The sequence below is a fragment of the Pelagerythrobacter aerophilus genome, from assembly GCF_003581645.1.
GTDB classification, from domain to species: domain Bacteria; phylum Pseudomonadota; class Alphaproteobacteria; order Sphingomonadales; family Sphingomonadaceae; genus Pelagerythrobacter; species Pelagerythrobacter aerophilus.
In genome coordinates this window covers 1-57671 of sequence record NZ_QXFK01000009.1, presented here as the reverse complement: position 1 = coordinate 57671, position 57671 = coordinate 1, and the positions used below count along the sequence as shown (strand labels likewise).

The 57671-nt window shown below is 60.6% G+C and carries 51 protein-coding genes and 2 pseudogenes (1 of these 53 running past the window's edge); 27 read left to right on the top strand and 26 right to left on the bottom strand.

All coding sequences use genetic code 11. From position 1 onward, the window contains the following. On the bottom strand, window positions 1–68 hold the 5' portion of the coding sequence (locus D2V04_RS02385; RefSeq protein WP_119511762.1) for a response regulator. It extends 592 nt beyond the left edge of the window; the window shows 68 of its 660 coding nt (coding positions 1–68); its start codon is at window positions 66–68; the stop codon falls past the left edge of the window. 94 nt (window positions 69–162) lie between these two features. On the opposite strand from D2V04_RS02385, the gene D2V04_RS02380 reads away from it, so the two are divergent. From D2V04_RS02380 to D2V04_RS02365, 4 genes are all read left to right on the top strand, one after another. Beyond that, on the top strand, window positions 163–963 hold the full coding sequence (locus D2V04_RS02380) for a TlpA disulfide reductase family protein (protein WP_119511761.1): 801 nt from the start codon (window positions 163–165) through the stop codon (window positions 961–963). Window positions 964–965: 2 nt separating this feature from the next. Continuing rightward, the gene (locus tag D2V04_RS02375; protein ID WP_119511760.1) at window positions 966–1667 is read left to right on the top strand and encodes a DsbA family protein; all 702 of its coding nucleotides are present in this window, start codon (window positions 966–968) and stop codon (window positions 1665–1667) included. 3 nt (window positions 1668–1670) lie between these two features. Beyond that, window positions 1671–3851, top strand: coding sequence for a protein-disulfide reductase DsbD family protein (locus D2V04_RS02370; protein ID WP_119511759.1), 2181 nt, complete (start codon window positions 1671–1673; stop codon window positions 3849–3851). A gap of 145 nt (window positions 3852–3996) precedes the next feature. After that, a complete protein-coding gene (locus tag D2V04_RS02365) occupies window positions 3997–5430 on the top strand; it encodes a bifunctional metallophosphatase/5'-nucleotidase (protein ID WP_119511758.1) in 1434 nt (477 codons plus the stop codon). Here the strand turns inward: D2V04_RS02365 and lnt are convergent. Beyond that, complete coding sequence (lnt, locus tag D2V04_RS02360) at window positions 5393–6883, bottom strand: apolipoprotein N-acyltransferase (protein ID WP_182849629.1); 1491 nt, start codon at window positions 6881–6883, stop codon at window positions 5393–5395. The genes D2V04_RS02365 and lnt overlap by 38 nt on opposite strands. 474 nt (window positions 6884–7357) lie before the next feature. On the opposite strand from lnt, the gene D2V04_RS02355 reads away from it, so the two are divergent. The 13 genes from D2V04_RS02355 to D2V04_RS02295 all read left to right on the top strand — a co-directional run bounded on the left by D2V04_RS02355 (window position 7358) and on the right by D2V04_RS02295 (window position 22425). Then, the gene (locus D2V04_RS02355) at window positions 7358–8248 is read left to right on the top strand and encodes a substrate-binding domain-containing protein (protein WP_119511756.1); all 891 of its coding nucleotides are present in this window, start codon (window positions 7358–7360) and stop codon (window positions 8246–8248) included. Window positions 8249–8457: 209 nt separating this feature from the next. After that, window positions 8458–9129 (top strand): DsbA family protein, encoded by a 672-nt coding sequence (locus D2V04_RS02350; RefSeq protein ID WP_119511755.1) that lies wholly within the window; start codon window positions 8458–8460, stop codon window positions 9127–9129. Window positions 9130–9226: 97 nt separating this feature from the next. Next, window positions 9227–10180 carry a CDF family Co(II)/Ni(II) efflux transporter DmeF gene (gene dmeF, locus D2V04_RS02345; RefSeq protein ID WP_119511754.1) on the top strand — a complete coding sequence of 318 codons (954 nt, stop codon included), beginning with the start codon at window positions 9227–9229 and terminating at the stop codon, window positions 10178–10180. Between the two features lie 123 nt (window positions 10181–10303). Next, window positions 10304–10678 (top strand): hypothetical protein, encoded by a 375-nt coding sequence (locus tag D2V04_RS02340; protein ID WP_067463363.1) that lies wholly within the window; start codon window positions 10304–10306, stop codon window positions 10676–10678. Between the two features lie 18 nt (window positions 10679–10696). Further along, window positions 10697–11995, top strand: coding sequence for a TolC family protein (locus D2V04_RS02335; protein WP_228766208.1), 1299 nt, complete (start codon window positions 10697–10699; stop codon window positions 11993–11995). 11 nt (window positions 11996–12006) lie between these two features. Continuing rightward, window positions 12007–13155, top strand: coding sequence for an efflux RND transporter periplasmic adaptor subunit (locus D2V04_RS02330; protein ID WP_119511752.1), 1149 nt, complete (start codon window positions 12007–12009; stop codon window positions 13153–13155). 37 nt (window positions 13156–13192) lie between these two features. Further along, window positions 13193–16456 carry an efflux RND transporter permease subunit gene (locus D2V04_RS02325; protein ID WP_147391754.1) on the top strand — a complete coding sequence of 1088 codons (3264 nt, stop codon included), beginning with the start codon at window positions 13193–13195 and terminating at the stop codon, window positions 16454–16456. Between the two features lie 22 nt (window positions 16457–16478). After that, window positions 16479–16850, top strand: a complete 372-nt coding sequence (locus D2V04_RS02320) for a SpoIIAA family protein (protein ID WP_119511750.1) — start codon at window positions 16479–16481, stop codon at window positions 16848–16850. Further along, the gene (locus D2V04_RS02315) at window positions 16847–17476 is read left to right on the top strand and encodes a cation transporter (RefSeq protein ID WP_054522854.1); all 630 of its coding nucleotides are present in this window, start codon (window positions 16847–16849) and stop codon (window positions 17474–17476) included. Before D2V04_RS02320 ends, D2V04_RS02315 begins: the two co-directional genes overlap by 4 nt. Then, window positions 17473–18342 carry a hypothetical protein gene (locus tag D2V04_RS02310; protein ID WP_054522853.1) on the top strand — a complete coding sequence of 290 codons (870 nt, stop codon included), beginning with the start codon at window positions 17473–17475 and terminating at the stop codon, window positions 18340–18342. The genes D2V04_RS02315 and D2V04_RS02310 overlap by 4 nt, the downstream gene beginning before the upstream one ends. Beyond that, entirely contained in the window at window positions 18342–19301 is a 960-nt protein-coding gene (locus D2V04_RS02305) for a cation diffusion facilitator family transporter (RefSeq protein ID WP_050775921.1), read from the top strand. Before D2V04_RS02310 ends, D2V04_RS02305 begins: the two co-directional genes overlap by 1 nt. Before the next feature lie 92 nt (window positions 19302–19393). Continuing rightward, a complete protein-coding gene (locus D2V04_RS02300; protein ID WP_119511749.1) occupies window positions 19394–21034 on the top strand; it encodes an acetolactate synthase large subunit in 1641 nt (546 codons plus the stop codon). Beyond that, a complete protein-coding gene (locus D2V04_RS02295) occupies window positions 21031–22425 on the top strand; it encodes an aldehyde dehydrogenase family protein (protein WP_119511748.1) in 1395 nt (464 codons plus the stop codon). The genes D2V04_RS02300 and D2V04_RS02295 overlap by 4 nt, the downstream gene beginning before the upstream one ends. Window positions 22426–22562: 137 nt before the next feature. Here the strand turns inward: D2V04_RS02295 and D2V04_RS02290 are convergent, their stop codons facing one another. After that, complete coding sequence (locus D2V04_RS02290; protein WP_088712478.1) at window positions 22563–22961, bottom strand: MerR family transcriptional regulator; 399 nt, start codon at window positions 22959–22961, stop codon at window positions 22563–22565. Between the two features lie 75 nt (window positions 22962–23036). On the opposite strand from D2V04_RS02290, the gene D2V04_RS02285 reads away from it, so the two are divergent. After that, window positions 23037–23654, top strand: a complete 618-nt coding sequence (locus D2V04_RS02285; RefSeq protein ID WP_119511747.1) for a cation transporter — start codon at window positions 23037–23039, stop codon at window positions 23652–23654. A gap of 96 nt (window positions 23655–23750) precedes the next feature. Beyond that, on the top strand, window positions 23751–25703 hold the full coding sequence (locus D2V04_RS02280; RefSeq protein ID WP_054522849.1) for a cytochrome c/FTR1 family iron permease: 1953 nt from the start codon (window positions 23751–23753) through the stop codon (window positions 25701–25703). A gap of 17 nt (window positions 25704–25720) precedes the next feature. On the opposite strand, the gene D2V04_RS02275 is transcribed toward D2V04_RS02280, so the two are convergent. From D2V04_RS02275 to D2V04_RS18270, 9 genes are all read right to left on the bottom strand, one after another. Beyond that, window positions 25721–26212, bottom strand: a complete 492-nt coding sequence (locus D2V04_RS02275) for a hypothetical protein (RefSeq protein WP_228766206.1) — start codon at window positions 26210–26212, stop codon at window positions 25721–25723. A gap of 29 nt (window positions 26213–26241) precedes the next feature. Then, window positions 26242–28581 carry a heavy metal translocating P-type ATPase gene (locus D2V04_RS02270; protein ID WP_010240409.1) on the bottom strand — a complete coding sequence of 780 codons (2340 nt, stop codon included), beginning with the start codon at window positions 28579–28581 and terminating at the stop codon, window positions 26242–26244. A 13-nt stretch (window positions 28582–28594) separates the two neighbouring features. Further along, window positions 28595–30091 (bottom strand): multicopper oxidase family protein, encoded by a 1497-nt coding sequence (locus D2V04_RS02265; RefSeq protein ID WP_228766205.1) that lies wholly within the window; start codon window positions 30089–30091, stop codon window positions 28595–28597. A gap of 103 nt (window positions 30092–30194) precedes the next feature. Further along, window positions 30195–30581: a copper-binding protein gene (locus D2V04_RS02260; protein WP_225082053.1), complete on the bottom strand. Its 387-nt coding sequence runs from the start codon at window positions 30579–30581 to the stop codon at window positions 30195–30197. Beyond that, window positions 30560–33727 (bottom strand): efflux RND transporter permease subunit, encoded by a 3168-nt coding sequence (locus tag D2V04_RS02255; protein ID WP_119511745.1) that lies wholly within the window; start codon window positions 33725–33727, stop codon window positions 30560–30562. Before D2V04_RS02255 ends, D2V04_RS02260 begins: the two co-directional genes overlap by 22 nt. Next, complete coding sequence (locus tag D2V04_RS02250; RefSeq protein WP_119511744.1) at window positions 33724–35220, bottom strand: efflux RND transporter periplasmic adaptor subunit; 1497 nt, start codon at window positions 35218–35220, stop codon at window positions 33724–33726. The genes D2V04_RS02255 and D2V04_RS02250 overlap by 4 nt, the downstream gene beginning before the upstream one ends. 8 nt (window positions 35221–35228) lie before the next feature. Further along, the gene (locus D2V04_RS02245; protein WP_119511743.1) at window positions 35229–36464 is read right to left on the bottom strand and encodes a TolC family protein; all 1236 of its coding nucleotides are present in this window, start codon (window positions 36462–36464) and stop codon (window positions 35229–35231) included. 669 nt (window positions 36465–37133) lie between these two features. Then, window positions 37134–37475, bottom strand: coding sequence for a hypothetical protein (locus D2V04_RS17710; RefSeq protein WP_147391751.1), 342 nt, complete (start codon window positions 37473–37475; stop codon window positions 37134–37136). Window positions 37476–37503: 28 nt separating this feature from the next. After that, window positions 37504–37626 carry a hypothetical protein gene (locus D2V04_RS18270; RefSeq protein ID WP_267463437.1) on the bottom strand — a complete coding sequence of 41 codons (123 nt, stop codon included), beginning with the start codon at window positions 37624–37626 and terminating at the stop codon, window positions 37504–37506. Window positions 37627–37797: 171 nt separating this feature from the next. Between D2V04_RS18270 and D2V04_RS02235 the strand changes: the two genes are divergently transcribed. From D2V04_RS02235 to D2V04_RS02215, 5 genes are all read left to right on the top strand, one after another. After that, the gene (locus D2V04_RS02235; protein WP_119511741.1) at window positions 37798–38256 is read left to right on the top strand and encodes a MerR family DNA-binding protein; all 459 of its coding nucleotides are present in this window, start codon (window positions 37798–37800) and stop codon (window positions 38254–38256) included. A gap of 558 nt (window positions 38257–38814) precedes the next feature. After that, window positions 38815–39258, top strand: coding sequence for a CBS domain-containing protein (locus D2V04_RS02230; RefSeq protein WP_119511740.1), 444 nt, complete (start codon window positions 38815–38817; stop codon window positions 39256–39258). An 85-nt stretch (window positions 39259–39343) separates the two neighbouring features. Then, window positions 39344–41929 (top strand): NAD-dependent epimerase/dehydratase family protein, encoded by a 2586-nt coding sequence (locus D2V04_RS02225; RefSeq protein WP_119511739.1) that lies wholly within the window; start codon window positions 39344–39346, stop codon window positions 41927–41929. 136 nt (window positions 41930–42065) lie between these two features. Continuing rightward, a complete protein-coding gene (locus D2V04_RS02220; RefSeq protein WP_119511738.1) occupies window positions 42066–42728 on the top strand; it encodes a peroxiredoxin in 663 nt (220 codons plus the stop codon). A gap of 556 nt (window positions 42729–43284) precedes the next feature. After that, window positions 43285–43686 carry a hypothetical protein gene (locus D2V04_RS02215; RefSeq protein WP_147391750.1) on the top strand — a complete coding sequence of 134 codons (402 nt, stop codon included), beginning with the start codon at window positions 43285–43287 and terminating at the stop codon, window positions 43684–43686. 358 nt (window positions 43687–44044) lie between these two features. Here D2V04_RS02215 and D2V04_RS17850 read toward each other — a convergent pair whose 3' ends face one another. From D2V04_RS17850 to D2V04_RS02160, 11 genes are all read right to left on the bottom strand, one after another. Continuing rightward, on the bottom strand, window positions 44045–44212 hold the full coding sequence (locus D2V04_RS17850; RefSeq protein ID WP_182849628.1) for a hypothetical protein: 168 nt from the start codon (window positions 44210–44212) through the stop codon (window positions 44045–44047). A gap of 162 nt (window positions 44213–44374) precedes the next feature. Continuing rightward, complete coding sequence (locus tag D2V04_RS02205; protein WP_119511736.1) at window positions 44375–45727, bottom strand: MBL fold metallo-hydrolase; 1353 nt, start codon at window positions 45725–45727, stop codon at window positions 44375–44377. A gap of 43 nt (window positions 45728–45770) precedes the next feature. Beyond that, complete coding sequence (locus tag D2V04_RS02200; protein ID WP_119511735.1) at window positions 45771–46475, bottom strand: NAD(P)-dependent oxidoreductase; 705 nt, start codon at window positions 46473–46475, stop codon at window positions 45771–45773. A 108-nt stretch (window positions 46476–46583) separates the two neighbouring features. Then, entirely contained in the window at window positions 46584–47072 is a 489-nt protein-coding gene (locus D2V04_RS02195) for a DUF6692 family protein (protein ID WP_119511734.1), read from the bottom strand. Continuing rightward, on the bottom strand, window positions 47069–47596 hold the full coding sequence (locus tag D2V04_RS02190; RefSeq protein ID WP_182849627.1) for a DUF305 domain-containing protein: 528 nt from the start codon (window positions 47594–47596) through the stop codon (window positions 47069–47071). The genes D2V04_RS02195 and D2V04_RS02190 overlap by 4 nt, the downstream gene beginning before the upstream one ends. Next, on the bottom strand, window positions 47593–48006 hold the full coding sequence (locus D2V04_RS02185; RefSeq protein WP_119511733.1) for a potassium channel family protein: 414 nt from the start codon (window positions 48004–48006) through the stop codon (window positions 47593–47595). Before D2V04_RS02185 ends, D2V04_RS02190 begins: the two co-directional genes overlap by 4 nt. Next, entirely contained in the window at window positions 48003–49307 is a 1305-nt protein-coding gene (locus tag D2V04_RS02180; protein ID WP_267463439.1) for an APC family permease, read from the bottom strand. The genes D2V04_RS02185 and D2V04_RS02180 overlap by 4 nt, the downstream gene beginning before the upstream one ends. 531 nt (window positions 49308–49838) lie before the next feature. Continuing rightward, the gene (locus D2V04_RS02175; RefSeq protein WP_054527892.1) at window positions 49839–50120 is read right to left on the bottom strand and encodes a DUF5676 family membrane protein; all 282 of its coding nucleotides are present in this window, start codon (window positions 50118–50120) and stop codon (window positions 49839–49841) included. A gap of 203 nt (window positions 50121–50323) precedes the next feature. Beyond that, the gene (locus D2V04_RS02170; RefSeq protein ID WP_119511731.1) at window positions 50324–50788 is read right to left on the bottom strand and encodes a DUF411 domain-containing protein; all 465 of its coding nucleotides are present in this window, start codon (window positions 50786–50788) and stop codon (window positions 50324–50326) included. Further along, on the bottom strand, window positions 50785–51171 hold the full coding sequence (locus D2V04_RS18080; protein WP_119511730.1) for a nucleotidyl transferase AbiEii/AbiGii toxin family protein: 387 nt from the start codon (window positions 51169–51171) through the stop codon (window positions 50785–50787). The genes D2V04_RS02170 and D2V04_RS18080 overlap by 4 nt, the downstream gene beginning before the upstream one ends. A 3-nt stretch (window positions 51172–51174) precedes the next feature. Beyond that, entirely contained in the window at window positions 51175–51963 is a 789-nt protein-coding gene (locus D2V04_RS02160; RefSeq protein WP_119511729.1) for a type IV toxin-antitoxin system AbiEi family antitoxin, read from the bottom strand. 409 nt (window positions 51964–52372) lie between these two features. Between D2V04_RS02160 and D2V04_RS02155 the strand changes: the two genes are divergently transcribed. Both D2V04_RS02155 and D2V04_RS02150 read left to right on the top strand, forming a co-directional pair. Then, window positions 52373–52579, top strand: coding sequence for a helix-turn-helix transcriptional regulator (locus D2V04_RS02155; protein WP_119511728.1), 207 nt, complete (start codon window positions 52373–52375; stop codon window positions 52577–52579). Then, window positions 52576–52782 carry a helix-turn-helix domain-containing protein gene (locus tag D2V04_RS02150; RefSeq protein WP_119511727.1) on the top strand — a complete coding sequence of 69 codons (207 nt, stop codon included), beginning with the start codon at window positions 52576–52578 and terminating at the stop codon, window positions 52780–52782. The genes D2V04_RS02155 and D2V04_RS02150 overlap by 4 nt, the downstream gene beginning before the upstream one ends. A gap of 7 nt (window positions 52783–52789) precedes the next feature. Here D2V04_RS02150 and D2V04_RS02145 read toward each other — a convergent pair whose 3' ends face one another. Both D2V04_RS02145 and D2V04_RS02140 read right to left on the bottom strand, forming a co-directional pair. Beyond that, on the bottom strand, window positions 52790–53539 hold the full coding sequence (locus D2V04_RS02145; RefSeq protein WP_119511726.1) for a class I SAM-dependent methyltransferase: 750 nt from the start codon (window positions 53537–53539) through the stop codon (window positions 52790–52792). 142 nt (window positions 53540–53681) lie between these two features. Next, entirely contained in the window at window positions 53682–54824 is a 1143-nt protein-coding gene (locus tag D2V04_RS02140; RefSeq protein ID WP_119511725.1) for a tyrosine-type recombinase/integrase, read from the bottom strand. Between the two features lie 352 nt (window positions 54825–55176). Here D2V04_RS02140 and D2V04_RS18075 point away from each other — a divergent pair. After that, window positions 55177–56009, top strand: a pseudogene (locus tag D2V04_RS18075) (IS3 family transposase); the annotation flags it as partial. A 209-nt stretch (window positions 56010–56218) separates the two neighbouring features. On the opposite strand, the pseudogene D2V04_RS02125 reads toward D2V04_RS18075, so the two are convergent. After that, window positions 56219–57515, bottom strand: a pseudogene (locus D2V04_RS02125) (IS110 family RNA-guided transposase). Between the last annotated feature and the right edge of the window lie 156 nt (window positions 57516–57671).

The following is a 57671-nucleotide window of genomic DNA, read 5'->3' as shown; positions in this document are numbered from 1 at the left end:
TCGAGCGAGAGACCGGCGTCGAGGCCTTCGCGTAGTACTTCGTCATCTTCAACTACCAGAATTCGCATTCGAACCTCCGATAGCGGCGAATGACGCCTGCGGCTTATAGCAGTCTTAACCGCCGTAAGTCTCGCTTAAGCTGCGGTCCCGAGATGGCCCGCGATGAGCAGCACCGTTTCCCTTGGACCTCTCGCATTCGCAGCCGATCGCCTGCTGGCAGTCGGCCTGCTGATAGGATTCCTGTTCTTGGTCGATCGGATCCTGGTCGCCGAAAACGGCAGGGCCGCGCCCGCGACAGGCATGGCCGTCCTCGTCGGCCTCGTGGCGGCAAGGGTCGCTTATGTCGTGCTTCATTGGGAGGCCTACGCGGTGGATCCGTGGACTGTACTCGCTTTCTGGCAAGGCGGGTTCACAGCCTGGGCCGGACTGCTCGCGACCGCTGCAATTCTGGCCTGGCGAATGCGCCCGGTGCGCGCGATGCGCAGGGCTCTCGGCGTGCTGGCGGTCCTCGCCGCAATCTGGTTCGCCGCCTCGGCCATGCTTCAACCCGAAGCCCGGCCCCTTCCCGATTTGCCGGTCCTGGTCGGAATGGATGGCACCGAGATCACGCCTGAAAATCTCGCGGGCAAACCGTTCGCGATCAATCTGTGGGCGACCTGGTGTCCGCCTTGCCGACGGGAGCTTCCCATGCTCGCCGAGGAAGCGGCGAACTCGGACATCCCCATACTGCTCGCCAACCAGGGCGAGAACCGGCAGGCCGTTGCCGATTACCTGCTCGCGAGCGGGATATCGCCCCGCTCGGTGGTGCTCGACAAGCAGATGGGTCTCATGGACGTGGCCGGCAACGGTGTCCTTCCGACCACGATCTTCGTCGATGCCGAGGGCGAGATCGTCGCCACCCATGTCGGTGAAATTTCACGGGCAGCCCTGTCCGATAAGCTTCAACAACTTCAAGGAGACTGACCATGCCGAGATGGCCCTTGGTCGCTGCATTGCTGCTCGCAACGGCGGGAGGCACCGCGCTGGTGACCACCCAGTTGGTGCAGGGAGACCCCGCATCGCAAGGCGATGCGGGTTCGGATGAGGACACAGCGGCGAGCGCCGAAGCCATGGCGGCGCGCGCCGAGATCGCCGATGACCCGATCGCCCCCAAGCTCGCGCCGGAAGGCTATGATGTCACGATCATCAGCTATTCCGATTACCAGTGTCCCTTCTGTCGCAAGATTCACCCGGAACTCGAACGCCTGGCGCAGGAAGATGGAAAGGTCCGGATCGTCTATCGCGACTGGCCGATCTTCGGCCCTGCATCGGAAGAGGCCGCGCGGATGGCGATCGCGTCGCAATGGCAGAACAAGCACCGGCAGTTCAACGACGCGCTCATGCGGACCGACGGCAAGCTGAGTTCGGAAAAGATCAGGGCTGCGGCCAACACCGCCGGCATCGATTTTGCCCGTTTGGAACGCGATATGGAAGCCCGTGAGGACGACATCGATGGCGTCTTGCGCAGGACGGCCATGCAGGCTGCCCAGATGGGCCTGCAGGGTACCCCTGCCATGCTGGTCGGGCCTTATATGATCCCGGGTGCGGTCGATTATGCCGGCCTTACGCGCGCGGTTGCAGAGGCGAGGCGATTCAACGCCGAGCATGCGGCAGGCAAGGAGGCATAATCCATGATTGTCTTGCGCCGCCTGCTTACGCTTCTGGTGACGCTGGCCCTCGGGGGCGGCGTCATCGCCCTTGCTCCTGCATCCGCCCAGGAACGCCATATCGAAGCATCGCTCGCCTTCGAAACCCGCTCGCCCAAGCCCGGGGAATCGGTGACCCTCGCGATCAGGATGAAGCCGGAAGCAGGCTGGCATGGCTATTGGACCAATCCGGGTGCGGCGGGCCTGCCGGTCGAGGCGGACTGGGATGTACCGGCCGGCGTCTCCGTTTCGCCCTTGCGTCATCCGGCTCCCCATCTGCTCGATGTGCAGGGTATCGCAAGCTATGTTCACGACGGACCGTTCTCGCTTCTCGCCACGATGAAAGTGCCGCAATCTCTCGCGCCAGGGACGGCCTTGCCCGTTGAAGTTGCGCTGAGCTGGCTGGTCTGTTCCGACACGCTGTGCGTGCCCGAACGCGCGACGCTTTCGGCAAATCTGGAGGTCGGATCGGGAGCGCCCGATGCCGCCGGTGCACGGATCGTCGCTGCGGCGGAAAGGGCTATGCCCAAACCGCTCAGCGGCGCGACGCTGACCCGCGACGGAAATGACTGGGTGTTCTCGTCCCCTGCGGTATCAAGAGGCAATTACCGCCTGTTCCCCGAGCAGGAAGGCTGGTTCGATGCCGCGGCAAAGCAGACCGTCAGCCGCAATGGCGATGGCATCAGCCTGCGCATTCCCGCCGCAGGAACGGCCCCCGGTACGGCTTTTCGCGGCGTTCTCTCAAACGGCACGAAATCCTATCTCGTAAGCGCGCGCACGGTCGCGAGCTCGTCGGCTAACGCGCAACCATCAGCGCAATCGGGCGAAATCCCTGACGACGAGATGCTGTCACAGGCGGACCAGGAGCCGTTGCCGACGATGGTCGATCCGGTGCCAGCCACGGAAAGCGCCGCCGCGCCCTCTTTGGCAACGCAGGCCGTTTCAGGCGATGTCCTGCGCATTGCCCTCGTGGGTGCGCTCCTTGGCGGATTACTCCTCAATCTGATGCCCTGCGTCTTTCCCATCCTCAGCCTGAAGGCGCTGTCGCTCGCCAAGAGCGGGGGCGATCCGCGCGCGGCGCGGGTGGAGGGGGCGGGCTATGCGGCCGGCGTAATTGCCACCGCGCTTCTGCTCGGCGCACTGCTCATCGGCTTGCGCGCCATCGGCATGGAGATAGGCTGGTCCTTCCAGCTGCAGTCCCCTGGCGTTATCCTGGTGCTGCTTGTCCTGACCGGCGCTATCGCCTTGAACCTAGCCGGCCTGTTCGAATTGCCGATGCCCGCATTCGCTGCGCGCGGCAGCCAGACCGGCGGCTTCCTCGGCGCATTTTCGACCGGAGCTTTGGCTGCCTTCATCGCCATGCCATGCAGCGGGCCTTTCATGGCCGGCGCGCTCGGGGCGGCCCTCGTGCTTCCTGCGCCGCTCGCCCTTGCGGTATTCGCAATGCTGGGCCTGGGAATGGCGCTGCCGTTCCTTGCCGTCGCCTTCATTCCTGCGGTCCAGCGGCGACTGCCCAAGCCCGGCGCGTGGATGGATACGCTGCGTAAAGTGCTCTCGCTGCCGATGTTCGCGACGGCGCTGGCGCTCGCCTGGCTTCTCGGTCGCCAGACCGGCGTCAACGGAATGGCTTTGGGCCTGCTGGTTCTCTCGCTCTTTGCCGTGTCCCTGTGGTGGTACGGCCTGCGCCAACGGCGCGGCTCCGCAGGATGGCTGACGCTCGCGCCAGCGGCGCTGGCGCTGGCAGCCGTCCTCACGGTCGGTATTCCCGAAGCGCCGAGCGCAGCGACGGCCTCGGGCGAGATCGCGGAAGGGGACCTCCACGAGACGTTCAGCACCGCCCGGCTGGCGGAACTGCGGGCGGCAGGCACTCCTGTCTTCGTCGATTTTACCGCCGACTGGTGCCTGGTCTGCAAGGTCAACGAACGCGTTGCCATCGATACCGAGGCGACGCAGGAGGCCTTTGCCGAAGCCGGCGTGGTGACACTCACGGGCGACTGGACGCGGCAGGACCCCGAGATCACGGCTTATCTTGCCGATCACGGTCGCAACTCGATACCCTTCTACCAGTTCTATGCGCCCGGCGAGGCTGCCGAGGTGCTACCGCAGGTCCTTACTCCGCAGGTTCTCATCGGCAAGGCAGAGGAAGTGGGAGAGGCTGCCTCGTGACCCTCCTCGCCCGGGATGGCTGCAGCGGAACGTAAGCCTCGATCACGATCTCGATAGAGCAAGAGATGCTCACTCCTGTCGATGCGCTGGCGGTGCACCGCAGCGCAACCCATTTGGCAATACGAAGAACTGAAAGGTCGAGACCATGACCCGCCTGACGATACTGCAGCTCAACGACCTTCATGGATACGCCGAACCGCATAACGAGATTCGGTATGGAGCCGATGGAACTCCCGTGTTCGAGACGCTTGGCGGTCTAGCCCGCATCAAGACGATCTTCGAGCGTGCCCGCGCCGACAATCCGGGCGGCGTGCTGGCGCTGGACAATGGCGACACCTTCCATGGGACGCATTTCGCGGTTTCGGACGAGGCGAAAGCCCTTGCTCCGCTTGTGGCCGAACTGGGCTTCGATGCCATGACGCTCCATTGGGAATTCGCCTTTGGTCCGGACCGGGTGCAGGCGCTCGCCAGCGAGCTGCCCTATCCGGTATTGGCCGCGAATATCTATCGCGAGGAAAGCGGCGAGCTGTTCCTGCCCGCCGCCACGATCGTCGAGCGCGCCGGGCTGCGGATCGGGCTGATCGGCCTTGCCTGTCCGATCGTCGACAAGACCATGCCGCCTCATTTCAGCGAAGGTCTGCGATTCGAGATCGGCACTAGGGAACTTCATGCTCACGTCGCGCAAATGCGCCCGCATGTCGATCTGCTGGTCGTACTCTCCCATGTCGGCTTCCCGCAGGACGTGCAGTTTGCCAAGGACGTGCCCGGCATCGATGTGATCGTCAGCGGCCATACCCATAACCGCATGGAGCATGCTATCGAGGTCGAAGGCTGCCTCATCTTCCAGTCCGGCTGCCACGGGTCATTCGTTGGCCGGCTCGACCTCGATTTGCGGGACGGCGAACTCATCGGCTGGACGCACGCGCTCATCGCAGTCGATGAAAGCGTTCATCCCGATTTGGCACTCGAGGCCGCTGTAACCGCGGCGCTCGTCGGCGAGCGCGAAGCCATGGCCGAGGCCGTGGGCAGGACCGATGTAGCCCTGCATCGTTATGCCATGCTGTCGAGCCCGATGGACGATCTTCTGCTCGAGGCGATTGCCGAAGTCGCCGGTACGCAGATCGCCTTCTCCAACGGCTGGCGTTACGGTGCGCCGATACCGGCGGGACCGATTACGCTGGGCGATTTGTGGAACATGGTTCCAACCAATCCTCCCGTCAGCCTTGCCGAGGTGACCGGCGCGGAAATCCGGCAGATGATCGAGGAAAACCTCGAACGAACCTTTGCGGCCGATCCCTATGACCAGATGGGCGGTTACATCAAGCGCATGCGCGGGGTGGGCCTCGCTTTCAAGGCCGAAAATCCCGAGGGTCAGCGGATCGAGCGCCTGTTTCTGGAAGGTCGGCCGGTGGAAGATAGCGCCGTTTATGCTGTGGGATTCATTACCGAGCAGGGCGTGCCCGCGCGGTTCGGCAAGAACCGGCGACAGCTTCCTATCGATACGATCACAGCCCTGCGCAAACGGCTCACGCGTCCCTTCACTAACGCTTCCGTCGGGAGTTCCATCGAGCTTGTCTGACGGCGTTCCGCCGACGGCTAGCCAGGATCGGGCCGAAGGACCCGACAAGGAACACGAGCACGTAGCCCGCGCCGAACTTTGAGAACACGGTCGCCTGCGCAGCGGCGGGAAGACGACCGACGAGAACGCCGCGGACACCGCTCTCGAGATGCCCGGCGATCGAACCATCGGACCGGATTATCGCGGATATGCCCGTCTGCGTCGCGCGAAGTACCGGCAATCCGCTTTCAAGCGCTCTGATGCGCGCCTGCGCCAGATGTTGCGGAGCGCCGGTAGGACCGAACCACGCGTCGTTCGTGGGATTGACGATGTAATCGGGCCGCGTAGTGAACCCGGAGCCGAAGCCGGGGAAAGTGGCCTCGAAACATATCGCCACGCCTGCCTCGCCGCCGGCCAATGGAATGGCCGGGATCGCTGCCCCCGGCGCAAGGGCGTCGCGGCCAGGGGCATATCGGGCGAGGCGCAATGCCTCGAGCAAGGACTCGAACGGCACATATTCCCCGAACGGGACGAGGATGCGCTTGTCGTAACGGTTGCGAACCCGCCCGGAGGCATCGATCAGGTAGACACTATTGGCATAGTGTCCGTCGGCGTCGCGACCCAGAGCTCCGACGAACAGCATGTCGCCGGTCCGAAGCGTTTTCCCGATTTCATCGAGCAGCGCCTTCCGGTCCTCGAGAACATAGGGGATCGCGGCTTCAGGCCAGAAGATGCGCACGCCCGGCGCAGTCGAGGAAATACCGGCTGTCAAACCGAGATAGATATCCACTTGCTCGTCGAGTCGGTTCTCGTCCCATTTGACCCTTTGCGGTATGTTACCCTGGATCAGCGCGACCTGCTGCGCCGTATCAGGAGGAGCAACCGACGAACGCCCGAGGAGGATTGCGAGAGCCCCGATAAATCCGAGGCTTGCCCCGACACGTCGCGGATGCCTGGCGATCTGCAGAACGAGTCCGGCCGCAAGCACCGTCGCAAATGAGAGGCCGGTTATGCCGATGACCGAAGCAGACCGCACGATAGCCGGAACCTCGAGCCAGATCGCGCCAAGCGGGTTCCACGCGAAACCGATGATAGTGGTAGACCTCGCCCATTCGCCGAGCACAAGAAGCGAACTTGTCGCCAAGAGCTGCGTGCCGTGATTTCTGTTGGCGTATCTTCGGGCAAGGGCGAAGGGGACGGACCAGAAGAGCGACAGGATCGCAGACAGGGCGACGAGTGCCAGCCAGCCAGCCGTAACGGCTGGCGGGTCCATCATCACAAACGCTCTTGGAAGCCAGCGCAGCGCGGCAATCCACATGGCTCCCGCGTAGGCTGTCACAATCCAGAATATGGGTGCAGCCCGATCGTGGCGGATCAGGTAGAAAAGGCCGCCAAGCGCGGCGAGCGAAAGGACAGGCGCATTGGCAGGCGCAAAGCCTTGCGCCGCGACGGTTCCGAGGATGGCGGCGATCAACAGGCGCGAAATCCGGCGAAACATGGCAGGTGCCAAACCGCATGCGTCTTAAGCGCGGCTTAGCGTGAACGGCTTGCCGGAAGCGGCCTTCAAAAGGGGTGGTGACGACTATCCCCATATGGGCAGCAACGCCCGGCTCATCGATGGCAATAGAGCGCGCATCGTTTTCCTGGTCGCCGTAGTCTTGACCAGCCAGGGATCGTGGCGGGCGGCGCGCACTTTCGCAGGAGTGGGCTCGCTGATTGAAGGAGCAAGATCCGACTGGACTTAAGGCTGTCGTAAGGCGCAGCCTCGACCGTCAATCCATTCGATCAGTAGGAGTGGCGCATTTTGCACAGGCGATCGGTACTTATGGCCGCGGCGGCATCAATCGCCAGCGGCTGTGTGCCACGAGCATCCTTTTCTGCCGCGCTGGAAAGGAGCGATACATCGCTGAGGCTAGTCTCCGCGGCCAACCCTCATGTCTTTCCGCTCATGCTGGCACTCGCCCTCGAGCCGGACCTCCCCCTGTCGTTTACGCCGATCAAGGAATCGGCCGAGATCGATTCAATGTTTCGAACCGGCGAGGCGGATGCCTTTCTGGGTATGACCTATATCGGGGCGAAGAAGCAGCTCGCAGCACCTAGTCTCGGTCTGAGGCTCGTTTCGATCAACACCTGGCGCGGCTTCTTCGAGGTGGTGCCGCGGGACATCCGCAGCTTTGCCGAGTTGCGCGGCCACAAGGTTATCGTCAGCGGGCCGATGGGCTCCGGCCGAAACGGTGGCGGCGATATCATTTTCCAGGCTGCTGCACGGCGCGCGAACCTCGATCCCGGTCGCGATCTGGAGGTCGCATACATGCCGGCCAAGGCAGGTATCGCGCAAGTCGCTGCCGGACAGGCCGCCGGCATTACTATCCCGAGCCCCGGCAGTACCGGTATGGTCATGCGCTCCAAAATGGGGAGCGAAGGGGGCAGCAATATTGCGCTTTCGGCTATCGATATGCAGGCCATGTTCACCGGCTTTCGCAGTTTCGACGAAGGCCAGCTGCCGATCGGCGGCTTGCATACATCCGAGCAGGTCCTGCAAACGCCGCCGCGCCGAAGTGCCTTGCTTCGCGTGCTTGATGCCTACGAACGCGCTTGCGAGGCTCTCATGCGCGAGCCGGAACGTCTCGCGCCCATGGCCATCGATCAATATGGCAGGCACTTTGCCCCTATCGGAGCCACGGCTCCGCCAGCAATGCTGCTCGCGCGGGCCATACGGGCGGGCGAGCTTGTCTATCGGACCGGCGTTCCGGCGGCGGGTATCCGTGCGGATGTTTCCGCATTCCTGAATGAACTTCTTGGCGCATCGGTTGAGCCCGCCTTTTTGAGCGCGTTGTAGATCATTCACGGTCTTTCGAATCCGTCGTCCCTGCGTGCGAGCTGCCTTCGTGGGATCCATTGCAAGGCTCGCTTGGGTCTCGCGACGGGTCCTTGCTCGCTCGCCCTGAACGATCAGGGGCGCCGTAAGCCGCCCTTAAGAACCGGGCTGCACCTGGAATATCTCAATCATCCTACGAACCCAATACCCAAGACTTCGGAGAGTACCAGATGCACAAGCGCCCGCTTCTATTGAATTTTCTCTTAGCCGCCGGTGTTTCCATGGCGGTCGCGGTACCGGCAACGGCCCAGCAGGAGACGGGCGAGGAGGCCTTTGCCAAAGCGCGCAATGCCATGATCGCGGAGCTCGCCGAAGATCCGGCGGCCCGGCGGATCGAGCCTCAATCATACGATCTGACCCTGGTGGTATTTACCGATTACCAGTGCCCGTTCTGCCGCCAGATGCACCCGCGTCTGACAGCTCTCGCCATGGAAGACGGCAATGTCCGTATCGTGTTCAAGGACTGGGCGATTTTCGGCCAGCCTTCCATCGAAGCGGCGCGCCGCGCACTTGCGGCGAAATATCAGGGGAAGGACCAGGCCTTCGACGATGCGCTCATGCAAATCCAGGGCAAGCTTAGTTCCGAGAAAATCCGTGCCGCAGCAGATCAGGCGGGCGTCGACTGGCAGCGTCTGGAAAGCGACCTCAAATCCCATGGCAAGGAAATCGATGCAGCGCTTGCGCGAGCGGACCGACAGGCTGGGATGCTCGGGATAAGCGGCACACCGGCTATGTTTGTCGGGCCTTACCTGGTCGCCGGGGCTCTGCCGCCCGAGCAGCTTCGCCAAGCCGTTGCTATCGCGCGGCAGTATCCCAACGGTAACGCGCCGGAAGCGCGATAGAGCTTAGCAGCATCCAGCAATTCTTCGCTTATCATTGCGGCGGTCTTAGAAGCTACGCATATTTCTATCTTCTTTTCGACGGTCTAATCATCGACCAATGCACCATTCCAGCTCCAATCCGCTCGCCCATGATCACAACTTCCTGAGCGCCTCGCACGACGCCCATGAGCGGCGCACGCGTTATGTCGTTGCCTTGACCGCCGCGATGATGGTGGTCGAAATCGTCGCTGGCCTGTGGACCGGATCGATGGCGCTTCTCGCCGATGGTATCCACATGGCGACCCATGCAGGTGCCTTGGGCGTCGCGGCCTTCGCCTACTGGTTTGCCAACCGCCATGCGAACAACCCGCGTTTCACATTCGGTACCGGCAAGGTGGGCGACCTCGCCGGCTTCGCGAGCGCGCTTGTCCTCGCCATCTTCGCAATCGGGATCGCGGTTGAATCGGCTCAAAGGTTCGTCAGTCCGCTCACGATTGCCTATACCGAGGCTATCTGGATCGCCGTGCTCGGCCTCGTGGTGAACCTCGCGAGTGCCTGGCTGCTTGGTGCCGATCATCACCATGGGCATGATCACGACCATCATCATCACCACGACCATGCGCATGCCGATAACAATCTGCGCTCCGCCTATTTCCACGTGCTTGCCGATGCCCTGACCTCCGTCCTGGCTATCGTGGCCCTTCTCGCCGGCATGTACCTCGGCTGGGCATGGATGGACGCGGCAATGGGGCTGGTGGGTGCTTTCGTGATCGGGCGCTGGTCATGGTCACTGCTGCGCGATACCGCTGCCGTGCTTGTCGACGCCGAAGCGGCCTCTGAACGGTACACAGAGGTGCGCGAGGCGCTCGAGGACCGGGACGCCGCGATCGGCGATCTGCACATCTGGCGGATCGGTCCTGGCAAGTATGCAGTCATCGCCTCGCTCATCGCCGATGATCCGCTCGCGCCCGACAATTATGCCAGCCGACTTTCAGAGCATCCAGAATATGTGCACGTTACGATCGAGGTGCATCGCTGCGAGCATCCGCATCCCGAGCTTCGCGCGGCCTGATCGCGCCGTTCTAAAAGACCGAAACAGTATTCGAGGACTGTTATACTGTAACAAAAGACTTATACTTCATCGTGTTGCGGAACTTGCAATCTTGATGCGGTTTGCTATGAGCCATTGGAATCCATGACTACAAGCTATCGTCGCCTTGTCCTGCACCCTTTCGTCGTCCTGCTCATGCTGGTCGCGATGGTGTTCGTGACGGCGGCGGATGCTGCTGCTTGCGGTGCCGAAGTGGCGCCCGGAAGCACGCCCGTTCTGGCTTCGCTCGATAGCGCTTCTGCGTCATCCGCAGCCGCCGACGAAGTGCCGGGCGATCCGGATGCGCCGGCCGAGCAACACGGCGTGTGTGGACACGGCCATTGCCATCACGGGGCGAGCTTTGCCGGCACCGTGCAGAAGGATTCGGTCCCTCACTTGGTCGTGGTTCCCGATGCGCCTCCCGCCGAAGCGCTCGCTTCCGACATTACCGACCGACTGAAGCGCCCCCCTCGCGCCTGACGACCGTCACCGCGCTGCATGCCGCAGCGCAGTTCGGATCGTCAGCAGAGGAATTTTCGAAAAATGTCAGCCATTCATTGGCGAGGGGTCCTCTTTGGAGGGCTGTTCCTCGCCGCTCAAGCCACGACCGTGGCGGCGCAGGAGCGTGAGCTTCTGACGCTCGAAGCTGCGCTCGCTCGTGCGGGCATCGTCGACAGCGCAGATGAGCCCCCAGATAATCCGCGCCTGATCGGACCGCGGGCCGAAGCCGACGCGGCGCGGGCACTCGTCGACCAGGCGCGGCTGCGGCCCAACCCCGAAATTGCTTTCGAAGCCGAAAACATTGCCGGAAGCGGCGCGTTTTCGGGATTGCAGGCCACCGAGTACACCTTGTCCCTGAGTCAGCGGCTCGAATTGGGCGGCAAACGAGGAGCGCGCGTCCGCGCCGCCCAGGCGGAGGCGCGCGTCGCGACCCTTTCAGGAGCGCTCTCGGTTGCTCAGCTCGGGCGATCGGTGCGCGAGCGCTATGTGGAAGCCGTCGCTGCGGCAGCCCGATTGGAACTCGCGCGGGACATAGTCGAGCGCAACCGCGAGCTTGCCAGGATCGCAGGGGTACTGGTCGATGTCGGGCGGGAGCCTCCCTTGCGTTCGCTTCGTGCCGAAGCGGCACTTGCGGAGGCGCTCGCGGAGCTTGAAGCGGCCCTGGCTGCCGACAGTGCGGCGAGGAATGCGCTGGCCGCGCTTTGGGGCGAGGCAGCACCTGCTGCGGACGTGCCTTCGGTGTTCCCCGAGATCGAACCACCGGCGACGCTGCTCGCGTCACCTTCGGCCTTACGCCTTCAGGTCGCTCGTGCCGAACGCGAGGCCGCGGATGCCGCGATCGCCCAGGAACGCTCTTTAGGCATTCCGGATCCGGCAATATCCGCCGGAATCCGACGGTTCGAGGAAAGTAGAGACCAGGCGTTTCTCGTGGGGGTTTCGATCCCGCTTCCATTCCGTAATCGCAACCAGGGAAACATCGCCGCTGCCGAAGCGCGGCTTCGCGCCGCGACGGCGCGGGAAGCAATTGCCCGCACCGATTTCGAACTCGAGGTCACGCAGGCCCGCGGACAATTTTTGGCAGCCGAAGCGCGGGTCGAGACCCTCGCGGAGACGTCCTTGCCCCAAGCCGAAGAAGCCTTGCGGCTCGTTCGGATTGGCTACCGCAACGGCAGGTTTCCGCTGATCGAAGTTCTGGCTGCGGCCGAAGCACGCGACACCATCCGTGAAGCTTTGATTCAAGCTCAGGAAGATCGTGGCCGCCTGGCGGCGACACTGATCTGGCTCGGTGCACAATGAGGTATTTTCCGATGAACCGTAAACGTCTGGCCGTTGTGATCGGCCTTGTCATTCTCTTTGTAGTCGCGGCGCTCATGCTGTGGCCCGACAACAAAGCTGACCAAAACGCCGAGGAGACGAGTGAGGAGGTCGAGCTTCCCGAAGGGCTTGTCCTGCTTGGCGCCGAACAAATCGAAGCGTCCCAGATAGAGGTCGAAACCGTCGGTCAGGGATCGGCGGTCGAGCTGGTCTTTCCGGCCACCGTCGCGGCAAGCCCGACGGCAAGTGCCCGCATCGATGCCCGCGCAGCGGGCGTAGTCCGCAGTGTCGGCAAAACGCTGGGTGATTACGTGAGGCAGGGAGAGACGATTGCCCGCATCGAGAGCGCCGACGCCGCTGCTCTTGCGGCGCAACTCAGCGCAGCGGGCGCGCGGGTCAACGAATTGTCTGCTGCCTACGATCGAGAGCGCCGCCTTTTCGAAGCCAATGTCACCGCGCGGCAGGATCTCGAGGCCGCCCGAGCCAATCTGCAGGTTGCTCAATCGGAACTTGCGCGTGCCCAAGCGGCAGTCTCGGCGGCGGGTGTTAGCGGCGACGGGCGCTCCCTCGCGGTTACGAGCCCGCTCGCGGGCCGAGTGACCTCGGCGCCTATCGTTCTCGGGTCCTTCGTCGAGGCCGGAGAAGAACTCTACCAGGTCGTGAACCCGAGCGGCATGCAGGTCGAGGTTGCCCTCCCGTCGGCTGAAGCAAGCCGCATCCAGCCTGGCGACGAGGCCACGCTGGAAATCGCGGACAACCGGGAAGTGGGTGCGCGCGTGCGATCCGTCACTCCCTCGCTCGATCCCGAAAGCCGCAGCGCTACGGCGGTCCTGTCGCTGGCAAGGCCGATCCCCGGCCTGCAACCCGGTGCGTTCTTGCAGGCACGTATCCGCCCCTCGGGTGAGGTCGATACCGGCCGCATGTCGGTGCCGGAAAGTGCCGTCCAGACAATCGATGGCGCAGAGGTGGTCTTCGTTCGCACGCGCCGCGGGTTTCAAGCCCGTCGAGTGGTCACCGGTGCGCGTTCGGGAGGACGGGTGGTCATCGAGTCCGGTCTCGAAGCAAATTGGCGGATAGCCACCGCCAACGCCTTCTTGCTGAAGGCTGAACTCGAGAAGGAGGAGGCCGAGCATGGACACTGATCACATGCAGGACGCGGATCGCCCCCACCGCCATGGCCTGATCGGCATGATCCTCGACGTCGCCGTGCGCTTTCGCTGGGCGATGGTCGTGCTGACCCTCGGTGTGGCAATCTATGGCGTGGTGAATTTGCTGCGCCTGCCCATCGATGCCGTGCCCGATATCACCAATGTACAGGTGCAGATCAACACCGAGGCACCAGCCCTGTCGCCTTCGCAAGTCGAAACGCAGGTCACCTATCCTGTCGAGACCGGGCTTGCCGGTATCGAGGGTCTGGAGATGACCCGCTCGATATCGCGCAACGGGTTCAGCCAGGTGACCGCAATTTTCGAGGAAGGGACGAACATCTATTTCGCGCGTCAGCAGGTCAACGAACGGCTGACGCCCATAAGCGCCTCCCTACCCGAGGGTGCCGAACCGGTGATGGGACCCATCTCGACCGGCTTGGGCGAAGTGCTCATGTATACCATCGAGTTCGAGTTTCCTGACGGCAAGGAAGCGCCGCTGGGCGGAGCGGTCGGTTGGCAGTCCGACGGGAGCTTTGTGACCGAACGTGGCGAGCGGCTCGACAGCGATGTTGCCAAGGCTGCCTATCTGCGAACCATCCAGGACTGGGTGGTTGCCCCCCTCATGCGGTCGGTCGACGGTGTGGCGGGTGTCGACTCGATCGGCGGCTTCGAAAAGCAATACCTCGTTCAACCCGATCCCGCGCGATTGACCGGTTACGGTTTATCGTTCGACGAAGTGATCGACGCGCTGGAAGCGGCCAACCTCGCCGAAGGCGCCAATTTCGTCGAGCGGGCAGGCGAAGCCCTCCTCGCCCGGGTCGATGCGCGCCTCGGCAGCGTCGAGGATATCGAGCAGGCGGTCGTTTCTACACGCGAAGGAGTCCCCATTCGCGTAGGAGACGTCGCCACGGTCAGCATCGGTGGCGACCTGCGAACGGGCGCGGCGTCGCTGAACGGCGATGAAGCGGTCGTGGGCACCGTGCTCATGCGCGCGGGCGAGAACAGCCGCACCGTGTCGGCCCAGGCGGCCGAACGGCTCGAGGAAGTTCGCAGCTCCCTGCCGAAAGGAATTGTTGCGGAGATCGTCTACAACCGGTCTTCCCTGGTCGATGCGACGATCGCGACCGTCGAGAAGAATCTCGTCGAAGGCGCGCTTCTGGTGATCGCGATCCTGTTCTTGCTGCTGGGCAACATCCGGGCAGCGATCATCGCGGCGCTGGTCATTCCCTTTTCTATGCTGATGGCATCGATCGGAATGAACCGGCTCGGCGTTTCGGGCAATCTCATGAGCCTGGGTGCGCTGGACTTCGGCCTGATCGTCGATGGTGCCGTCATCATCGTCGAGAACAGCGTCGCGAGGCTCGCGGCCCGGCAGGAACACGAAGGCCGGCTTCTCACACTGGGCGAAAGGTTGACGGAAACGCGGCTTGCCGCGCAGGAAATGATCAAGCCGACTGTGTACGGGCAGGCGATCATACTTCTCGTCTTCGCACCGCTTCTGACCTTTACCGGCGTCGAAGGCAAAACCTTCTCGCCCATGGCGATCACGGTCATGCTCGCGCTCGCCTCGGCGTTCGTGTTGTCGCTGACCTTCGTCCCGGCAATGATCGCCATCCTGCTCAACAAGAAGCTGACGGAAAAGGAGGTCAAGCCGATCCGGATCGCCAAGGAGCGATACGGACCGCTGGTCCGCAAGGCGATCACCCGCCCTTGGCCGGTCATCGGCATGGGCGTCGGCATCTTCGCCTTTGCGGCCTTCGTGTTCAGCTTCCTCGGGAGCGAGTTCACACCGCAATTGGACGAGCGCGACATCGCCGTGCAATCGCTGCGTATTCCTTCGACATCGCTCGAACGTTCGCTCGCGATGCAAAGGCGGGTAGAGGACCGGCTCGAGCAATTTCCGCAAGTCGAGCTTGTCTTTTCGCGGACGGGCACGGCGGAAGTGGCCAGTGACCCGATGCCGCCGAACGCTTCCGATGCGTACGTGATCCTCAAACCCCGTGAGGAATGGCCCGATCCCGACCTCGCCAAGGACGAGTTGGTCGCGCAAATGGAGAGCGCCCTCAGCAGTCTCGTCGGCAACCTTTACGAGTTCAGCCAACCGATCGAATTGCGGTTCAACGAATTGATCGCAGGCGTTCGCGGAGATGTTGCCGTCAAGATCTACGGAGACGATCTCAGCGCCATGACCTCGGCGGCGAACGAGGTTGCGGGCGTGCTGCGCAATGTCGACGGCGCCGCGGACGTCAAGGTCCAGCAAGTGACCGGGTTCCCCACCCTCGATATTGCCTTCGATCGGCCAGCGATTGCCCGTTACGGGCTGAAGGTCGAAGACGTTGCGCAATCGGTGGCGATCGCACTGGGCGGTCGGCCTGCGGGCCTCGTTTTCGAAGGCGATCGCCGCTTCGATGTGGTTGTGCGGTTGTCGGACGCGACCCGCGACGATTTCGACCAGTTGGGTGCTTTGCCGGTGCTGCTCCCGAACGGGGCAACCATACCGCTACGCTCGGTTGCCGAGTTCCGTGTGGTGGATGGTCTCGCGGAGGTTCGCCGGGAACAGGGACGCAGACTGGTGATCGTTTCGTCCAACGTGCGAGAACGCGACCTCGGGTCTTTTGTAGAAGAGGCCCAGGAAAGGGTTGCGGCGCAGGTCGAACTGCCCGCTGCCGCGTTTATCGAGTGGGGCGGTCAATACCAGAACCTCCAGGCTGCTCAGGAAAGACTTCAGATAGTCATTCCTATCGCTTTCGCGGTCATTCTCTTGCTGCTTTACATGGCGGTTGGGGGCTGGGTGCCGGCGCTCGCCGTATTCAGCGCGATCCCGTTGGCCCTGGCAGGCGGGATTTTCTCCTTGGCTCTACGCGGGATGCCATTCTCGGTATCTGCGGCGGTAGGCTTTATCGCCCTGTCGGGTGTGGCGACCTTGAATGGCCTCGTGATGGTGACTGCGATCCGTCAGCGGCTCGACAGGGGCATGGCGCTCGATGACGCCATCGTCGATGGTGGATTGGCGCGCCTAAGGCCGGTTCTCATGACCGCGCTCGTTGCATCGCTCGGCTTCGTGCCGATGGCCATTGCGACCGGGACCGGCGCGGAAGTGCAACGTCCCTTGGCGACAGTCGTCATTGGAGGGTTGATCACCGCCACCGCGCTGACCCTTTTCGTCTTGCCCGCAATCTTGAAGCTGGTTTTCGGGACCAGAGAAGATGACCGGACCTGGCGACAGCGTTGGTGGGACAGGCTGCGGCGCAATGTGACAAGCGATGAGCAGCGCGAGCTGAAGGACATCGCATGACCGATCGGGAAAGGAGAATACGGTGCTGGCACTGAAGGAAAAGAACGGACTGCTCTGGATACGTGCCGGAGGCAGGCAGGGGGATGAAGCCTATGACCGCTTTGTTCCCCAATTCGAACATATCGCAGAGCGCGAGGCCGGTACCGTCCCGATGGTGATCGAGCTCGCGCCTGACTTTTCGGGTTGGAACTTCGGAGGTCTCTGGCGCGATCTCAAGTTCGACATCCGGCATAAGGATTGTTTCGGCCGGATCGCCATAATCGGCGACAGCGAATGGGAAGAGTGGGGCACGAAATTGTCATCCTCACTCTTCCGCACCGAAATGAAGTTCTTCCGGCCAACACAGCGTAGTCATGCGGAAAGCTGGGTACAAACCGGGGAGGACGCAGCATGAGTGGCGGACATGAGGTCGATGCCGGGTCGCCCGAAAAGCGCAAGACCCTGTGGGTTGTCCTGTGGCTTAACGTCGCCATCGCGATCGGCTTCTTCGCGGTCGGATATTTTGCCGATTCCAACGCGCTGTTGGCAAACGGCCTCGATAATTCATCGGATGCAATCGTTTATGCGCTCAGCCTGCTTGCGCTAACCCGCTCGCGGACCTGGAAACGCGGGGCCGCGCGTTTCTCCGGCATCATGCTGCTGGTCTTCTCCGCTGGGGTCATTTTCGATGCTTACCGACGGTTCGTGGAAGGTTCCGATCCGGGCGGCATGCTGATGATGGCGATGGCGTTCGTCGCGGGACTGGTGAATCTCTATTGCCTGCGCCTGTTGCAGAAGGTGGAGAACAAGGACGTCAATATGCGGGCGGCGACAACCTTCAGCTTCAACGACTTCATCTCCAATGGCGGGATCATCATCGCCGGCATCGTTGTGCTGATTACCGGTGCCAACTGGCCCGACCTAGTGGTCGGAATAGCGGTCGCCTGCATAGCGCTTTACGGCGGAGTGCAGATCCTGCGCGATACGCATATGGATGTGCACGACGAGGCGGGAACCGTCCACGGCGAGAAGAGGAATTGACGCTAATCGATACCTTGTTTGCCGCGCAGGACCTTTCGCGGGTCCTTGTCCTGGCGATGCTATCAGGCATCGGGGTCATGATTGGCGGCAAATTGGCAAAAGGCAGTTGGAGCTTCCTGCATCCGCTCCTGCCGGGCGGCGTTTCGGGTGCTTTTGCCGCCCTTGCCGTCTTGCTAACTCTTCCGCTGGGACAATCTCCTCTCACCCGCTGGACACTCACTGGTTTGATGCTGGCGGGCGGCCTGCTGCTTCTGATTTTCAACGAGCTTGGTCGATACGCAAAACTCAGACCGGATGATGACGGACCTGAGCGATGCTCCGATAGGCCAACCCTGGTACGTCGCATCTCGGTGTCGATGGCGTCCGATATCCTGCCTTACAGCGTTATCTTGGGTGCTGCCGCTGCTGCATCCGCGACGACAGCAATGGCGGTGTCTGCAGCGCTTGTTTTTGCGAACCTGGAAATAGGACGCCAGGCGATCGATGAATACCGATCCGCCCAAGTGAGCAGGATGGACCAGCTTGCGCTACTTGTCCTCTTTTCCCTGTTTTTCATCGGGATCGCTCTCTTGACCTTTTGGGCGCTGCACGGATTCACCGACAACGGGCGAGGTTGGCTAGCGGCTATTATCCCGGGCTTTCTTATAGTTGCATCGGCGCGCGCGCTGCTTCGCATGGGAACCGGATCGGTCGCCGCCAATCATATTACGCTCCTGGCATTCGTCGGAGGGTTCGCGCTGCTCGGCCTCGCGATCTCGGCGCTTGGAGAACTGTCGCGCGAACTCGATGTCTCGAACAGCACGTTCCAGCATTCCCCCGCGCAGTCCGTTACGACGACCAAGAGAACAGAAAAAGGAGGCAGGTAGTGGCACAATCGGGCGGTCATGCCGGGCACAGTCACGGCGAAGAAAGCATGAGCGACGGCCGCCTTGTATTGGCCGTCGCCCTCAACGTCCTGCTGACTGTCGCCCAGATCATCGGGGGGATATTGTCGGGTTCGCTCGCACTGATCGCCGATGCGCTGCACAATTTCAGCGACGCGGCATCGCTTGGACTGGCTCTGTTTGCGAGGCGGATCGGGCGCCGGCCAGCCGACAAGCTTATGACCTTCGGCTATGCTCGTGCGGAAGTCGTGGCGGCGCTCATTAATCTGACGACTTTGCTTATCATCGGTTTCTATCTGCTCGTCGAGGCGATCAACCGTTTCGCAGACCCTCAACCCGTTGAGGGGTGGACCGTAATCTGGGTCGCCGGGATAGCGCTGGTGATCGACGTGGTTACGGCGGTGATGGTTTACGCCAGCTCGAAGAACTCCCTCAACATGAAAGCCGCCTTTCTGCACAATGTGTCCGATGCGCTGGCGTCGGTCGGTGTGATCGTGGCTGGCGTACTCATTCTGCGATACGAACTTTATATTGCCGATCTGATCATCACTGTGGTCATTGCTGCCTATGTGATCTGGCAGGGCGTCACTTTGTTGCCTCGCACGGTGCGGCTCTTGATGGGTGCGGTGCCGGACGAAAGCGAGTTCGATCGCATTGTGAGCGACCTGCGTGACACAGAAGGCGTGGCCGACGTCCATCACGTCCATGTCTGGAGCATCAGTGAGCATTATCGCGCGCTTGAGGCGCATATCGTTCCTGCCGAATCTTCGTTGCAGGCTTTCGAGGATGTGAAGGCGCGGGCTCGCGGTATGCTCGAGACGCAGCACGCCATCGCCCATGCAACGTTCGAAGCCTGTCTCGCTGCAGACTGTGATCCCGACATGATCCCGGACCATCAGGTCGAGAAGAACCATCATCACGACCATGACCGCGACCATTGACAAGCGCGGCGATCGGGTCGGTCGCTGTGGGTAAGCTGCTTGGCAGCGCACGACATGAACCGCCCTGCAACCCGTAAAATGAGGACCAACGAATGAAAGCTTCCGATCTTATGGTCGCCGCGCTCGAGGCCGAGGGCGTCGAATATGTTTTCGCCGTTCCAGGCGAAGAGAACCTGGATCTCCTGGAATCGCTGCGAACTTCCGCCATCACGCTGGTTCTGGCCCGTCACGAACAGGGCGCTGGCTTCATGGCGGCGACCTATGGCCGCCTGACCGGCAAGGCAGGTGTGTGCCTGGCAACGCTCGGGCCTGGTGCCACGAACCTGACCACACCGGCGGCCTATGCCGCGCTCGGGGCCTTTCCGCTCGTCATTATTACTGGGCAGAAACCGATCAAGACATCGAAACAGGCCCAGTTCCAGATTGTCGACGTCGTTTCCCTGTTTACGCCGCTCTGCAAGGCTTCGACCCAGATCGTGAACGGCAATCGCATTCCCTCGCTCGTTCGCGAAGGTTTCCGTCTGGCGCAGGAAGAAAGGCCGGGCGCTGTACTGCTCGAGCTGCCGGAAGATATCGCTGAAGAGGAAACGATCGAACCGGTCATACCTCCGCATTACAGGCGTTATGCGGTCGCCGGAGATGCTGCGCTCGACGAAGCGGCCGAGCGCATCATCGCGGCTGAGCGGCCATTGCTCCTGATCGGTGCCGGAGCGAACCGCCGCCGCGCTTCGAAAGCGTTGCGCAAATTCGTGTCTGATACCGGCTTTCCATTCTTCGACACCCAGATGGGCAAGGGCGTGGTCGATGAAGATAGCGAGCTCTATCTGGGCACCGCGGCGCTATCGTCGGGCGATTATGTTCACTGCGCAATCGAAAAGGCCGATCTGATCGTCAATATCGGTCACGACGTGGTGGAGAAGCCGCCCTTCTTCATGGAGCCGGGCGGGCAGACCGTCATCCATATCAATTACAAGGCAGCCGAAGTCGATCAGGTCTACTTCCCGCAGCTCGAGGTCATCGGCGACATCGCCGGATCGGTCGAGCGGCTGGGAAACCGCCTGGATGGCAAGCTGCAGTGCGACCGCAGCTATTATACCGCCCTGCATCACGAGATTGCATCGCACATCTCCGAGACCAGCGACGACGAACGTTTTCCAATGGTCCCCCAGCGCGTGGTTGCCGACGTACGCAGCGTAATGGCGCGCGATGATATCGTTGCGCTCGACAACGGTATCTACAAGATCTGGTTCGCCAGAAACTACATTGCGAATGAACCGGGTACCATCCTTCTCGACAATGCATTGGCGACGATGGGCGCAGGCCTTCCATCGGCCATGATGGCGGCGATGCTGTCGCCGGGGCGCAGAGTGCTCGCGGTATGCGGCGATGGCGGGTTCATGATGAACTCGCAGGAACTGGAAACGGCCGTCAGGCTTGGACTGAACCTTGTCGTTCTCGTTCTGAACGATGCAGCATACGGCATGATCCGCTGGAAGCAGGACCAGCTCGGCTTTCCGGACTACGGCCTGACCTTTTCCAATCCCGACTTCGTCACCTACGCACAAAGCTATGGAGCGACCGGTCACCGGGTCGAACGGAGCGCAGATCTTGTGGCGGTCCTGAACGACGCATTCGAGGCTGGCGGCGTGCATCTCGTCGATCTGCCCGTCGACTATTCCGAAAACAAGAAGGTGCTGATTGATGAACTCGGCGCAAAGGTGTGCGAGCTATGAAAACGATCGTTCACAATCCCTTCGACCGCTCGCCGATTGCAGAAGTAGCGCTTGTCGACTGGGCTCAAATCGATGAATGGCTGAATGAAGCGCAGTTGCTCCACCGCGACCGCCATGGCTGGCTTGCCGTGCACGAGCGTATCGCCATCCTCCGGCGGGCTGCGGATATCATGCGCGGACGAGCCCAGGATCTGGCTCTCCAGATCGTCAGGGAGGGCGGCAAACCCCTGATCGATGCGCGCGTGGAAGCCGGTCGCGCGATCAGCAGCGTCGACTTGTGCGTTCAGGCGCTCAGCGATGGCGGCGGCCACGAGATCCCCATGGACCTGACAGAAGCGGGTGCGGGAAGGACGGCATATACCTTCCGCGAGCCGATCGGTCCTGTCGTGGCGATCTCGGCATTCAATCACCCCCTCAACCTGATCGTCCATCAGGTTGCACCGGCGGTAGCAGCCGGGTGCCCCGTTCTCATCAAGCCTGCGCTGGAAACGCCTCTGTCATGCCAGAGCTTCGTGAGCATTCTCCATGAAGCCGGCCTGCCCGAGGCCTGGTGCCGGTTCGCACCTTGCGGCAACGATATCGCCGAAAGAATGGTAACCGATCCGCGCACGGCGTTCTTCTCATTCATCGGTTCTGCGAAAATCGGCTGGATGCTTCGCTCGAAGCTGGCGCCGGGGACCCGCATTGCTCTCGAGCACGGCGGCGCGGCGCCGGTAATCGTGGACAACGGCGTGGAGCGCGCAGCAGTGATCGCCTCGTTGCTTAAAGGCGGGTTCTATCATTCGGGTCAGGTCTGCGTTTCCGTACAGCGCGTATTCGTCCCTGCTGCAGAATTGAAAGACTTCGCCAATGACCTAGGGCGAGCTGCCGAAAAGCTGGTCGTGGGCGATCCCGCCGATGCTCAGACCCAATGCGGACCCCTGATCCGAACGGAGGAAGTTGACCGCGTCGAACGCTGGGTCGATGAAGCCATCGCAGCAGGCGGCACCCTGGTGTGCGGGGGAAGCCGTCTGAGTGATACTCTTTTCTCCCCGACCGTCATTGTCGATCCTCCCGAAAGTTCCAAGGTATCCCAGGAAGAAATCTTCGGCCCCGTGATCTGCGTGTATGGCTATGACGATATCGACCTGGCTATCAAGCAGGCCAATGCCCTGCCTTACGCCTTTCAGGCCGCTGTATTCACGGATCGCCTGTCAATCGCCAATCATTGCATACAGTCTCTGGCGGGATCGGCTGTGATGGTGAACGACCATACGGCATTCCGCGTCGACTGGATGCCTTTTGCAGGGCTGCGCCGCTCCGGGCTTGGCGTCGGCGGGATCCCCTACACTATGGCGGATATGAGCATTGAAAAAATGGCCGTCTGGAACTGGCCGACAGCAGCATCATAACCCGTTCGACAGACCCGGGATGGCGACACGGGCAGCTTCGCACCCGTCGGCCTTTCCCGAAGTTAAGTCTCTTAGGGGCGGCGGACAAAAGCCGTGCATCGGCGAGCCTGACCGAACTGGCGCACGAGGCGCGGGCATCAAGGCTCGGTGGTACCGGCAAGTACATCGATGATGCGACAATCGCCTACCGTGTCTTGCTCGCAGGCAGCGATCATGCGCCCAAGCTCCGTCCGCAACGCCTCCAGGCTGGCGATCTTGCGCTCGACTTCGCCGAGATGGCTTCTGGCCAGAGCGTCAATGCCCGCGCAGGACCGGTCGGCATCATCGGAGAGATCGAGCAATTCCCTGATGCGTGCCATCGAGAAGCCGAGATCACGCGCGCGCCGTATGAAGTTAAGGCGCGCTTCCTCTGCAGGTCCATAGTCGCGATAATTGGCCTTCGTGCGCGGAGGGGCAGCGAGGATACCTTCGCGCTCGTAGAAGCGGATTGTTTCGGATTTGACGCCGGTTATCCGGGCAAGTTGACCAATTCTCATGACAAAGGCTCCTGCCGCTTGACCTTGTAGTTACTACAAGGTGCATAGGGCGGATCGACGCAAGGAGTCGAGTAAATGGGAAAGACCTGCTGCGGCCCCGATGAGGCCGGTGCAAACAACAACGATCCGACATGGCGGCGCATTCTGTGGATCGCGCTGGGCCTTAATGCAATCATGTTCGGTGTGGAGATCGTGGCAGGCATTGCTGCGGATTCGCGCGCCTTGCAGGCCGACGCGCTCGACTTTCTCGGTGATGCGGCAAACTATGCTATCAGTCTTGGCGTAGCGGGGATGGCGCTCGTCTGGCGCGCACGTGCGGCTCTCGTAAAGGCGGCGACCATGCTGGCTTTCGGCCTGTGGGTGCTCGGCTCGGCCATCTGGGGTTTCTTTGTCGGGGCGTCGCCCGACCCGGGAACGATGGGCGCCATCGGTTCTCTTGCTCTGGCGGTAAATCTCGCCGTCGCCGCGATGCTGTTCCGGTATCGCTCGGGCGATGCGAACATGCGCTCGGTGTGGATCTGTTCGCGCAACGACGCGATCGGTAATATCGCCGTGCTGGCGGCAGCGATTGGCGTTTTCGGCACCGGCCGTGCGTGGCCCGATCTGGTTGTGGCGAGCATCATGGCAGGACTGGCGGTGTGGGGAAGTGCCGAAGTCTTCAATCAGGCACGCGGCGAACTGCGCTCTACCTAAACTCCAGAATATCCCCGCGATCGGGGGTTGGAGGAAATACATTTCCGTCTACACCCTGCTATTGCGAATTAATTGCAACAGATATAGAGACCCCTCATGCATCGCATCGTCTCCGCCACCGTCCATCCGGCACTGCGGCTCATTCTGCTGGCGCTTGCGCTGTGTCTGTCCGTCACCGCGAACGCGGAAGAACCCGACGTGCGAACCACCTGGCGTCTGCTCGATTATATCGCGGTCGACTACGCCTCCGCCGTTTCCGAGGGACGTGTTGCCGACGAATTCGAATATCGCGAAATGGTGGAGTTTTCCGATGTCGTGGCGCGGCAGATCGCTGCATTGCCGGATACTAAAGACAATCAAGCACTCATCCGCCGATCGGACCAGCTGCGAGCTCTGATCGCCAATAAGGAACCCGCCGAGCGAGTTGGGCGCTTAGCGCGCGCGCTGGCAGCCTCGTTGCTGACAGCCTACCCGGTTCCGCTTGCCCCTTCGCAAGCGCCCGACCTTGACCGCGCCCGCACTCTCTTCGCGCAGAACTGCGCCTCGTGTCACGGCGCCGCCGGAAGTGCGCCACCGGCCGCAATGCAGGCACTTGATCCCCCGCCGATCGACTTCACCGATATCGACCGGGCGCGGCAGCGCAGTGCGTTCGGGCTTTACCAGGTCATCACGCAAGGGCTGGAAGGAACGTCCATGGCCAGCTTCGCATCGCTGTCCGACGAGGATCGCTGGGCGCTTGCATTCCATGCCGGCAGCATTGCTTTTGAAGATGTGGCCAAGGGCGAGCGTATTTGGCGGGAAGATGATGGCATACGCCAGCTTGTCCCCGATCTCGAGACGCTCGCCGCGCTCACACCGGAAAGTCTGGCCGAGCAGATCGGCGAGGACCGTGCGCTCGCCGTCATGGCCTATCTTCGCGCCAATCCCGATGCGGTGGGACAGGCAAATGACGCAGGTTCGCTCGCCTTCGTTCGCGATACGCTCGATCGCAGCCTGTCAGCTTATCGGGCTGGCAACCGAGAGGAAGCGCGGCAGCTTGCCCTGTCTGCCTATCTCGACGGGTTTGAACCCCTGGAGGCCCTCCTGGCAACGCGCGATGGCGGTTTGATGCGGGAGGTAGAACAGGCGCTCGGGCAATTCCGGGCCGGAATAGAGTCCGGTGCGAATCCATCCGAACTACAGCAACTAAGGGCTCGCATCGATAGTCTGTTGGCAAGAGCCGAGGAAGCGTTGGCTCCTGAGGCGGCCAGCGAAATCTCGACCTTTCTCGGGGCGTTCACCATTCTCCTGCGCGAGGGGATCGAAGCAATTCTGGTTGTGATCGCCATGATCGCCTTTGTGAAAAAGTCGCAGCGCTCCGAGGTATTGCCCTATATCCATGGTGGGTGGATCGCTGCTCTTTTCGCAGGTGTCGCCACCTGGGTCGTAGCAACCTACTTCGTAAGCATCAGCGGGGCGAGCCGCGAGATGACCGAAGGGATCGGCGCGCTGCTTGCGGCTGTCATTCTCGTATCGGTCGGGATCTGGATGCACGGCAAATCCCAGGCCGAGGAGTGGCGGCGCTATATCCAGGAAAAAATGGGCAAGGCGCTTTCGCGCGGATCGGCATGGTTTCTCTTTGGTCTTGCATTCGTGGTCGTCTACCGGGAAGCGTTCGAGACTATTCTGTTCTACGCTGCCCTGTGGAACCCGCAGAGCAGCGGCATCATATTGGCAGGTGCCTTGTCCGCAGTCGCGCTGCTAGCGTTCATCGCATGGGTTATGCTGCGCTACAGCCGCAAACTGCCGATCACCCAGTTCTTCCGCTATAGTGCTATCCTGATTGCGATCCTTGCGGTCATTCTCGCGGGCAAGGGCGTGGGCGCTTTCCAGGAGGCCGGAGTTCTTTCCGCCACTTTCATTGCCGGCTTGCCGCGCCTCGCCGAACTCGGCTTCTTCCCGACTGTCGAGACGATCGGCGCGCAATTGCTCACGCTGCTCGCTCTGATTGCCGGATTTCGGATAAGTCGATCACCATCGGGACCGCAGCCGGCAGCTGTCGAGGGATAGGTGATCCCGGTTTGCGATCAGCGGGGTCCGGTGCCGAGACGGCGCGCGAGCCACAAGGAGGCTGTGGGAACCGCGACCCACATCGCGATCGGTATGAGACCGATTTTGGTTCCGGGCACAAGCGGCATGATTGCACTATAGGACCACCCCCAGTCGGCACCGACAGCCAGCACTTCGACCATGGCAGTAATGGCCAGGCCGATTCCCAGGAACACGACAAAACGCGAGATCGGCCAGTCTACGAGCCACGGCGTTTTACCACTGCCGACAGAGGCGCCGAGATAAGCGGCCACCATGATCCCGGCATCGCCGAACGAGGCCAGGCCGCAGCGACGTGCTGCCTCGGCAGGCGACAGACCTCCCGACTGGTAGAAAGGAAGCTGGAGCATCTCCCAGGCGAAAGCGATGAGAATTCCGAATATCGCGATCCAGAGGGCTGGATGAGCACCGCGCCATTCGCGCGAATCCTCAGAGATTTGGTCCTGATCCTGCATCGTCTGATTCGTCACTCCTGCGATCTCCGTCCCGTCCCCATCGCTCAGGTATCGAATTTGGGAAGAGCGAGGCCGCGCAGGCGCAGGGCGTTGCCGATCACCGATACCGAAGACAGGCTCATCGCTGCGGCCGCGATCATCGGGTTCAAAAGCAACCCGGTCCATGGATAGAGGACACCTGCAGCGACCGGAATTCCGAGCGCATTATACGCAAAGGCAAAGAACAGGTTCTGCCTGATGTTGCGCATAGTGGCCCGAGACAGGACGAGCGCCTGAACAACGCCGACGAGGTCGCCGCGCACCAATGTCACGCCCGCGCTTTCGATAGCGACATCGGTACCCGTTCCCATCGCGATGCCGACATGCGAAGCGGCAAGCGCGGGTGCGTCGTTTATGCCGTCGCCGGCCATAGCGACCCGGCGACCATCGCTCTTCAACTGCTCGATCTTGCGATGTTTGTCCTCGGGCGAGACGTTTGCTTCGACTTCGTCGATACCGACCTGGCTTGCTACCGCACGCGCGGTGGCTTCGCTGTCGCCGGTAAGCATCACGATCTTGATGCCGCGCTCATGCAACGCGGCAATAGCGGTGCGGCTGGTTGCCTTGATCGGATCGGCGACCGCGATAAGGCCTGCCGGTGCCCCGTCCACGGCCACGAACATCACCGTCTGTCCGAGGCTTCGGCCTTCGTCCGCCGTTGACCGCCAGCCTTCTTCGAGCGCCCCTATACGCTCCATCATCTTTTCATTCCCGATCGCGACCAGGCGCTTGTCGACATTTGCCTGGATACCTTCGCCGGTCACGGATTCGATATCGGAAGCGTCGAGAATGGCAGCGCCCCTGTTTTGAGCCCCTTCCACGATCGCGTGGGCGAGCGGATGCTCGCTTCCTCTCTCAACGGCAGCGACAAGGCTCAGCAATTCCTGCTCGTCGAAATTTGGCTGCGGTTTTACGTCGACAAGATCAGGCTTGCCCCGGGTCAGCGTTCCGGTCTTGTCGACGACCAGCGTATCGATCTTTTCCAGCGTTTCGAGCGCTTCGGCGTTCTTGATCAGGATCCCGTGCTGCGCGCCCTTGCCGGTACCGGTCATGATCGACATCGGCGTCGCCAGTCCGAGCGCGCAGGGACACGCGATGATCAGAACGGCGACCGCGTTGACGAGCGCGTAGGCAAGGGCCGGTGCCGGTCCCCAGATGGCCCAGACGACAAAACTCACGATAGCGACAAGGACGACGATGGGTACGAACCATCCGGTGACCTGGTCGGCGAGCCGCTGGATCGGTGCCCGGCTGCGCTGGGCCTCCGCGACCATCTGCACGATCTTCGAGAGCATGGTGTCCGCGCCGACCTGCGTCGCGCGCATGGTGAAGCTGCCGGTCTGGTTTACGGTGCCCCCGATCACGGGATCGCCCGCGCTTTTCTTGACGGGAATGGGTTCGCCACTGATCATGGATTCGTCGATGGCACTGCTTCCATCCTCGAGCGTGCCATCGACGGGGACCTTGTCGCCCGGACGCACGCGCAGCAGGTCCCCCGACGTCAATTCATCGAGCGGTACTTCGCGCTCGTCCCCGCGACCGAAGATCTTCATCGCGGTCGGGGGTGCGAGTTCGAGAAGCGCTCGCAAGGCGCTCGATGTCGATCCGCGCGCCTTGAGCTCGAGCACCTGCCCGAGCAGCACGAGGGTCGTGATAACCGCTGCGGCCTCGTAATAGACGCCGACCCGGCCCGCATGATCGCGGAATGCCTCGGGAAAGATGTCCGGGGCGAGGGTTGCCACAAGGCTGAACAGATAGGCGATGGCGACGCCGAAGCCGATCAGGGTGAACATGTTGAGGTTCATGGTCCGGACCGATTGCAGCGCGCGGGTGAAGAAGGGCCAGCCGCCCCAAAGCACCACCGGAGTTGCCAGCAGGAGCTGCAGCCACTGCGCGATAGCGGGTTCGATGACCTGATCGAACGGTCGCGACGGGATCATGTCGCCCATCGCATAGGCGAAGAGCGGCAGCGTGAAGAGCGCGCTCCACCAGAACCTTCGCCGCATGTCGACGAGTTCGGGATCGGGGCCCTCGTTCAGAGTGACCGTTTCGGGTTCGAGGGCCATCCCGCATATCGGGCAAGAGCCCGGCCCCGGCTGCCGGATCTCCGGATGCATCGGACAGGTGTATATCGTACCTTCCGGGACATCCTCGACAGCATCGAGGTGCGCCTTCGAAAGATACATCTCCGGATCCGCGCGGAACTTGTCGAGGCAGCGCGAGGAGCAGAAGTAATGGTCGCCACCCTCGTGTCGATCGACGAAGCGGGCGCCGTCCATCTTCACGCTCATTCCGCAAACGGGGTCGGTCGCCATACCCTCGATTGCATTGTGCCCATCGCTCATCTGTCGTTCTCCCCTAATTGGCCATCACCACGAACTGCCCCATCATGCCTGCGTCCTCGTGCTCGAGGATATGGCAGTGATACATGTAGGGAGTGTCGGGATCGGTATTTTCTTCGAACCGCAACAGCAGCCTGACCTGTTCACGCGGGTTGACGATTACGGTGTCCTTGAAGCCCGCCTCTTCCGCCCGCGGAGGCCGACCGTCCCGGTCGAGCAAGCGGAACTGCACGTTATGAATATGAAAGGGATGGGCCATCATCGATGCGTTGGCGATTTCCCATATTTCCCACTGACCCACCGGTACGCGCTGATTGATGACGTCCATGTCCATGGTTTCGCCGTTGATCGACATGCCCCGGCCCATCATGCCCATATCGAGCACGAAACGGCGGCTGCGAACGGCGAGTGAGGGGTCTGGCGCAGCAAGCGCGGCCAGAGTGGGCGGGAGCATTACTGGAGTTGACGCGCCTGAGGGGCGCATATCGAGGATCGAAAACGTGCGCCCCTGCCTCTCGCGATCGGCCCGGTTTCCCATCATTCCGCCGCCCATCATACCCCCGCCTTGCCCGCCCATCATGCCCATGGCGTTAGCAGGGCTGCTGGCAATCAGCCGGAGCGGGCGCCCTTCGGAAAGATCGACGATCACTTGGGCGCGTTCGCCTGGGGCAAGGGTAAGACTGCGAACCTCGCTTGGCGCGGCAAGCAGGCCGCCATCGCTTGCGATGAGTTGCATCGGACGATCACCTTCGAGCAAGAAGGTGTAGAACCGCGCATTCGATCCATTGAGAAGCCGCAGGCGCAGCGGACCGGCGGTGGCGTCGAAAACGGCATTGGCCGTTCCGTTCACATAGATGCGCTCACCTATCACCCCCATCATCCGCGAGTGCATGTTGAGCGGGTAAACGAGGCGGCCTGAGCTGTCGATCACGCGATCCTGCACGACGAGCGGGATATCATCTACACCGTACCGGCTCGGCAGATCGAGGCGATCCTCTTCCTCGTCGCGCACGTAGATCGGGGCAGCAAGTCCGGCATAGACCTGTGGTCCGGCCCGGCGATGCGTATGAGAATGATACCAGTATAGCGAAGCGCGCTGGCGTATTTCGAAGGACGGGCTCCAGCGTTCGCCGGGCCGCACGAGTTGGTGCGGTCCGCCATCCGCGGTGGCGGGAAGTTCGAAACCATGCCAGTGGACGGTCGCATCCTCGGCAAGCTTGTTGTCGATATGAAAGCGAACCTGTTCGCCGCGGCGCATTTCGAGGGTCGGACCGAGATAGGATGCGTCGATACCGATCGTCGGTGACGGCGTGCCGGGCACGAATTCTTTCTCGCCCGGTGTCAGGGACAGGCGAAAGACACGCTCGCCCCGTTCGATCGTTCCGGCCTGTAGCCGAGGTATGGCAAGAGGATTGCTTGCTCCTCGCTGATCGAGCGACACCCTGCTTTGCGTGTCGCAACCCACCAGCGGCAGCGCCGCGAAACCCGTCGCCGCGAGGCCGGCGCTTTTCATGAAGTCGCGGCGATCCTTAAAGTCGGGCCTGTCGATACCGGGCATATTCACCTGTTTTTGCGTGGGAGGCACCGGCGCAACCGCGCGCCTCCCACCCATCATGCTATCGCGGCGTTACCGAGGTAACGACGCTGCCTTCGGTTCCAGTACGAAATTCAAAGGCTATTCCCTCACCGACACTGACCTGTTCGAGGATTTGCGCGTCGGCTTCGAAGGTCATGGTCATCGCGGGCCATCCGATACTTTCGACCGGACCATGCTCGATGGTCACCGTGCCCGCCTCGGAATCGATGGCTGTAACCGTTCCCTCCGCGCTGGCGCTCTGCTCGCCGCCGGTCTCCTCCGCCATCGGCATTTCGCCTGACATGGGCATGCTGTCCGAGTTCGCCATGTCGTCTGACATCATGGTCTCTGAGCTGTCGTCTGCAGCGTCGCAGGCTGCAAGCGCCAGCGGTGCCGCGAGCAGGATCATGTAGGTTGGGGTACGCACTCTTCTTCTCCTTGAGGGTTGGCCGGTTTTTCCGGACGGGGGCGCCGCAACAACAGATAGGCGGCGGGAAGCAGGAACATGGACAGGAGCGGGGCGGTGATCATGCCGCCAACCATCGGCGCGGCGATGCGGCTCATGACTTCCGAGCCCGCGCCGGTGCCGATCAGGATCGGAAAGAGACCCGCAAGGATGACTGCGACGGTCATCGCCTTGGGCCGCACGCGCAGGAGCGCGCCTTCCCGGATGGCCTCGTCTACTTCTTCGGCGCTCAGATCACCGCGTCGCCGCTCCAGTGCGGCTTTCAGGTAAATCAGCATCACTACGCCGAATTCGGCGGAGACGCCGGCAAGCGCGATGAAACCGACCGCAGTCGCCACCGACTGGTTGTAGCCCATCAGATAGAGCAACCAGTATCCGCCCGTCAGCGCGAAGGGCAGCGTGCCCATGATCAGCAAGGCTTCGTCCCAGCGCCGGAAAATGAGATAGAGCAGCAGGAAAATGATCGCAAGCGTCGCGGGAACCACGACCTTCAGTCGCTCATAGGCGCGCGTCAGATATTCGAACTGGCCCGCATAGGACAGGCTGACGCCGGCAGGAAGATCGACACCCGCGGCGACGACCTCCTGCAGATCGGCGACCACCGAAGTAAGATCGCGGCCCCGGACGTCGACGTAGATGTAGCTGGTCAGTCGGCCCTGTTCGCTCTTGAGCATGGGCGGACCGTCGCTGACGGCGATACGGGCGACAGTGCCAAGCGTGATCTGTTGGCCGGACGGCGTCAGAACCGGCAAGGCCCTGAGTTCCTCGACGCTGTCCCTGATTTCGCGGGGATAGCGCACATTGATCGGATAGCGCGCCAGCCCCTCGACGGTCCGTGCGACATTGGCACCGCCAACTGCACCAGAGACGATCTGCTGGATGTCGGCAATGTTGAGCCCGTATCGCGCGGCCGCCATCCGGTCGATATCGACATCGACATAGCGACCGCCCGACAGGCGCTCCGCCAGGGCGGAACTCACGCCAGGCACGGTCTTGGCGATACGCTCCACATCGAGTGCAACGCGTTCGAGTTGATCGAGATCGTCGCCTGAAACCTTGACCCCGATCGGGCTCTTGATCCCGGTCGCGAGCATGTCGATCCGGTTGCGGATCGGCGGCACCCAGACATTGGCGAGGCCCGGCACCTGAACGACCCGGTCAAGTTCCTCGACCAGCAGATCGGGCGTCATTCCCTCGCGCCACTCCTCGCGCGGCTTGAAGCGGATCGTCGTTTCGAACATCGTCAGGGGAGCCGGATCCGTCGCTGTATCGGCGCGCCCCGCCTTGCCGAACACCGTTTCCACCTCGGGGACCGACTTGATCAGGCGATCGGTGCGCTGCAGCAGCGCCGAAGCCTCGCCGGGGGAAAGGCCGGGCAGCGCGCTCGGCATATAAAGCAAATCGCCTTCATCGAGCGGCGGGAGGAACTCGCCGCCAAGCCGGGTGAAGGGAATCGCGGTGGTCAGGAAGATCAGCGCCGCGATCACCAGCGTTGCCTTTGGGCGCCGCATGACCCAGTCGAGCCCCGGACGATAGATTTTCGTCAGCCAGCGGTTGAGAAAATTGGAATCCTCCGAAGGGATCTTCCCACGGATCAGCCATCCCATCATTACCGGCACCAGCGTTACCGACAGAATGGCCGCGGCCGCCATGGCATAGGTCTTGGTGAAAGCGAGCGGAGCGAACAACCGCCCTTCCTGCGCCTGCAGGGTGAAGACCGGTAGGAACGACAGCGTAATGATCAGCAGACTGAAGAACAACGCCGGTCCCACTTCCTTCGATGCATCGGCGATGATCCGCCAGCGTTCCTTCACCGCGAGCACGGTATCGGGATTCTCGTGTTCCCATCGCTCGAGATGCTTGTGCGCGTTCTCAATCATGACGACGGCGGCATCGACCATCGCACCGACCGCGATGGCTATTCCACCCAGCGACATGATGTTGGCATTGACGCCCTGGATGCGCATCACGATGAAGGCCGCGAGCACGCCCAAAGGCAGGGTGATGATGGCGACAAGTGCCGAGCGCGCGTGCCACAGGAAAAGGGCGCATACGATCGCGACGACGATGAACTCCTCGATCAGCTTGGTCGTCAAATTCTCCACCGAGGCGTCGATAAGCTGCGATCGGTCGTAGGTGGTGACGATCTCGACGCCCTCGGGAAGGCTCGCCTGCAATTCGTCCAGCTTTTCCTCGACCGCCTGGATTGCGCTGCGAGCGTCCGCGCCCTGTCTGAGAACGATGATGCCGCCGGCGACCTCTCCTTCGCCGTTGAGCTCGGCAATGCCGCGGCGCAGCTCCGGCCCGACCTGGATTGTGGCGACATCGCCAAGGGTAACCGGAACCCCGCCAGTTGCAGTCCTGAGGGGAATCTCGCGGAAATCGTCCAGCGTCGTCAGATAGCCCGACGCGCGTACCATGTATTCGGCCTCACCCATCTCGACGATCGAACCGCCGGCCTCCTGGTTGGACGACTGGATGGCGTTTACGATCTCGGCATGCGTGACGCCGAACGATGCCATCCGGTAAGGTTCGAGCACGATCTGGTATTGTTTCACCATACCGCCGACACTCGCGACTTCGGCAATGCCGGGGATCGTCTTGAGCTCGTAGCGCAGAAACCAGTCCTGCAGGCTGCGCAGCCCGGCAAGGTCATGACCGCCCGTGCGATCGACAAGCGCATATTCGTAAATCCACCCCACGCCGGTTGCATCGGGTCCCAGCGTGCTCGTGACGCCATCGGGCAGGCGGTTCTGCACTTGGTTGAGATATTCGAGCACGCGCGATCGCGCCCAGTAGAGGTCGGTACCGTCCTCGAAAATGATATAGACGTAGCTGTCGCCGAACATCGAGTAGCCGCGTACGGTCTTCGCTCCCGGCACCGACAGCATGGTCGTGGCCATCGGGTAGGTCACCTGGTCCTCGACAATCCGGGGCGCCTGGCCCGGATAGTTGGATCGGACGACAACCTGGACATCGGACAGATCGGGCAAAGCATCGACCGGAGTTGTGCGGACGGCCCAGAACCCGCCAAGGGTCACAGCTATGGCGGCGAGGACGATGAAAAGCCGATTGGCGATCGAGGCATCGATAATGCGCGCGATCATTGCCCGGCACTCCTGATGGTCTCGATACGGGGGCCGGCGTCCTGCTGGGTGAAGGTAAAGCGCACTCTATCGCCTTCCTCGAACCCGCTGATCTGCGCTGCATTCTTCGTGCGGAAACTCATCGTCATGGCGGGCCAGTCTAGCCGCGGGACAGGTCCGTGCCGCAGCGTGACGGAGCCATCGGCAATCTTCTCGATCGTCCCCATTGCGCTGAATGTCACTGGTTGGTCTTCACCGTCCCGGTTCGGACCTGCCTCATCGATCGCACGAACATCAAGTCCTGCCAGGCTTGCCTCGGAATCGAGCAGGAACTGGCCCGAGGTCACGACCTCTTCGCCTTGCGAAAGGCCGGCCAGCACTTCGGTCCTGCCTCCCGCCTCACGGCCGATCCGGACTTCGGCAGGCATGAAGCCGCCCTCGTCCTGCTTGATCATGACGATGGTGCGGCGCCCGGTCCGGATCACCGCTTCGGAAGGAACCAGCAGAGCGCGCCGGGTGTCGGGGGTCAGCGAGACCTGCGCGAACATGCCCGGCTTGAGCCGTCCGGAAGGATTGGGCAATTGTGCGCGGACGGTGATTGTCCGGCTGGCATCCTGTGCGCTCGGCAAGATCGCGATGATCGGTCCGGAAAATCTCTCATCGGGAAACGCGGTCAGGGTTGCACTGACAGGTTGGCCGACCCGGATATTCGCTGCTTGTGTTTCGGGCACCGATGCCTCGAGCCAGATCGGCGAGAATCCGGTTATTTCCGCCAGGGTCTGGCCTGCCATCACGGTCATGCCGGGTCGCACGCCGAGCATGGTGATGGCCCCGCCGGTCGGCGCGGTGACCGTGATCGTCGCCTGCGCGCGGCCGGTCCGGCCCACCGATGAAATTTGCCCATTCGACATGCCGAGCAGCCGCATCCGCTCGCGCATGGCCTGTGCAAGCTGTTCATCACCGCTGTTCAGGACGGCCAGATACTCCTGCTGCGCTCCGCCCCATTCGGGTACGAGAATATCGGCCAGCGGCGCGCCTCGGCTCACCACATCGTCTGGAGCACGCCCATAGGTTCGTTGTACAAAGCCGCCAGCCCTTGGCTGGACAATTGCAACGTCCCGCCCATTGTAAGCGAGAACACCGGTAACGGACACGTCCGGCTCAAGTACGCCGTATTCGGCCTCGGCGGTGCGGATGCCGAAGTTCTGGACAAGCCCCGCGTCGATCTGAACCCCGGAGGTGGCCTCCTCGCCAGCGCATTTGGGAACAAGTTCCATATCCATGAACGGCGATTTTCCAGGCTCGTCGAAACGCTGTCCCGGCACCATCGGATCGTACCAGTAAAGCACGTCCTCACATTCGGCGCTGGATGATCCCCCGTTGCCATTTGCCTGACTTCCGCTCTCACCCCGCTGCGATAACCCGTATCCTGCGGTGACGCTGATCAGGGCGACCGTTGCCGCCATCGTCCAGGATTTCTGGCGCGGCGACAGTTTGTCCCACGCGGCTCCCATTTTGGCTCTCATGGCTGGAACTCCGTATAGGTCAGTCGCAAGGTCGTCGCGGCTTCAACTGTCGCCTCCTCACGCTCAAGGATCTCGATTTGTAGGAGCGCCAGCGCCTTGATCGCTTCGATGACGTCCAGCAGTTCGGCGCGGTTTGCCGCGAAGCTGGCCCTTTCGAGATCAGCCCGGCTTTGGGCGAGGGGTAGCAACTCCTCCGTGGCTCGCTGCCACTGGCGGTATGCGCTGCGCCAAGCGGCAAGGTCGGCCTCGAATTGCGCTTGCAGTTCGCGCAAGCGATCAAGCTGAATTGCTTGCGCTGCGCTTGCTTCGGCTTCAGCAGCGGCAATCCTCGGGTTCTGCCGCCTGCCCGCAAAGATGGGGAGCGTAATCGAGCCCATGACCGAGACGACATCACCGAACATCGGATCGCGCCTGCCATAGCTGACATTGATGCCGAAATCGGGCCGCTTCTCCGACCGGGCAAGATCGATCCTCGCATCTGCCTGTCGAACCTGTGCGATAGCGAGAATGATATCGGGATTAAGCTCTAGGGTCGCCCGGAGTCGCTCGGCATCGACATCCGCCGCGGGGATAGCCCCGGTGGCAACTGCGCCTTGCACAGCAGCATATCGCGCCAACATGGCCCGTGCCGCGTCAAGGTCGCCTTCTAGGCGGGTCCGCATGTCCTCGACTTCCAGTACCGCACGGCGAATTTCGAGGCTCTCAGCCGGCCTGGCCGATCCCGCCGCAACGGCGCTCCGCGCCAAGGGCACCAGCCTTTCGATCTGCCTAAGTGCCTCATCGATAACATTCAGAGCCTGTTGGGTGTACGCGAGCGAAATCCAGGCCTCGCCTGCTCCAAGCCGAGCCGTGAGCTGCGCGCGGGTCAACTGCGCGGAAGCCAGATCTATATCGGCCACTGCCATGCGCGCTCTCGCATGGCGCTCCGCGAGATTGGGTATGTCCTGCTCCACACCGACCTGGATCTGGGTGGGCAGCTGCCGGTCGATCTCGAAGGCTGCCGGGCCTGCCACCGGAAGGTTCTGAATCCCAGCGCGGAGGCGAGGATCTGGTAGTTCGTCAGCTGCATCAGCGACGCTGCGACGTGCCTCGAGCTGCAACTCCCGCGCTCGCACCTGCGGCTGTTCGCTAACGGCCGCTCTCAATGCCTCCTCGTAGCCGATTGACTGCGCGTAACTAGCTGGCGCCAAAGCCAGCAGGACCGGAAATGCGGTCCAGCAAATTTTCTGCATGATTTCTAGATTCCGCTAGAGCGCGCGATATAAGCGCGGACGGAACAAACGACCATCGCTAGGCGCGACGGAAAATTCGTTCAGCTTCAGTATGCAGGGCAGTCCCTGGCAATACTCAGAATTGCTCTTGCGGGGGCGGCGGCTCGGGTCCTTGTTCAACGAGAGCCAAAGAATATGCGGCAAATGGGGTGAACAACGAACGCACAGCAATTTTCGTACGTTCGCCTGATGGGGCTGTGATCATGGCCAGTGGAGCGATACAACCGAGGGCCACAAGGCAATCCAGGCGAAGATTTTTGCACGGTCCGGGTTGGTCTTCCGAAGCGGTCGTAGCACCAGTCTCCATGCGCATCTCGTTACACGCCGCCTCGCTTCCCGCCGGTGCTTGCGGCACCGCCGAGGCATGAGCGGCCGACTGGACAAAGAGTCCGCAAGCAATCAGAAAAATTCCAAGAGAGCGCAGTAACTGCATCATCTAACTCTACGGGCGCAGCCGAGCCTCGACAAGCCTTCGGGATCTGTTGTGGTAGAAATCATAAATACGGTCCGCTTGCATGGGACATGAGATCAGCAGGATTCACCGATCATTGTTCGGATGGTGCCTGCCCCGCAGGGAGGGGGCAGGCTTAGGCGAAGACAATCTGGCAAATTGACGTGTGGTGCTCAGGATTACCCTGCCTCTTCATTCGACATCTGTTCCTGTTTCATCTTCATCATTTCATTGCAGTTGCGCATCATGTCCATCATTTGAGCGCGCATTTCCGGATCGTTCATCATCGCCATCATTTCAGCGCGCATCTCGGGGTTGTTCATCATCGCCATCATCCCGGACATGTCACCATCCATGTCCGACATTTCGCCCTGCATTGCACCATGCTCGTGGCTGCTCTCTTGGCCTTGCGAGCTCTCTTGTGGAGCGGGCTGATGATCGACTTGGGATTGCGCGGCCGCAGCTGTTGCGAGACCGGCGGTCGCCAAGGCTCCGAGCGCCGCTAATTTAAAACCATTCATAAAAGTTCCTTTCATTGTTCCGATAAGTTCAGCTTTGCGTCGTAATGCGCAGGAACTGGAAGCGCGCGAACTTGCCGCTCAGGTCACCTGCCTGGGTCATCCGCACATATCTGGCTTGCATTTTTTCCAGGGCGGTGCGGCTTCTGGGCATGTCGGCGTCAATGCGCGGGAGTGCGCTTTCTTCTTATTACCTTTCTCCGCGAATCGAACATTACCCAAAAGATAGGGCTTCCCATCATGGGAAGGTCAAGAGGGGCGTCAGAATAAAAATTGTCGGCGCAGGCTGTTTGCTTTCCTATCGTGGGAAAGTTATCCAGCATGCATGAGCCAACTGCACACAATTGGTGAGGCCGCCGCAGACAGTGGCGTGTCGGCCAAGATGATCAGGCATTATGAGAAAATCGGTCTGATCGGAGCGGCCGAACGCACCGAAGCTGGCTATCGGCTTTACGGCCCTGCCGAAATACATACGCTGCGGTTCATCCGCCGCGCCCGCAACCTTGGCTTTTCGGTAGATGATATCGGCGAATTGCTCGGTCTGTGGCACGACGAGAAAAGAGCCAGCAAGGATGTCCGGGAGGTTGCCGCCGGACACTTGGGTGCTCTGCGCGCCAAGGCGGCAGAAATTCTTTCCATGATCGACGCTCTTGAGCATCTTATCGCGGGTTGCACGAACGATAACCGGCCAGATTGTCCTATTCTCAAAGATCTTTCCAACGATGCCAATCCTGCCTTAGCAAAAGAAGTCGGTCACAAGTTCGGATACCAGCGGGTCTGCTAAAAACAGAGTTGGCGCTGGTCTGTTCTCATGGTTCGCTTCATTTTTGGGTTGGACCAGCAATTGGCTGAGGACGCGTCCGACATTTGACCGGCGAGACACATAAGACTCCTGGAGCGGGCCCGAAGGTGCTGCGTCGTTGTTCGCAAAACCTCAAGCTTGGCCAGTTTCGCGATTGCAGTTTTTTGCCAAGGCGTGGTCTGCCCGTTTGCGAAGTTTAATTCGCAACAAATCTCGGTGTCAGCTCTATTGAGTGGAACATATCCATTCGCTGAAACGATCTTTTCTCCAAGCTCCCGACCTTTTCCCATTCAGCCAATATGAGGGGTTGGAGCAGATGGCTCGTACTGTAAGCGTGACCCATCAGAGACGCACCAAGAACAGCACCTGCGCGACCTCCTTGTGCGGTCCAGGTCGGCACCGAGTTCGCCAATTCGTCGCATGGAGGGGGCTTGACCTTCCAACGATGGGAACCGTTACCTTATGATTTTCTATGATTTGAGCGAAGCTGCCCTGACGGGAAATGCTTTTGCACAGACCGACCGATGAAGGAGTGGAATTATGCATGTTAAGGACATTATGACGAAGGATCCCGCCTGCTGCGACAAGGATGCGAGCGTACAGGATGCAGCGAAGCTCATGGTGGGAAACGACTGCGGAGAGATTCCTGTTGTTGATGACCAAGGCGGTCTGGTGGGTGTCGTCACAGATCGGGACATTTGCTGTCGCGTCGTAGCTGAAGGCAAGTCGCCCGACACCCCGGTGGGGGACATCATGACCCGTTCGGTTGTCACTGTCACGCTGGATACCGAGGTAGATGCATGTTGCTCCACGATGGAGAGCAACCAGGTCCGGCGCGTTCCCGTGATTGATGACGAAGGGAATTGCTGCGGCATGGTTTCCCAGGCTGATATTGCACGGTCCGGTGCCGATGCAAAGACCGCAGAACTCGTCGAGGAAATCTCCAAGCCATCTCAGGAAAAGGCCTCATCGGGTTGTTGCTAGTCCGAGGGCAGCTGCAGGACCGTCCTCCCGCGAGGACGGTTCTGTCTTGAAGAGTAATCCCAAGATCAACGCGATGGAGTAGATTATGGCTAGAGGCGTCGTCCTGATAACCGGTGCAAGCGGATACATTGGGCGCGCTTTGGTTGATCGGTTGAGCGACCAGTACCGCATCATCGGCCTCGATCGCTCGGTCGCGAAAGACGTTCCCGGACTAGAAGCCTCATACGCCATCGACCTCGCGGACGAAGCGTCGGTTGTCGACGCCTTGACCAATGTGCGTGCCGCGCATTCAAACACGATTGCAGCTTGCATTCACCTGGCTGCCTATTTCGACATCACGGGCGAGCCAAACCCGCTGTACACCAATGTCAATGTTGAAGGGTCGCGCAGGCTGATTACGGCACTGCAGGACTTCGATGTCGAACAGTTCATCTATGCAAGCTCGATGCTTGTACACGAGCCCAAACCGCTGCCGGGCGTACGTATCGACGAATCCAGTCCGCTTGGACCGACGTGGCCTTACCCTCAATCGAAGGCCGATGCGGAACAGGTACTGCGCGAGAACCGTGGCGACATTCCGGTTGTGTTCCTGCGGTTTGCCGGGGTCTACGACGACAAGGGGCATTCCGCCTTTCTCGCCGAACAGATTGCCGGCGTCTATGAGCACCGCGTGTCGGCGCATCTGTATCCGGGGATGTTGTGCGCTGCACAATCGGCACTGCATCTTGAAGATCTGATCAAGGCGGTCGAGCAGACTATCGCGCGTCGCGCTGACCTCGAGGACGATTTGCCGATACTTGTCGGCGAGCCCGAAACGCTGGGCTATGCCGAGATACAGGACATCGTCCATTGCCAGATCCACGGCAAGGAATGGACGACAGTGCGCATTCCAAAGAGCGTGGCGAAACTGGGCACGTGGGTTGAGGAAGAAGTCCTTGGCCATGAAGGCTTCGTCAAGCAGTGGATGGTCGATGACGCCAACGCCCATTACATTCTTGATATTTCACGTGCCCGGAACCTGCTGGGGTGGGAGCCAGAGCACTCGCTCCGCGACACACTTCCGATCATCATCGACGCGTTGAAAGCCGACCCGCAGGACTGGTACGAAACGAACAAGCTGAACACGTCCCGCGTGGCCTGGCATCCAAAGCGTTCGGACGCAGAGAAGACCGAACCGGCGCGACCTCAATCGCAAGACACCGATATAGCGCATGATGGGCACCAGATGGACGGCGACATGAACAATATGGACGGCGATATGCAGCATATGGACGGACCCCAGCGCGGTACCCGCTGGACGCAGTTTGCTGTCATCGGACTCGGCCTCTGGCTTGCTGCAAGTCCGGGTGTTTATGACGTCGTATCCGCCGATACTGCCCGTGCGTCGGTCGTAGCGGTCACTCTTGAGCGGGGTTTGCCGTCGATCGAATGGCGGGCCAACGCTCTTGCTCTGAGCGATATGCTGAGCGGGATCGCATTGATGATTTTCGGCGCCATGTCGCTTTCGAAGCGTACCGCATGGCTAGGACAGTGGGCGACAGCCTTTATCGGTATCTGGCTGCTTTTCGCGCCCTTGTTCTTCTGGAGTCCGAGCGCGGCCCAATATCTGACCAATATGCTTGTCGGTACATTGGCAATCGCATTTTCCGTGCTGGTGCCGATGATGCCCGGAATGAGCATGGAAGGGATGATGGACAAGAAGTCCATCCCGCCCGGGTGGACCTACAGTCCCTCGACCGATGCCCAGCGATTCCCGATTGTTGCGATGGGCATTATCGGCCTTTTGATATCGCGCATGCTCACCTCCTACCAGCTTGGCCATATCGATATGGCGTGGGAGCCGTTTTTCTCCGGATTGCTCGCAGATCCCAAGAACGGTACAGAGGAAATCATCACTTCAGATGTATCCAAGGCCTGGCCGATCCCGGATGCCGGGCTTGGAGCGGTCAGCTATGTGCTTGAAATCCTGATGGCGGTCATGGGAACCCGCGCACGCTGGCGCACCATGCCGTGGATGGTCACCTTCTTCGGCATTCTGGTCATTCCGCTGGGTGTGGTGAGTATCTATTTCGTGATCATTCAGCCGATCGTGATCGGAACGTGGAGTACGCCGGCGCTGATTGCTGCCCTTGCGATGCTTATCATGATCCCGTTCTCTCTCGATGAAGTCATCGCCATGGGGCAGTATCTCTACTGGTCGAAAAAGGAAGGAAAACCGCTCGTCCGAACCTTCTTCAAGGGCGGCGCGGTGGCACACGGCGAAATCGACGATACCGACTATATGACCGATGCGCGCTCGATCTGGAACAACACGGTGCGCGGCGTGACCTTCCCGTGGACCCTGATGGCCAGCACGGCTCTGGGAGCCTGGCTGATGCTGACAAGGATAACGCTTGGCAGCGAGGGGGCGATGGCCAACAGCGATCACGTGGTGGGTGCTTTGGTGATTACGGTGGCAATCATCGCGACTGCGGAAGTCGCGCGCACCCTGCGCTTCATAAACGCTGCATTCGGTGCTTGGCTTGTCGCAGCGCCATTCCTCCTAGCGGGAGCGTCGTCTGCCGGAACGGTGGCGTCGGTTGCGGTCGGCCTGCTTTTGATCGGACTGAGCCTGCCTCAAGGCAAGCGTAGCGGTGAGCATTATGCTGGCTGGGATCGGTTTGTCGTATGACCGGTTGACCCGAGCAAAGCGGATCTGGCGCTCTTCCTTTAGGAACAGGATGAAGACGAGGTCGGACCCGCATTCTTCTCAGAGCATCGCTAGAAATGTGCCCTGAGTACCCACAAAATAAGTAGGAGTATTTTACATGACCCTTTCAATTGGCTCGACAGCCCCCGATTTCACAGCCCAGACCACACAAGGAAACATTCACTTCCATGATTGGATGGGTGACAGCTGGGCAATCCTCTTTTCCCATCCCAAGGCATTTACACCGGTTTGCACGACCGAGCTTGGTTATATGGCCGGGCTTGGCGAGGAATTTGCCAAACGCAACACCAAGATTATTGGCCTTTCGGTCGACAGCAGCCAGGATAATCGCGATTGGCTTCCCGATATCGAGGAGGTGAGTGGAAATAAGGTCGACTATCCCGTGGTCGGCGACAGCGACCTTCAGGTCGCCAAGCTTTATAATATGCTGCCGGCCGACGAAGCGGGTAATGCAGATGGGCGAACCGCAGCCGATAACGCCACCGTCCGCGCTGTCTATATCATCGGGCCAGACAAGAAAATTCGCGCCATGCTGCTTTATCCGATGAGCAGCGGGCGGAATTTCGATGAAGTGCTCCGGCTGCTGGATTCGGTCCAACTCACCGAACGCAAGGGTGTAGCGACACCGGTTAATTGGCAGAAGGGTGATGATGTGATCATTCCGCCTTCCTTGTCGGACGAAGATGCGAAAGCCAAATATCCCGATGGCTGGGACGAAAAGAAACCGTATTTGCGTGTGATCCAAGAACCGATCGACTAATTGCGCGAACAGGTTGCCAGCAATTGCATGTCGGCGTGAATAGAGCATGCTCATGCTAGAATTTGAGCGCGTCGCCACACCTGCGAGTGGATCTATCTGTTCGATATATAGATTGGCAAGAAGCGTAAGCGATTAGGTGTACGGTGAAACCAAATCCGGTCCTGATCGGTTTTCTCCTCGTTAATCGAATGGCTGCCCCACCTCCCCCTGAACCCTGCGGATCGCAGGTGTCCCGGGGCCGTTCAGGAACCCCGCGCTTCACCCAAGCCTGGCGCGGGGTTCCGTCTCTCAGGTACAATAGCTGTTGAGCGCGGCTATGTTGGTCAAAGGACTGCGGCGTCCGCCGAGCTTGGACACCTCAGCTGCGTGACGGGGTTGAGGAGCTGTCAGAAAGTTTGACGCAATTGACCTCGACCTTCATTTGGTGGAGGGCTATGCCACATCCGCGAAATACAATGAACCCTCGCGTGTGAAGCCTCTGTTCGAAAGAGTACTATGGCAGACCTATTTGAAGACTTCATATGGGTAAGGGCCGTTCGTGGTTGCTAGTCGCTTGATGGCCGAACCGACTCATGCTGTCGAACCACTACCTTTGCACGACGGCAAGACGACCGTTGTTAGCATCATAAGCAGTTCGGCTGCTGTTTTGGCAGCTTGCTCTTGCTGCATTCTACCGATGGTGCTGGTTGCCGCCGGGCTGAGTGCGAGCCTGAGCAGTGTTTTGGCACCTCTGGGTTCGCTCCATTGGCCAATGACCGCATTTTCGATGATTGCGGTGGCGGCTAGTTGGCTCATTGTTCTGCGCAAGTATCGGCATAAGAGTCATTGCCACTCCCGGGCCGCAGTTAAATGGCTCAAGAACCGTCAGATAATTTCGCTCCTGGTTGCAACCGTGATGAGCTTCATCGCGGCCGCCTGGGGCTATTTCGAGCCAACTCTCATGAAAGCATTTATGTAATCCGAGGTTCTGAGAGAACGACACTCGGATTGGCTCCTTTTACTGCGATAGCGAAACTTTGCGGGGGTCTATAAAGCGCCACCGGACAATGAGGGTTCAGACGATCTTCTGCGCGCAACGTCCTACAGACAAATGCGCCTTGGCAATGTTCGAGGGGAAGCATTTTCGGAATCGAGCGAAAAAAAAGCGGTCTTAATTGCGACAGGTTCAAAAAAGCTCCCCAATCCCGAAGGACTCCAATTCGATTGTCATCCCGATGTGGTTCTGATGATAGCCTCCCGGTTCGTTCAAATGATTGGGAATGCGGATAGCGCGCAATAGCCCGCACATGGCTCCGCGGTGGCCAAGGCAATCCAACCTATCCCTGCGGTGATTTCCCGCCGAGCTCGTGCAGTCGCTCGACAGCATCTTCAGAGCAATTTCCGCATTTCAGATTGGTAGGCACGGCCACGTCGATTTTTTCAAGGTAGGGCAGGTCCAGCACGGCCCTGATCTGCTGAAATTCGAAAAAGTGAGACATCGCCATTCAAGCGGGGGTTGCGTTTGCCTGCCTGTATGATCGTCGAGACGCGCCCCCCTGCACAATCAAGCGCAGGATAGACCAGCGTGTCTTCCGGTAGGCCAAACAGCTTTCGCGCACGGCCCTGAAGGGATCGCGGGTTGGCCATTTTCGAGGTTTTCCAGCTTTTTAGCCCTGCGCGTTTGTCCATGCGCCCATGGAGCCCAGATAGACGTCGAGGTGTTTGAAGCCTTGGCTTGCGAGCCAGCCCGCTGCTACGCTCGCCCTCATGCCGCTGGCGCACATCAAAGTGTAATGACGGTCGCGATCGAGCTCTTTCCAGCGGGTGTTGAGCTCGCCGACATAGACATGTTCGGATTCATCGATGCTGCCTTGCTGCCGTTCGTCAAGGGCGCGCACGTCGAGCAAGGTCCAATCTTCGCTGTCCTCAGCGAGCCTGCGTGCGACTTCCTCGGTGTCGATCATGGCAATACTTTGCATCGCTTTGCCCTGTGCGGCGGCTGGGATCACGCCGACATAACCGCCGACAATATTATCGAGACCAATGCGCACCAAATGCGCCATAGCTTGAGCGAGCTCGTCTTCTTCGGAAGCGATTAGGGCTATCGTGTCGCCTTCGCTGATGAACCACCCGGCAAAGGCGGGTATCATTCCCACTGGAAGGCACACGGCACCCTGCATATGACCGGCGGCATAGGCGAGCGGCTCGCGTACATCGACCAGGTGATCGGCGCCGCTCTCGCCGAGGTCTTCCAGCCCCAGAAGCCTTGGCCGCATGACTCGCGGCGCGGCATTGGCGCCTTCGAGATTGAGCCGCTCCATTAGCCGAAAATAAGGTGGCTGGTAATGATGCTCTTCTACCTTCGCCTTGATGAACTCGTCGCGGTCAGCAATGCGCAGCCGCGGGTTGTTGCGCCGCTCATGGCCGATTGTCGAGAATTCCCGGTCTGCCATTTCGGACCCGCAAACTGATCCGGCACCGTGCGCCGGGTATATGATTGTCTGGTCACCCAGAGCGCAAATCTTTTGCAATGAATCGTACAGGAGGCCCGCGACCTCCCGCGCGCGCTCGGGATAGAAATCGGTTCGGCCGACGTCGCCCACGAAGAGCGCATCGCCGGTGAACACGCCGACCGGTCCTTCGGGATAATCGTCGTCGTGAAAGACGAAGGCGAGATGATCGTCGGTGTGACCGGGGGTTTCGAGCACTTCGACCCTGATCTTACCGATCTCGAAAACATCGCCCTCTCGCGCGGTGTCGGCGAACACAACCTCATCCGCAGGGTTTGGACCGTGCAGAACCCGGGCGCCGGTCATTTTGGCCAGTACCGGCGATCCCGTGATGAGATCCTCATTCCTGTGCGTTTCGAAGATATGCGTGATCTCCAGCCCTTCGGCGCGGGCTCGCTCGAGATATATCTCGCAGTCGCGGCGCGGATCGATGACCGCTGCCTTGCCCTGCGAACCGATCAGATAGGAAAGGTGCGAAAGGCCGGGGGTCTTTATCTTCTCAAGCAGCATATCTTACCTCGTTGTTGGAATGTTTCCGCAAGTCCGCATCGATCTAGTCGATCCCGAGTTCGGCCTTGAGCGCCGAGACGTTCTCGAAGCGGTCTTCTTCTGGCCGGGCGATAGCGGGTTTAGCGTTGACCCAGGTGTTCTCGCAGACGAATTCGAGCATCGCTGCCGCGAGGTCGGCGTGCCTGCAGCGAAAGCAATCTTGGGCAAGGCGCTCGTCGGTAATGACGGCTTCACCCGTATAGGGTTCGTCGAGGAGCCAGCCCGGTCGCGCAGCCGTCCATTTCAGGCCTTTCGCGCGCTCCAGAAGATCTTCCATGGCGCGCATCTGTTCGAGAATATTGTGCAAGGCTGGTCTTGCTGTGAGCTCGAACCATGCAGGAACGCTGGGCTGCGGCTCTACGAACGCCGCCGATATCACGACGATCCGGGAAATGCCGGTCGCCGACATCGCTTCCACAAGCCTGCGGGTTCCCTCCGTGTAAAGCGGAGGCGGATCGATCGCCGTGGATGGGCTAAATCCTATACCGAGTGCGGAAATAACAGCACGGCAACCTTCGAGCTCGCTGCTGAAGTCGTCATTGAGTACATCGCACTGGAGGTACTCGACGTTGTCGACCCGGTCCGATGGTTCGGGCAAGGTGTGCTCGAACGCTCGAACTTCGATGCCCTTGTGAACCGCATGGCGCAGTATTTCCGTGCCGGTCTTTCCTCCGGCACCGAAGACCGCAAGGGGGGCTGCATCGCTCACAGGCTCAGCTTCCACTGTAGCACCTCATTATAAATTCGGCCGCGCGTGCCGGGCCGAACATGATCATAGAGCGGGCACCGACGCACGCTGGCGCCCGCTCGCTCGTGTTCACGCTTCGCTGTTGCCGCAGGTCGTGTACCCCCAGAACCCGAACTCGTCCTTCATCCGGGGGCCGGCGACGATGAGCTCCTGCATCTGCAGGCCAGCGTCTCCTTCGTCATCGAGAAGGCGCGTACGGATACGAAGCTCACCATCCGCATACTCTTCCGAGCCGCTTGCCGTCACGGGGATCAGTTTGCCATTGATCTTGATCGCCCCGCGACCGCTGTTGTCGTAGACGAACGACGGAAACGCGACCTCGGTCAGGCGAAACTGGCACGTGTTCTCGGCTCCCAGCGCGGTGAGGTCCGCGTCGCTCATGGTCTCGGGCAGCATGAGGCCGGGGCTGAGATTGGCAAGAGCGCTCGCAGCACTCTCTATCGGAGCTGCCGTTGCCGGAGGATCGAGCTGTGCTTCGCGGTCATTACCGATCGCGGTGTTGGTATTGCAGGCCGCCAGAGGGAGGACCGCAAGCGTCAGAATTGCGATCTTGTTCATTGCTGCATCTCCTCGGGCAGGCGCTCTTCGGTGCGCGGACCGTTCTCCTCGATGTCCTGGATGAGATATTTCATCTCGGCGATCTCACGCCGCTGCGCGACGATGATGGCCTGCGCAAGTTCGCGAACCCGCGGATCCTTCAGGCTCGCTCTCTCGCTGGTCATGATCGCGATCGAGTGATGCGGGATCATCGCGGCCATGTATTCGGTGTCGTCGACCGTTGTCTGGCTGCGTACGAGCCATAGCGCGAGCGCGAAGACGAGGGCTCCGACACCCAGGATGATGAAGTTCTTGGTCCGGTCCTTGTACATGCCCCACATGAAGAGAAGCATGACCACCATCATCGTCGCGCCCATGACGAACATCATCCAGAAGCGCGTCTCGCTCCAGAACACGTCGTCCATGTCGAAGCTGTTGGCGTACATCAGGAAGAACATGATCACGGTCGAGGTCGATACCATGGCCATGAACCGCCAGTAGTTGCCGCCCCCTCCCTTATCCGAGTGGGATGTGCTTTCAGTCATGCGTTTTCTCCTTCCTTCATCATGGTCCAGAACAATTGTGCCGAGCAGCTGATGAGCGCGAAGCCGGTCAAGGCTTCGACGCCGGCAATGACGCGCAGGTGCTCGGTCGGGTAGATGTCGCCGAGCCCCAGCGTGGTCACGTTGATCAGCGAGAAATAGAAATAGTCCATCGCCCTCATCGCCGGCGTCTTGTCGAACCCGCCGAGGTCCAGTTCCGCGCCCAGCCAGAAACCGCCAGCGAAGAGCGTCGCGACAAGCAGGTGCGATGCCAGGACAAGAAGCGCGACCCCAAGCTTGGCGGAGAAACTTCCGGGTGCGTCGAGCACGCGATGCCCGGCGCCGAGGATCGACAGATGCATGCCGACCGAGGCCAGGAAAAGTGCAATGGCGAGAATTAGTGCGGCGATCATCGATGATCTCCATCGTGTGTGGCGGGCATTTCCCGCAGCGCAGGATTCCGACGGAGATAGAACCATTCGGCTCCGAACACTGCGGCAATACCTGCGACCGCATAGGCAACGACCGCAGGGTCGGTTTTGAGCTTGGCGAGGGCAAAAGCCGTCAGGACTACGCCGTCCGCCATGAGCGCCGACCAGAGGATCCAGGCACGCGCGCCTATCTCTTCCCGCAAACAGCGCAGCACGCCCCAATGCACGAGCATGTCCATTACGAGATAGAAGAACGCTCCGAGCGAGGCGATCCGCGAAAGATCGAACAGGACCGCGAGCGTGCCGGCGATCACGACGGTATAGACCAGCATGTGACTGCGGATCGGTCCCTTCATGCCAAAATGGCTATGCGGGATCATCTTCATTTCGGTCAGCATCGTCAGCATTCGCGAAACGGCGAAAACGCTGGCGATGACACCCGAGGTCGTGGCTGCGATCGCGATTGCCACTGTGAAATAGAAGCCAAGCTCTCCGAGCGCGGGGCGCGCAGCCGCCGCAAGCGAATAATCGCGCGCCTCAGCTATTTCTGACGTGCTGAGGCTGGCACCGACCGCCACCGCGACAAGCAGGTAGACGACCACGCATATTGCGATCGAGATGATTATGGTTCGACCGACATTCCGGTGCGGATTGATGATTTCACCGCCACTGTTGGTGATGGTGGTGAAACCTTTGAAAGCAAGGATCGAGAAGGCGACCGACGCGAGCAGCGCGTCGAGGCCCGAAAGCGCGACCGGCTCTGAGAAGGCACCGTCCGAAAATCCGCTGGCCCAGATCGCCGCAATCGCGAACAGGGCGATGCCGCCGATCTTGATCGCCGACATAATGAGCGAAAATCCGCTGACCGATTTGTTGCCGGCGGCATTCACGAAATAGGCGAAGACGATGAGCGCCAGTGCCGCGACGGAAACCAGAATGCCGCTGCTCTCGAGCCCAAAGGGCCGCAAGGCATAGGTCGCGAAGGTTCGAGCGACCAGGCTTTCGTTGATGACCATCGACAGCGCCATCAGGAGCGATGCCGAGGCTGCCACGACGCCTGGTCCGTAGGCTTTCTGAAGGATCATCGCGATGCCGCCCGAGGAGGGCCAGCGGTTCGACATCTTGATGTAGCTGTAGGCGGCGAGCGAAGTAACCAGCGCGCCGGCAATGAACGAAAGCGGAAATAGCGGTCCAGCCAGTTCGGCAATCTGGCCAGTCAGTGCGAAGATACCGGCGCCGATCATGACGCCGGTTCCCATCGCGACGCCGCCCAGCAATGTTATCGAGGCCGCACTCTCGTTATGTTGATCGTCGCCATCTGTCTGCAAGTCTTTCCCCTGTCGATGTCCTCCCGTCCGAGAAACATCACGCCAGACAGTACGTTGCGTAGCGCCTCACCCCTCAAAAAAGTTTCGACATGGTGCGCGCCTGCCCCAGGGGGCGGTTTGGCAAGATAGGGAGTCCGCTTTTCGCGAGGCTTCTCTCAGCACAAGGTGCGTCGATAGGAGGCGACGCGTATCGCCAGGGTGGCCCACTGTGAATTTTTCTCTAGCAGGTCTCGCGAGAGGTAACTGGCCCTGTTCGATCAATCTGACGTGCCCAGCAGCCGGATTAAGCTCGACCGGGGGATCGATTGCGCAAATGTGCCTGCGCTTCGCGCACGTCGAGCTCACGCGTGCTGTTTCCGATAGCGTTCGAGCGCTCTGTGAAGGCTTTGTCCTGTAGATCGCGCATTCCCTTTTTTCGTTTTTTCAGGCTACCGGCCTAATGGCTTCGCATGCAAAACGTCTTGTCCCGCGAAGGGCATCGGGAAATCAGACCGAATTACCAGTTCGTCTCCGGAAATACCGATAGAGCGGAACCGCGATGAGTGCGATGTACCAGCCATAGAGAAAGCTCCCCACCGCTCCGGCGAGGAACCCGCGCGGCGTTAGCCATTCGAACCATGGCAGTAAGGGAGCCCAGGCTTCGTGCATGTGAAAGCGCTCTGGTGCGAGGACTCCGAAGGCAATGCAGAGGAGATAGCTGACAAGCAGGAACACGCTGAGCGTCCAGCCCCATGCGAATATCGAGCTCTTGATTGATCCTTTTACCATCGCATTTCTCCCACTTCATGCGTGCTTAAATCATACAATTGGACGGGTCCGGGGCGGTGGGGGCAGCCAGCCCCGGACCCTGCGAGAATTCGATAGGCTTCTTACCGCCTGTCCCGGTTTTACCGGGTTCTGTGTCGCTTCCCGCAAATAATCTTCATCACCTTCATCCCTTTCACGGTGACGCATGGTGTGGTTCCACACACTCACGGAAACGACGCGAAGACGCTCCGTCCGGCTGAACCAAAGGCGATGACCTCGAAGGGCTGCACCCGGTCTCCTGCCTCCATGCCGGGAGATCCCAGCGGCATTCCCGGAACCGCGAGGCCGGCAACGCCGGCGGGCCGTTCGCGCAAAAGCTTGGCGACGGCTTCTGCAGGCACGTGACCTTCGATGATGTATCCATCGACCTCCATCGTATGGCATGACCATAACTCTTGGGGTACGCCCCGCGCGGTCTTCATCGCCGCCATGTCGTTGCTGTCGACCGATTCCACCTTCGTGTTCATCCCGTCTTCGACATGGCCTGCCCAGTTGGTACAGCACCCACATCCTGGATCCCGGAACATCGTATAGGTCGCTGCCTGAGCCACGTTCGAACAGGCTGCCAGCACGAGCAAGGCCGCGCTGCTAATCGATCGCCGGAACAGGGCAGGCTTTTTCCAGATCATTGTGCAATTCCTTTCTTGTATCCGCGCCATAGCGAGATCGTCCCGGTCACCGTCGGGAACCGGTGGAGCAGGCATGGCTCGGTGAAGATTTCGGCGAACAGTTTTTCGACCTCGCCGTCGGCGCTGGGCTGCGTGTCGCTTATCCTGCTTTCAATCCGCTCCCTCATCCGCACCATCGCCGCATCGATAGCTTTGAGTGATGAAGCGCGATCCTCGACCGGCAAGTAGGTCAGGTCGATATCCACCGATAGGCGCGGCAAGTCCCGCACGAAAAGGTTGATCGCCGTGCCGCCCTTGAGCGCGAAACACTGCTCTTGCGCCACGAAGGGGATAGTGCGGATCAGGAGGGCAACCTGCTGCCGATAGGCGTCCTGGAAGGCCATTTCCTATTGCTCTCCAAGATCGGTAGGCACCGTGATGTCGTATTGCGGATCGAGCCTGCCTCCCTTCACCAGGACCCGTTTGCCGGAACCCAAATCGATCTTGGCCAAATCGAGTTTCGGTCGCCACGCATGGCGGTGCCGGTCGGCAAAGAACAGGAACAGCCGCTTCACCTTTACGCTGGAGCAGGCTTCGAGAAGAGTTTGCAGGCGGCGAGGGCTGAGATCGCTCAAGCCTTCCATCAAGGCATCGACCTGATGAAAGCTCTCATGCTTGGGCAGTTCATCGAGCAATTCGAGAACGGCGCGTTCCTTGCCCGAATAACGAACAGGCAATTGCGCGCCAGCGGCACTATACATGGTGGGGCTTGGCAATGGCGGCGCGTCGGCATCTGCCGGAAACAGGCGCAAGCTGTTGTGCCATGCGAATGTCACTTCGAGCGGCAAATCGTCCAGCCAGGTCGGTGGTCGTGTCGGTCCGTAAAGGTGAACTGTCTGGACGTTTGTCGAAAGGTAGTGGGCATAGCCTTGCTGTTCGAGCGCGGTGCGACCACCAACGGTCAATGGAAGGTCAAGCATGGTCTGGAGCGAGATCACGACTTGCTGCCAGGTCATAGGCCCGCGTGAACGGCGATAGACCCGTCGCGCTGGGCTATCCAGCCAGCCGGAACTTACATACTGGCTGCGCAGCGCGGACGAATAGCCATTGGCCTCCAGCCAAGCGGCATCGACCAGAAGTCCTTCCGGAAGCTCCTGCTGGAGTTGGTTTAGCTTGCTGTCCAAACGCGTAGCCATGCTTAGTGTTTTGCCATTTATATAAACTTGTGTCTAGTTTGAAATAGCCTCAAAAGACTAAGCTGAACTTAGTGTTCTGGTGAAAACTCAAACCGCGCAGCCAAGTCGATTGCGAGAAAGCAGGCATGATTCGTGCGCGAAATCCGGCAAAGCTGGCGCGGAAATTCGTCGCTGCTGTCGCAAATTCGCGCGTGCCAGCCCCAAATTCGCGTCGAACGAAAAGAATCTCAAAACCAAGGGCAACGGAGCGGTTTGTCCGTAAGGGTCTCGGACCGTCCATAGACGGTTCAAATCACGCAAATCGCTAAAGATTTGGCCGAATTCCAACTGAACCTGGCTCTTGCGCCTTTCCAAAAAGTTCTCATTATGTTCCGCAGAGGGGCTGCCAATGTCAAAGTGAGAATGCCCCATGTCGAATACCGAACGCATCATCCGCTTGAAGACCGTGCTCGACCGCACCGGTCTTTCCCGCTCCACCATTTATCGCAAGATCGCCGAGGGCACATTCCCGTCACAGGTCAAGATCAGCATCCACGGCGCGGGCTGGCACGAGTCTGCCATCAATCGCTGGATCTCCAATCCCGCCCAGTATCGTGAAGAGAACCCAGCGGAATGAGTGGCCAGCAACACATCGAACCGATCTGCGTCAGAATTAATGACGCTGCCCGTATGATCGGTGTCGGGCGCACGAAACTGTACGAGCTGATCTCCAGCGGTGAACTTGAAGCGGTGAAGATCGGCAAGGCAACGCGAGTCACGACCGCGAGCCTGAATGAGCTTGTCAAGCGTAGAAGTGCGACTGACTTGGGTTGTCGCTGAGTGTTGCTCAAACGTATGCTATTTTGCGACCGATCAGCAGACCTTTCGTCCCGCCGCCTTCGAAAGTAAACGTAAAGTCAGGCCAGTCGCGCCGCCAGCGCTTCGCGACATAACGCTCGCCGGGTCGCGCCGCGTCGTCGAGCATGACAATACCGTCAGGCGCAACGCGATTGAACAGTCGATCGGCCATGCCGCGTACGAAGGGATGCACAGCCCAAGGCGGACCGTCGATCAGCAAAAGGTCGATGGTCTGCGGCAATTGCGGAAGCGAGTACCAAACTCCAGGCCAATTTGGGTCACGCTGGGTAAGCGGCGCGTGTCCGAAATGCGCGGCTATTTTGTGCTCAGCCAGCCAGGTCTGCATCTCGGCGATAAAGGGCAGGTGCTGGTCGTAGCTATGCAAGGTTCCGCCGCCGTGCATCGCCAGCGCCTTGGCCATCACTAGAGAGGTCGCGCCGGAGCCAAGCTCGACTACATTGGTGGGCCGCTTCTTCTCGATCATGTCGACGACGCGGTGGAGCAGATAGGTGTCAGCTTTCCAGCTGCCGAGATGTGGGAGCGCGTCGGGTGCCAGTCCGACGCGTTCAAGCAGAGCCTGCTTTTCAGCCTGGGTGCCGCCGTAGAGGCTCTTCAAGAGCCAAGGCCACTGGATCGCTCCGAAGGCAATCTGGAACAGACGCTCGCCGGTTGTGCAGCGCGCTGCGCCATCGGCCTCGGCGGGTTTGGCCAGCAGGCCGGTCAGCGATTTGGTTGTCATACATCTCAATTCTTTTTGTCGAATCGGCTTGTGCCGACATCTCGCGGCGCAATAGCCCAAACTGCGCTTCACCTAACATGAATAACTGTTTCGGAGATGTGGGCGGCTCCCGCTCCTTGCCGGATTTGAGCTGCCATTCTCCTTATGCATGATCGAGAAACTCCGCCCACACAGCCATCAACTCGCGCCGCTTGTCGAAGAAGTCGGTGCGGCGATAGGCGGCTTCGACCTGATTGCTCAGCTTGTGGGCCAATGCCTTGTCCGCCACTTCCTTCGGAAAGTCGGTCTTCTCCGCCGCCCAATCAGTAAAGGCGGAGCGGAAGCCGTGGACGGTCGCGCCCTTTATCCCGGCATCGCGCAACAGCTTGGTCATCGTCATGTCGCTGATGGGCTTCTCGCCATTGTTCGAGAAGACGAGGCCATCGTCGTTCGTGCGCAGTTTCCAGCGCCGACGCAGAATGGAAACCGCTGCCTTAGAGAGCGGCACCACATGCGTTTCCTTTGCCTTCATGCGCTCTGCGGGTATGGTCCAGACCGCTCTATCGAGGTCGATCTCGGTCCAGACGGCCTTGCGCGTCTCGCTCGACCGCACCGCATTTAAGATGGTGAAACGCAGGGCATCGCGGCCCGTGGTGGGTGATGCTAGCGCCAGCTCCTTCATAAACGCCGGAATCTCTGCATAGGGCATAGCCTTGAAGTGCTCGACCTTGTCTGTCTGGCGCGGCAATCCTTTCCGGACTGAGCGCAGCGCGGCCTCCTCTTCCCGCCATCCCCTGATATGCGCGAAGTCGAGCACGGCACCGATGCGCTGGAGAATTTTGCGAGCGGTGACGGGGATTTCAAGCCAGATGGGCGTGAGCACCTCAACCACGTGGGTGCTGTCCACCTGATCGACGGGCTTCCTGCCGATCAGCGGGAAGACGTGGTTTTCCATGCTGGAAATCCAGTTGCGGTAGTTCTGGTTCTTCCAGCCGTCCTTCAACGCCTCGTAGCATTCGCGCGCTGCGGTTTCGAAGCTGGGCACTACCTTGCGCGACTTCCGTCGCTCGGCAACCGGATCGATCCCGGCGCGAACCTGGCGACGCAGGGCCGCTGCTGCATCCCGCGCCTCGGTCAGCGTCACATCGAGTGCTGAACCCAATCCGTAGTCGCGCCGCCTGCCGTTGTGCTGCATCCGCAAGACCCAACTGCGCGAGCCACTTTCTTTCACGAAAAGGCACAAGCCACGGCCATCAACGTAGCGACCGGGCTTAGCGTTCTTCACCTTCAATGCTGTCAGTGCCATAGGTTATACACACCATAAAATTGTTCCAACTTTCGACCCCACATGGTGATCGAAATGCAGGCAAACGGGGGCGATCAACCGTGAACACGGTAGAAGACAAATCCCTGATTTTACAGAGTAGTTAGGGACGTCCCGACATTGCCTGCGACAGAAGTTTTAGCAATGTCGGGTGCGCCAATCCTCAATATCTCAAGTCGTAATGCATGCAGTAAATAAGTAGGGCGGGTGCCTACACCCGCCCTGACAGTTGCTGCGCTAGAATTCTCAGTGTCAAAAACTAGTGTGGTCTGCCTTGGAAAAACTGGTCCAATTCTAGAGAGAGCCGATTGTGGCGAAAGAATTGGAGAAAGTTATGGGGCGTCAACGTTTTACGCCGGAACAGATTATCGCGAAGCTGCGTGAGGCGGATGTGCTTGTGGGGCGGGGATCGACCGCGGTCGAGGCTTGCCGCCAGATCGGTATATCCGAGCAGACGCTGTATCGGTGGCGCAAGGAATATGGCGGCCTGAAGGTTGATCAGGCGCGGCGGATGAAGGATTTGGAGCGGGAGAATGCGCGGTTGAAGCGACTTGTTGCTGACCTCGCGCTGGACAAAGCGATCCTGCAAGAGGCGTCGAAGCTGACTTTTTAAGTCCCTCCCGTCGCCGCGAGGCGATCGAGCAGGTTCGTCGTGCGTTGCCGGTATCGGAGCGACGGACCTGCCGCGTGCTTGGCCAGCACCGCTCGACACAGCGGCATCCTCCGAGAGATGATGCCGAGGAGCGGCGCCTGACGGCCGACATCATCGCGCTGGCGAAGGATTATGGCCGTTACGGCTATCGCCGTATCCATGCGCTGCTCGGGCATGCCGGCTGGCAGGTCAGCCTGTCGGTGGTCGAGCGCATCTGGCGGCGGGAGGGTTTAAAGGTGCCGAAGAGACAACCGAAGCGCCGCCGGCTCTGGCTTGGCGACGGGTCGTGCATCCGGTTGCGCCCGCTGCACCGCGGGCATGTGTGGTCCTACGACTTTGTCGAGGATCAGACGCACAACGGCCGGAAGTTCCGGATGCTCAACATCATCGACGAGCATAGCCGGGAATGCCTGGCGATGGTGCCGCTGCGGCGGTTCCGGTCGAACGACGTCATCGACGTCCTCGCCGATCTGTTCATCGAACATGGCCCACCCGAGCATATCAGGTCCGACAACGTCCTAGGTCGGGAAGCAGCTGTGGGACAAGGCCAGCAGGTCTCGTTGCGCCGATCATGACCGGCGCAAATGTCTTTTTGATCCAGATGGCTTCCATCGTCAAGGAATGCGCTCTCGGCCATAGCAAACACAGGATCCAGCGGCCGCATCGGTCGTGGTCCTAACCGTCCTTAAAATGAGATGCGGATGCCAGATGGAAGGCCCGAACATTATCTACAGGGTCGCAGTTGCGCCCTCACGGCACAGCAGAGAGGGGTCCTTCCATCTGGTGTCCGCCCGTTCGAGGAACGGGCGGTACTCGGTTCCCGTCTTGATGACGGCGTGCGCGACGCGCGCCATCTTGGCGGTGAGTGCAGTCATTGCCTTGCGGCGGCGATCGGGGTCGTTGGCGTGTCCTTCCATGTATCGGCCCAGCTTATCGCGAAAGCTGTTGTCGCGTTGGCGAGCGGCGACTTGTGCGGCCATCCAGAAAGTGCGGCGCAACCGAGCATTACCATACTTGGAAAGCTTGGTCCGACCGCGGAATGTGCCGGACTGGCAGGTGGCCAGATCGAGCCCGCAGAACTTGAGGAACTGGCGATGGTGGGCAAACCGTCGAAGGTCCCCGGCCTCGGCGAGGATGGTCAGCGCGTTGATCGGGCCGATGCCAGGGATCATACGAAGCAGCTGGTAGTCACGGTTCTCGCTGAGCATGGCATGGGCGGCTCGCTCGATCTCGTCACGTTGGCGGATCAGACTGCGCGCTTGCGCGATGACCATGCGAAACATGGCAATCGCCACAGAATCCTCATCGACCGGCAGTGCGACGGATGCGCAGGCGGTCTCGTAAATATCGTTGATTAATCGAGCCTTGGAGACCTTGCGACCGACCAGTGACCACGCCTCGCGCGTGAATGCTTCCTGGCCAAGCGCTGTCATGCTCCCGGGCGTCGGAAACCGCTCGAGCAAGGCAAGAAACCAATCAGACCTGCTGTTGCCGGCGAAGCGCTCGATCTCTGGGAAGTAGAGCGGCAGGTAATGGGTCAGGATCCGGTGCCAGGTCTGGGTCTTGGCTTTGGAGATGGCCTCGTGTGTCTTCGACATCTCCTGCAGATCGTTAATCCCGGCGGCAAGCGGATCGACGTAGCGCTGGGTGGCGCCAATCCGCAGCATATGCAGGATCACCTGCGCGTCCTTGGAGTCGTTCTTGTCCCAGCCATTATGTAGAGCCTCTCGGGTCCGGGCCAAGGCTACGGACGAGATCAGGCGCAGCTCGAAACCTGCTGTGAGCAAGCGGTGCGCCAAGGTGCGGTGATAGTTACCGGTCGCCTCGAAGCCGACGACAATCGGTCTGCCAATATCAGCCAGAACGGACGCAAGGCGGTCGTAATCGGTCTTCGTCGCCATCACTGTCATACGCCGTCGCCGCCCGCCCTCCGGGCGTTCGATGAGGACCTCCTGGCGGTGCTTGGACATATCGATGGCTACCAGCACGGCATCGGCGGGTGTAGAACTGAGCTTGGTCATGGTCGGTCTGCCTCCAAAGTGTTGAGTCGACAACTTCACTTTAGAGACCTGATGACCGGTCATGACCGCCTTGATGAAGCCTGCGGGCGCTACGCGCCCTTGTCTCCATCAAGGCGAGCGCTGCCTTCGAGAGGCAGCTTCCCAATGTGCTACGGC

Coding starts and splice junctions, on each gene's coding strand:
- D2V04_RS02315 (WP_054522854.1), top strand. CDS start 16,847: ATGAGTGGCGGACATGAGGTCGATGCCGGGTCGCCCGAAAAGCGCAAG.
- D2V04_RS02370 (WP_119511759.1), top strand. CDS start 1,671: ATGATTGTCTTGCGCCGCCTGCTTACGCTTCTGGTGACGCTGGCCCTC.
- D2V04_RS02170 (WP_119511731.1), bottom strand. CDS start 50,788: ATGATCTGGAAAAAGCCTGCCCTGTTCCGGCGATCGATTAGCAGCGCG.
- D2V04_RS02155 (WP_119511728.1), top strand. CDS start 52,373: ATGTCGAATACCGAACGCATCATCCGCTTGAAGACCGTGCTCGACCGC.
- D2V04_RS18080 (WP_119511730.1), bottom strand. CDS start 51,171: ATGGCCTTCCAGGACGCCTATCGGCAGCAGGTTGCCCTCCTGATCCGC.
- D2V04_RS02250 (WP_119511744.1), bottom strand. CDS start 35,220: ATGGGAGCCGCGTGGGACAAACTGTCGCCGCGCCAGAAATCCTGGACG.
- D2V04_RS02245 (WP_119511743.1), bottom strand. CDS start 36,464: ATGCAGAAAATTTGCTGGACCGCATTTCCGGTCCTGCTGGCTTTGGCG.
- D2V04_RS02295 (WP_119511748.1), top strand. CDS start 21,031: ATGAAAACGATCGTTCACAATCCCTTCGACCGCTCGCCGATTGCAGAA.
- D2V04_RS02190 (WP_182849627.1), bottom strand. CDS start 47,596: ATGACTGAAAGCACATCCCACTCGGATAAGGGAGGGGGCGGCAACTAC.
- D2V04_RS02335 (WP_228766208.1), top strand. CDS start 10,697: ATGCCGCAGCGCAGTTCGGATCGTCAGCAGAGGAATTTTCGAAAAATG.
- D2V04_RS17710 (WP_147391751.1), bottom strand. CDS start 37,475: ATGAATGGTTTTAAATTAGCGGCGCTCGGAGCCTTGGCGACCGCCGGT.
- D2V04_RS02355 (WP_119511756.1), top strand. CDS start 7,358: ATGCTGGCACTCGCCCTCGAGCCGGACCTCCCCCTGTCGTTTACGCCG.
- D2V04_RS02220 (WP_119511738.1), top strand. CDS start 42,066: ATGACCCTTTCAATTGGCTCGACAGCCCCCGATTTCACAGCCCAGACC.
- dmeF (WP_119511754.1), top strand. CDS start 9,227: ATGCACCATTCCAGCTCCAATCCGCTCGCCCATGATCACAACTTCCTG.
- D2V04_RS02175 (WP_054527892.1), bottom strand. CDS start 50,120: ATGGTAAAAGGATCAATCAAGAGCTCGATATTCGCATGGGGCTGGACG.
- D2V04_RS02265 (WP_228766205.1), bottom strand. CDS start 30,091: ATGAAAAGCGCCGGCCTCGCGGCGACGGGTTTCGCGGCGCTGCCGCTG.
- D2V04_RS02145 (WP_119511726.1), bottom strand. CDS start 53,539: ATGACAACCAAATCGCTGACCGGCCTGCTGGCCAAACCCGCCGAGGCC.
- D2V04_RS02215 (WP_147391750.1), top strand. CDS start 43,285: ATGGCCGAACCGACTCATGCTGTCGAACCACTACCTTTGCACGACGGC.
- D2V04_RS02285 (WP_119511747.1), top strand. CDS start 23,037: ATGGGAAAGACCTGCTGCGGCCCCGATGAGGCCGGTGCAAACAACAAC.
- D2V04_RS02375 (WP_119511760.1), top strand. CDS start 966: ATGCCGAGATGGCCCTTGGTCGCTGCATTGCTGCTCGCAACGGCGGGA.
- D2V04_RS02350 (WP_119511755.1), top strand. CDS start 8,458: ATGCACAAGCGCCCGCTTCTATTGAATTTTCTCTTAGCCGCCGGTGTT.
- D2V04_RS02300 (WP_119511749.1), top strand. CDS start 19,394: ATGAAAGCTTCCGATCTTATGGTCGCCGCGCTCGAGGCCGAGGGCGTC.
- D2V04_RS02230 (WP_119511740.1), top strand. CDS start 38,815: ATGCATGTTAAGGACATTATGACGAAGGATCCCGCCTGCTGCGACAAG.
- D2V04_RS02365 (WP_119511758.1), top strand. CDS start 3,997: ATGACCCGCCTGACGATACTGCAGCTCAACGACCTTCATGGATACGCC.
- D2V04_RS02185 (WP_119511733.1), bottom strand. CDS start 48,006: ATGATCGCCGCACTAATTCTCGCCATTGCACTTTTCCTGGCCTCGGTC.
- D2V04_RS02380 (WP_119511761.1), top strand. CDS start 163: ATGAGCAGCACCGTTTCCCTTGGACCTCTCGCATTCGCAGCCGATCGC.
- D2V04_RS02290 (WP_088712478.1), bottom strand. CDS start 22,961: ATGAGAATTGGTCAACTTGCCCGGATAACCGGCGTCAAATCCGAAACA.
- D2V04_RS02330 (WP_119511752.1), top strand. CDS start 12,007: ATGAACCGTAAACGTCTGGCCGTTGTGATCGGCCTTGTCATTCTCTTT.
- D2V04_RS02150 (WP_119511727.1), top strand. CDS start 52,576: ATGAGTGGCCAGCAACACATCGAACCGATCTGCGTCAGAATTAATGAC.
- D2V04_RS02255 (WP_119511745.1), bottom strand. CDS start 33,727: ATGATCGCGCGCATTATCGATGCCTCGATCGCCAATCGGCTTTTCATC.
- D2V04_RS02160 (WP_119511729.1), bottom strand. CDS start 51,963: ATGGCTACGCGTTTGGACAGCAAGCTAAACCAACTCCAGCAGGAGCTT.
- D2V04_RS17850 (WP_182849628.1), bottom strand. CDS start 44,212: ATGGCGATGTCTCACTTTTTCGAATTTCAGCAGATCAGGGCCGTGCTG.
- D2V04_RS02140 (WP_119511725.1), bottom strand. CDS start 54,824: ATGGCACTGACAGCATTGAAGGTGAAGAACGCTAAGCCCGGTCGCTAC.
- D2V04_RS02280 (WP_054522849.1), top strand. CDS start 23,751: ATGCATCGCATCGTCTCCGCCACCGTCCATCCGGCACTGCGGCTCATT.
- D2V04_RS02195 (WP_119511734.1), bottom strand. CDS start 47,072: ATGAACAAGATCGCAATTCTGACGCTTGCGGTCCTCCCTCTGGCGGCC.
- D2V04_RS02270 (WP_010240409.1), bottom strand. CDS start 28,581: ATGAGCGATGGGCACAATGCAATCGAGGGTATGGCGACCGACCCCGTT.
- D2V04_RS02340 (WP_067463363.1), top strand. CDS start 10,304: ATGACTACAAGCTATCGTCGCCTTGTCCTGCACCCTTTCGTCGTCCTG.
- D2V04_RS02235 (WP_119511741.1), top strand. CDS start 37,798: ATGAGCCAACTGCACACAATTGGTGAGGCCGCCGCAGACAGTGGCGTG.
- D2V04_RS02225 (WP_119511739.1), top strand. CDS start 39,344: ATGGCTAGAGGCGTCGTCCTGATAACCGGTGCAAGCGGATACATTGGG.
- D2V04_RS18270 (WP_267463437.1), bottom strand. CDS start 37,626: ATGCCCAGAAGCCGCACCGCCCTGGAAAAAATGCAAGCCAGATATGTG.
- D2V04_RS02205 (WP_119511736.1), bottom strand. CDS start 45,727: ATGCTGCTTGAGAAGATAAAGACCCCCGGCCTTTCGCACCTTTCCTAT.